This is a genomic window from Vibrio sp. 05-20-BW147, from assembly GCF_013369385.1.
Lineage (GTDB): Bacteria > Pseudomonadota > Gammaproteobacteria > Enterobacterales > Vibrionaceae > Vibrio > Vibrio floridensis.
Genome location: NZ_SZTO01000010.1, coordinates 230,687 through 288,357 on the forward strand (window position 1 = coordinate 230,687; position 57,671 = coordinate 288,357).

A 57,671-nucleotide genomic window follows, 5' to 3' on the forward strand; every position below is an offset into this window, starting at 1 on the left:
CACGCACAAAATCAAAGCCAACCGCATCCAGCGCTACTGATTCTGACGCCACCATGTATTCCGTTTGTCCGTTCTCTTCGCGCTTACCTAAGCAAAGTGGACGAATACCATGTGGGTCGCGAAAGGCAATCATACCGTGACCGATGATCATCGCCGTGACCGCGTAAGCACCACGAATGGTACGATGGACATTGGCGATGGCTCGGAAGACATCATCGGCAGTAACGTTGCCTTTTACTGTATCAATTTCATGAGCAAGAACGTTGAGAAGAACTTCGGAGTCTGAGGTGGTATTTACATGGCGGCGATCTTTTTCGAACAATTTCTGACGAACTTCGTGAGCGTTAGTCAGGTTGCCGTTGTGCGCTAAGCTAATGCCAAATGGCGAGTTAACGTAGAAAGGCTGTGCTTCTGAAGCACTTGAACTACCGGCCGTTGGATAGCGTACATGACCAATGCCGACGTTGCCTTGAAGACGTTGCATGTGTTTTGCTTCAAACACATCTTTGACCAGACCGTTTGCCTTACGCAGACGAAAACGATTGCTTTCTATGGTACAAATACCAGCGGCATCTTGGCCACGATGCTGTAACACTGTTAACGCGTCATAAATTGACTGGTTTACAGGGGTTGTGCCCACGATTCCAACAATACCACACATGTCCTAATCCTCGATTTGCGACAGTAGCTGGCACCGCTAGAGAGTGCCAGACAAAAAACTCGATGTTGCTTGTAAATGCTCGAAGAATGGGGCAATGATTCGACTGAACTCAGGGACCAGTTGCGAACTCTTCCACCACTCCGAACTTGGGAATGCCGTAAAAGCATCCATAAAAAACAGCACCGCAGAGACAATTAGCACCCCACGTAGACCACCAAACACCACACCCAAAATTCGGTCTGTGCCTGAAAGCCCTGTTTTTTGTACTAGTTGAGCAATGACATAATTGACCACTGCACCAACTACCAAGGTCGCGACAAACAATGCCGCGATTGCGGCTCCGTTTCGAAACATGTCGTCTTCGATATTGGTGAAATACACCGCGAGTTTGGTGTAATAGTTACTGGAGATAAAAAAGGCTCCAAACCAAATCACCAATGACAATGCTTCTTTCGCAAAACCGCGAACTAAACTGATCAGAGCTGAAAATCCGATCACACCTAAAATGACAAAATCTAACCAATTCATGTTTTCTTCATCTTAAGTTGGCGCGCATTTTAACAGAAAAAATGCTGACGCAAACGTTTTCTTATGGGTTTAGTGGTTTAAATTTGAGCAATTGACCTTTGGAACCGGTAATTTTTTCCAATTCCACGACTTGTCTTTCAAGTTTACTTTTTGACACATCAGGACCAATTACAACTCGAGTAAAACCATTTTCTTTGATGGTATGCGCTTGATAACCGCGTTTCTGCAAATCCTTCGCCATGTTCTGCGCGTTCTCTTCATTACGCAGTGCCATTAACTGAATGATCCATGCTGAATCTTCGTAGTTATTCTTTTCTGCGACCTCGTTGATTTTGACTTCAACAGATTTCGGTTTTGTTTGGCTTTGTTGCGTTTCACTTGACGTTGACACAGACTGCCCCACCGTCGCGACCACAGGAGAGTCTGGTAGCTTGATGTCGTCTTCTACGGGCTCAAGAATTTCAAAACTCTCCACTTCATTGCTCAATTCCGGTTTGATCGGAATGGTGGCAAACTCTTCTTTATAGTGAAGCTTCTGGCCATCGAGGACATCAGGAAGCACTATCACGCCGATAGCGACCAAGATAATGGTCCCCACCAGACGGCTTTGGAACTTACTTGCCATTTAATTACCTTTGTTTTGTTGCCAATGCTCCAACACTTCACCCACGGTGTGGAAAGAGCCAACCACTAACACTATCTCATCAGATTGTGCTTGTGACAGTGCTTGGTCAAAAGCGTGTGCTGGATCGGTATAACTTTGTGTGCCTTGCGGCAAATATTGAATCAATTCTTCTGCTGTCGCGGCTCTTGGTCCTGTCAGCGAGGCTGGGTACCAATGGCGTGTCACGGGCGCTAAAACTTCTAGCGTCGATTTGATGTCTTTATCCTTCAACATGCCAATCACCGCATGGATGATTTTGCCTTGGTAGCGAGACTGAAGCTGAGTCACTAAATATTCCGCGGAATGAGGATTATGCGCCACATCCAAAAGAATTAACGGCGCTGTCTGCAACACCTGCATTCGACCCGCTAACTTCGCATTTTTTAGTCCGTTGACTATGTTGATATCGCTCAGTTCAAGATCGGAGGCACCTAGCGCCATTAACGCGGTTGCGGCATTTGGCAAAGGCAACCCTGGGAGAGGCAAATCTTCCAATGCGAAAGCACCATGCTGCCAGCGCCAACCTTCGCCCGAAAGCTGATAGTCAAACTGAATACCGACTTGGTAAAGCTCTGCGCCGATATCGTCTGCATGTGCAGCAACGGTTGACGGAGGCGTTGGCTGGCCACAAATAGCTGGCTTACCACTACGATAAATGCCCGCTTTCTCAAAGCCGATAACGTTAATGTCATCTCCGAGCCAATCTACGTGGTCAAGCGCCAAGCTAGTGATCACTGAGACATCGTGATCCACCACGTTGGTGGCGTCCAATCGCCCGCCCAGCCCAACTTCCAAAAGAACCACATCGACCTTTTCCGTTTGGAACAAGCGTAATGCAGCCAGCGTTCCATACTCAAACAAGCTTAGGCTGATATCACCACGTTGTTGCTCAATGAAATCAAACGCTTCACAGTGCTTTTCGTCCGCAAGGTCTTGACCATTAATGCGGACTCGTTCGTTATAACGAATTAAGTGTGGCGAGCTGTAAACGCCAACGGAATATCCAGCATCAAGTAAGATCGCTTCCATTAACGCACAAGTTGAACCCTTGCCGTTCGTGCCAGCAACAGTGATCACAGTAGGTGCAGGTTTGGTGAGGTTTGCTTTGAGAGCAACAGCTTGAACTCGGTCTAGGCCAAGATCAATGGCAGAAGTGTGTATGTTGGCTAAATAATCAAGCCACACCGCCATAGGGGATGTGGCTTGTGGAATAGAGTTTTGTTTCATCTAACGATAACCATCAAAGACTTGGTTGTTTGTTAGAGGCTACTTTACCCTTTTTCGTTCGCTTCTGGTACAGAATATGCCGCTTCATTTGGTGAATCGTTCACAGAAACAACGAGAGGCGACTTGTGATTGGTCAGCTTGGCGATCAAACCACCAACGCGCTGGCGCATTTCACGGCGATCGACGATCATATCGATGGCACCGTGCTCAAGTAGGAACTCGCTGCGCTGGAAGCCTTCAGGCAGATCTTCACGCACGGTTTGCTCGATAACACGACGACCAGCAAAACCGATCAGCGCTTTTGGCTCACCGATATTAATGTCGCCAAGCATCGCTAAACTCGCTGAAACACCACCCATGGTTGGGTCGGTCATCACAGAGATAAACGGCAGACCTTTCGCAGATAGACGCTCTAACGCCGCACTGGTTTTTGCCATTTGCATGAGAGACATCAGAGCCTCTTGCATGCGTGCACCACCACTTGCTGAGAAACATACCAGCGCGCAGTTGTTTTCCATTGCCGCTTCAACCGCACGTACGAAACGCGCACCGACAACAGAGCCCATTGAACCACCCATAAACGAGAATTCAAACGCACAAGCGACAATAGGCATGCCTAGCAATTCACCTTTCATCGCAACAAGGGCGTCTTTCTCACCGCTGCTCTTCTGCGCCGCTGCGATACGCTCTTTATAACGCTTAGAGTCTTTAAACTTCAGTTTATCTTGCGGCTCAAGTTCACCACCTAGCTCCACGCGATTGCCTTCGTCCAAAAACGTTTCTAGACGACGACGCGCTTTCATACGCATGTGGTGATTACACTTAGGACACACCTCAAGGTTACGCTCAAGCTCCGCATGATACAGAACTTGCTCACATGAAGTACATTTCGTCCACACACCCTCAGGGATAGACGCTTTACGTGAGCTTACGATGTTGCTTTTTTCTAAAATCTTTTCAAGCCAACTCATGGAAGACCTTTTCTCTCAACGCTTCCGCTCCATAGCGAAAGACAAAAATTCGAATTTACGCGTGTGGATTAAACCACATATAACGACAACTGTAGATAAAAAACTGGTTGTACCTATTTTTTCAGTCAAAGTCGCACGCTAAGTTACTCATTTTTTTGAATCTGAATCTCTCGATTAGTTCAAATTATCGGGCAAAAACAACGGACCGATCGACTCGCGAGGTAAATCGAACTCTTCAGGGTAGTCCACATCGACGAGATACAAACCTTCGGCTTTGGCCGTCGGGCCGGCGAACTTACGATCTTTCGCTTCGAGCAACCATTTGATCCACTCTGGATCTTGCTCACCACGACCGACCATAATTAAGCTGCCCGTAATGTTGCGCACCATGTGGTGCACAAAGGCATTGGCTTTAATGTCGATCACCACATAGTGTCCGTGACGCGTCACATTCAAATGGATCATATTGCGAAATGGACTGAGCGATTGACATTGCACCGCACGAAACGAGGTGAAGTCATTTTCGCCCAACAAATATTGTCCCGCCTCATGCATTTTCTTCTCATCAAGATCGCCATGATAATGGCTTACCCCTGAGCCTAAAATGCCAGGACGCAATGCATGGTTGAAAATGATGTAGCGGTAGCGGCGAGCAGTTGCTGAGAAACGCGCATGGAACTCATCTGGTACTTCTTTTGCCCAACGTACTGCGATGTCTTTGGGTAAGTTCGCATTGGCCCCCATGGTCCAAGCAACCATTTTGCGCTCAACATTGGTATCGAAGTGAACCACTTGCCCAGTACCGTGAACCCCAGCATCGGTGCGACCTGCACATTGGACTTCTACTGGATGGTTAGCTACTTTCGACAGCGCCTTCTCCAGCTTTTCTTGAACACTGGCGACTTCGCGTTGACGTTGCCAACCGAAATAGTCAGTGCCATTGTATTCGATGCCTAATGCAATTCTCATGATAACCTTCGATTTGAATTTGGGGCGGGAAGTATAAACGGTTGTGGCTTGAATTTCTAATCCTCAAACTTTGAGCGATAAAACAAGGGGCAGCGAAAGCTACCCCTTGTTACTGAAGAACAAAATTAACGGCCGTTAATCATATCAATAAGATTTTTCGCTTCACGGCGAACATCGTCATCACCATAAACAATCGCTTCTTCGAGCAGTTTGGTCGCCCCTTCCGCATCGTTCATTTCGATGTAAATTTTTGCCAGATCCAGTTTACCTGCCGCTTCTGCGTTTTCATCCACATCGACGTTGCTAATGTCCCCAATCACATCAGGAAATTCATCCAGGCCGACATCCAGTTTGAGATCTTCCTCTTCAAACTCCACTTCATCACCATCCACTTGAGCCATGAGCTCGTCAATCGTCATGTATTGGTTTTTCTTCGGATCAAAGTCGTCTTGCTCAGCCCAGTTTTCTTCATCAATGCTTGGCTGTCTTAATGCTTCTTCTGAACTCCAAATTTCACGCTCATCAACAGGGAGTTCAGATGCTACCGTTTCAGACGGCTCTTCTGGAAGTTTAAAGCCAGCCCAGTCATCTCCTCCAAATTCTAGCATCGCTTCTAGATCAAGGCCGGCACTGGCGACAGCATCCCTGTCAGATACATCTGGGAAAAAGTTATTGTCTAACGCATCTTCCGAGAGCAAATTAGCCATAGCAGCTTCATCAAACTCTTGATGAAGAATTTCTTCTTCCGCCGTTTCGAATCCCACCTCTTGGGCAAATACGTCAAACAATGCATCTTGTTCTTCATAGGAAGAAGGATTGATGTGCGGCTTGTTAACGGTATTTAACTCACCACTCTCTTCAATCGATGGTAATTCCAAAGAGTCAAAATGATAATCTTGCTCTTCTGGCTCGGAGGTAATTGGCGCTTCATCGAGCTCCTCTGCCACCGAAACGATGGCATCTTCTTCGCCAAATTCTGGCAGTTCGATATCATCAATTTCAAAATCGTCTGATTCTGCTTCAGGCTCAGCATCAGGTTCGATGTTTGGCTCACTGGCAACCGCTTCTGCCGCCTCATCTTCGCCAAACTCTGGCAATTCGAGTTCGTCAAAGTCGAACGCATCGTCCGTTGTTTCGGCTTTAGCTTGCTCTTCTGCACTTTCTACGTTGTCAGCTGCGACTTCGCTTGGCTCAAGCACTTCATCTGACGCGGACTCGTCACTTGTGATTTCGGATTCGACTGCTGGCTCTTCCGTTGCAAACGCGTCCTCTTCCACAGCTGGGGCATCGTAAGAAGGCTCATCTGCCATTGCGGCCAGTGCTTCGTCTTCACCAAACTCTGGCAATTCGAGTTCGTCAAAGTCGAACGAATCGTCCGTTGTTTCGGCTTGAGCTTGCTCTTCTGCACTTTCTACGTTGTCAGCTGCGACTTCGCTTGGCTCAAGAACGTCATTTAACGCAGATTCTTCGCTTGTCACTTCAGATTTAACGGCTGGCTCTTCAGCCGCAAACGCATCCTCTTCCATAACCGGAGCATCGTAAGAAGGCTCGTCTGCCATCGCAGCCAGTGCTTCGTCTTCACCAAACTCTGGCAGTTCTAGCTCGTCAAAGTCGAATACATCGTCCGTTGTTTCGGCTTGTGCTTGCTCTTCTGCACTTTCTACGTTGTCAGTTACATCTTCACTTGGCTCAAGAACGTCATCTAACGCAGATTCTTCGCTTGTCACTTCAGATTCAACGGCTGGCTCTTCAGCCGCAAACACTTCCTCTTCCACAAGCGGAGCATCGTAAGAAGGCTCGTCTGCCATTGCGGCCAGCGCTTCGTCTTCGCCAAACTCTGGCAGTTCGAGTTCGTCAAACTCAACCTCATCAGCAAGGTCGATTTCACCTTCTTCAACGGGCTCATCTAATTCAAAATCTGCGAGTGAAGGTTCATCTGCCATTGCAGACAGTGCATCTTCCTCACCGAACTCCGGTAGTTCACTCTCATTAAATTCAATGCTGCCGAGATCAGTCACCGCGCTTTCAGCTTGCTCCAGTAGCTCAGTTTCGTCGATTGGTGGCGTCACCAACTCCGACTCAGACAATTCGACCTCAGATAGCATCGGCTCCTCTTCAAGAGATGCTAACGCTTCTTCTTCGCCAAACTCTGGGAAATCCAGTTCGTCAAGATCAATGTCTTCAAGCTCACTCTCAAGCGAAGGTTCTGCAAAACCAGGCTCATCGGCTAGCACAGCCAACTCGTCATCTTCGCCAAACTCGTTAAGCGCTAACTCATCCAAGCCGATAGCATCTTCACCGAGAACCGCATTGGCTTCTTGTGCAGACTCATCAGCTAAGGCTTCCAGTGCATCTTCTTCATCGAATTCCAACAGTTCTAAGTCGTCGAGACTGTCGTCCTGTTCTGCCGTCGATTCAGCCTCTGCTAATACTGCTAGCGATTCTTCTTGTTGTGCTTGTGGCAGTTCACTGTCGGTTACTAGACCATCAAAAAGAGTCTCTGCTTCTGCCCAATCTTCTTCGACGGGAGTACCAAATTCATTTGGCACTGCGTTTGGTGTCGGCGTTTCATGAACAGGCTCTTCTAACGGCATCTCCGTTGCAGGTGCCTCAAGCTCTTGAGCATCCTCAATGTCCTGCGCCAACAACGCTTCTGCGTCAGTCGAAACAGGCTCTGCGATATCGTCGATAAGATCCACAAGCTCATCGTCTTGAGCTTGTGTGTCATCGAGCTCTGAAAGCATGGCGTCATCAGGATGCCCATCTAACGCTTCTTCAGTAACCTCTGTCGCCAAAGAAGTCGATGCAATGCGCTCATCTGAATCGACCTCATGCAGCTCTGAATCAATCTGTGGTGATTCAACTTCATCAATCGCACTTTGTAGCCAGTCTTCTTCCTGTAGCTCTTGTGCTTCCTCAACATCAAGCTCAGGTGCCGTGGTCGCTATCTCATGGTCAGAAAGCAGTTCTTGCTCTGCGGTTTCCGTCTGCGTTGTAGGCTCATACTCATCGATTGACTGACGTGGGCTTTCTACTTCATCAATGGCGGCTTGCAACCAGTCATCATTTTGGTCATCTAGGTCATCTTGAGCATCGATGTCATCGACATCACCAGTTTCTCCCTCTTCCACTGGCAGATCGGCAAGCAGCTCTGTAGGTAAGACAGACTCAGACGGCGCCGCCTCTTCAAGCAGTGATTCTGCTGAATCGTCCAGCGACTCTTGTAGGGTCTGGGGATCGGTATTCAGTTCTGCTTCAGCGGTGCTGACTTCTTCAATATCCTCTGGGAATGCATCTAGCAGTGGATCAAGCGTCGGCGCAACGTTAGCCAAATCTTCAGCAAAATGGCTGCTATTGAATTCTGTTGATTCAAATTCATCGTCAGCCATTGGGCTATCGATGGACTCAACAAGTTCTTCGACCTCTGCCGTCGGTTCATCTTGCTCAGGTGACGCTTCCTCAAGAGGGAGAACGTCATCCAATAGCTCATCAATCGCTGTGTTGTCTACCGAGTCAACTTCCGCACTCACCTCTTCAATCGCAGGTTCAGAAACGGACAGTTCAACAAAATCTTCTGATGAATCTAATGCAGCATCCAGCTCTGCGGCAAAATCGAACGACTCAGCGGCATCGTCCTCTTGAGCTTTGTCGCTCTCATCTAAGCCAATCAGTTCATCAAAGAGATCGCTTTCCTCTGTCGTTGCCAACTCTTCTTCTGGCCACTCAAGCGACTCATCACTCTCTGGTGCACTTTCCAGTAATTCATCGAGCAGATCGGTGCTGTTTTCATCCAGCTCAGGCACAACCTCATCTTGACCAAAGGCCGCGAGTTCCTCTAACTCACTGAGTGGATCAAATTCATCAAGTGATTCTTCTTCGTCCGCTTCGAGTAGCTCATCAAGCAGCTCTGTGTCTGTTGGCGATACCTCAATCTCATCGTCAGTTAGACCCGCCAGAGCTTCGAGCTCATCAAGAGGATCGAGGCTCACTTCATCATCTGAAGCCTGTTCCAACATCTCATCTAACAATGAGGTGGATAAGTCGTCTTGCGTGTCGTCAGCACCAGACTCCAATAGCGACTCTAATTCGTCTAGGCTGCTTTGCGTTTCCAGTTCTGATTCATCGATGACTGGCTCATCAAACTGGGCCAGTAGCTGATCAATATCTTCATCTGATGCCATCGTTCCAGACATTGCATCAGACATCTGTTTGTTTTCAGTTGGTGCAGCCGCGCTATCTTCATCTAAACCTAAATCAAACTCGTCAACTTCATCATCGTCACCCAAGTTGGAGAACAGATCATCAAGCATTGACTGGTCAAGGGCTGAATCACCTAGGTCTTCCGTCGGTTCATCGGACGCCAGCAATTCCGCTAAGTCATCTTCTGACATGCCGACGTTTTCACCAGAAAGATCAAAGTCACTCTCTTCGTCGTCAGTGATTTCTAGCTCTGGGCTAACTTCATCCAGCGCACGCTCCATCTCTTCAAGACCCAGCGCTTTGTCAGAACCTTTAACACTGATGCCGTTGTTTGACGAGTCAAAGTCATCGAAGTCAGTATCCAGATCGCCGTCATCACCGATGCTAGCAAATGGGTCTTCACCATCTTCGCCTTCAAGATTGAAATCGAGATCACTGTCGTCAAGATCACCAAAGACGTCGTTTTCGTCGTCTCCCATAGTGTCATCAAACAGCAACTCGCTATTGTCATCGCTGTCGCTGAAGAGGTCATCATCGAGGGTGAGATCATCGGTCAGATCGTCCAGATCCGAATCTGACATTGGCGGTGGTGTTAATGGCGCTTCAGTTTGTGTTTCACTTGCGCTTGGTTCCGCTTCTTTACGGCGCCCCAGTAGCATCACAATCAAAAGGCCGATCAATGCCCCAGGAATCAGGGCAGCGGCAGCCACCATCCAGCCATTTGATAAGAATTGATCAAACGCCGATGGTTGCATGCGTTGCTGTTCTTCAAGCTTCGCCTTTTCTTCTGCGAGTAACTTCTCGACTTCGGAACGAATACGGTTTTCATCACCCAGCTCGGTTTTCAATCCATCCACTTCGGACTGAACTTCCGCCAACATCAAACGCAAATTGTGGTTCTTTTCTTCCAGTGCGGTTAACTCGCTTTCAGACATCTCGAGCTGTTTCTCAAGTGTTTTTACTTGAGGAACGTCTAGTGTCTTCACTGGTGTAGTGTCGACTGGGGACTCCACCTTCACCGTTTCACTCACTGCTTGGGCTGGTGTCGCTGGCGTCACTTTGACTGGGCGAGTAACTGGCGTTGGCGCAATAGGACGAGGAGTCGCGTTGAGCTTATCCTGATGTGCTTTCATCACCGTGACCGCTTGCTCGGTTGAAGCGCTGCGCACTTGAGCGAGCGACGGCACACGCAAGGTACTACCAGGTACTAAACTGTGAATATTTTGGTTCTCAAACGCCTGCGGGTTTAATCGGTAAATGGCTAAGAGAGTTTGTTGTACCGAGACGTTATTAGCGGGGCGTAATTTGCTGGCGATTGACCACAAGGTTTCGTTTGCACTTGTTGGGCCATAGAAACGAGAGGGTTCATCGGAAACAGGCAGTGGCGAGTTGGCACGCTCAACTTGTTCTGAAAAACTTGGCGATGATTGCACTTCACCAGTAGGACCGACTAATCGAATGCCGTCCGCTTGTGAAACTGATGTCGGTAGCGCAGTCATTAGCAATAAAGGGGCTAACAGGCGCTTAAAAATTTGACGCATAGAAGGCTCAGCTCTGTGCTTAGTTATAATTTAAATCATGATCTGTTAAATATATCGGATAACCACGGCAAAACTATAGGAATTAAGCCAAAAAATGTGGGGCTGACATGATATTCGTACTAATCTCACACAATTGCTCTCTAATCGAACAAAAAAGCCTCGCACATGGCGAGGCTTGAGTATTCTTAAGGCTTGAAGCCGAGTGTTTCGAGATCAGTAGTAGTCGCGAATCAACACTTCTGCGATTTGAACAGCATTGGTTGCAGCACCTTTACGCACGTTATCCGCCACGATCCACAAGTTCACGCCACTGTGATGGCTGATGTCGTTACGGATGCGACCAACCATCACATGGTTTTTACCACCAGCATCGCGAACTTGGGTTGGGAAATCTTCACCATGGAATACTTCAACGCCCTCGGTTTCTTCCAATAGACGAACCACTTCTTCTGCATCAATCGGTGAACCCGTTTCGATATGAACCGCTTCAGCGTGACCATAGAAAACCGGGACGCGCACGCACGTTGGGTTAACGGTAATCGACGCATCATTAAAGATTTTCTGCGTTTCCCACACCATTTTCATCTCTTCTTTGGTGTAGCCGTTATCCATGAATTTGTCGATTTGTGGAATACAGTTAAACGCAATTTGCTGAGCAAACTGTTTGTTTTCCGCCGGAATACCGTTTAAGAGTTTCGCGGTTTGTCCCGCTAGCTCATCAATACCTGCCTTGCCCGCACCAGAAACCGACTGATAAGTACAAACGTTAATGCGCTCAATACCTACTGCATCGTAGATTGGCTTAAGTGCCACCAGCATCTGGATGGTTGAACAGTTAGGATTGGCAATGATATTGCGGTTACGGAATTCAGCAATGGCTTCTGGGTTAACTTCTGGAACCACCAATGGAATATCGTGCTCATAACGGAAATGTGACGTGTTGTCGATCACAACCACACCAGCCTCTGCTGCGATAGGCGCCCATTTCGCAGAAAGGTCGCCGCCAGCAGAGAACAAACCGATGTGTGCTTGCGACCAGTCAAACTCTTCGACATTTTGCACGTAAATTGTTTTACCGTTGAAACGGTAAGTCTTACCTTCACTGCGCTCACTGGCTAGCAAGTACAACTCACCGACAGGAAATTTGCGCTCTTGAAGCACTTCAAGAATGGTTTCACCGACCGCTCCGGTCGCCCCTAGAATGGCAACATTGTATTGTTGGCTCATTGACTTACCTCAACTTGAAAACCTAGTTTTGCTAGTGGTTTTAGACGACATTGCGCGCTTCCCACTAGCGTGACTGCACTGTATTCACGACGATCCCAATACTCTTTGCGCATTAGGTCAAACGCACCTGGCGCACCGATTTCGCGTCGGAATTGTGCGTCATCTCTACGCACATCGTAGACCAATTGCGTCAGGGTATGGAGCGTTGCTTCATCCCACTTGCGATCCAGTACCACTTTTGGCACAGGCGCAGTTGGCAAGAGGTCGCTGGCATGCGCACGAAGTTCATTACCGATGAACTCACAATAACTATTGAAGATCATTGTGGTTCCGCGAGCTTTCCCCTCAAGACCATAACCAGCCACGTGAGGGGTGGCGAATGCTAACAGAGGCAGTAGCTCCATATCAACCTCTGGCTCAAATTCAAACACGTCAAGTGCCGCCGTAAAGCCATCAGCTTGTTGCAGACGACGCTTAAGCGCTTGATTATCGACCACAGGACCACGTGCAGCGTTAATCAAAATTTGATCCGCACGCAATGAGTTTAGAATTTCTTCGTTGATCAGGTGATGTGTCGGATATTTACCGTCGCGTGTGATTGGCGTGTGTAAGGTGATAACATCCGCTTCTTGCAACAAACGATCCAGCGAGGTGAACTCACGTTCGTCCCCTTCTTCTTGCTTAAAAGGGTCATTAATCAGTACTTTAATACCGATGCCTTCCAAACATTGCTGTAAGTAACTGCCAACTTGTCCAGCACCAATTATGCCAACGGTTTGTTCAAAAACCGAAAAACCTTGCTGCTGTGCCAGTACCATCATGACACTAAAGACATACTCGGCGACACCCACTTTGTTGCAGCCTGGAGCCGCGGTAAAGTAAATGCCCTTTTCTTTCAATAGCGCTTGGTCAACGTGATCCATGCCCGCTGTTGCGGTACCGACAAACTTCAGTTTGTTGGCTTTGCTGATCAATGCAGCGTTCACTTTCGTCACTGAGCGAATCATCAGTGCATCAATATCCACCAAGTCGTCAGCCGTCAAACTGCGGCCCGGCTTCAAAATTACTTCACCAAGCTGGCTAAACAGCGTCTCGGCGTAAGGCATGTTTTCATCAACAAGAATTTTCATTGTGGCAAATCCCAGATCCATATTGGAAAGTTGCAGTGATTGTGCCCTTTTTCATAAAAATCTCAACACATTCACCGACAAACAAAAAGAAAAAACCCGGTACAAGACCGGGTAAAATTCCAGAACAAAAGGATCCTGTCCCGCTCTCCATGGGACAGAGTCTGCGTCTGTTCGATCAGTGGTACTGATCAAGCTCTGGAAACTGGTGACCGTGCTGCGATGCAACACGGCTGAGCTTTGCCATTAACCTTGGTATTTCTTAATCACCAAAGTCGCATTGGTACCACCGAAACCAAAGCTGTTCGACATCACTGTATTCAATTCTGCTTCACGCATTTCCGTCACAATATCAAGACCTTCAGCCGCAGCGTCTAGGTTTTCGATATTGATGCTTGGCGCAATAAAGTTGTGGTGTAGCATCAGCGTTGAGTAAATCGCTTCGTGAACACCTGCGGCACCCAATGCGTGACCTGTCATCGCTTTGGTTGCTGAAATAGCAGGGCTGTTACCCGCGAAGACTTCTTGAATCGCACCCAATTCTTTGACATCGCCGACTGGCGTTGAAGTACCATGCGTGTTGATGTAGTCGATTTTCTCTACATCTTGCATCGCCATCTTCATACAACGCACAGCGCCTTCACCGGATGGTGCCACCATGTCGTAGCCATCCGATGTCGCACCATAGCCGACGATCTCACCGTAAATTTTCGCGCCACGCGCTAAGGCGTGCTCAAGCTCTTCGATCACCAGCATGCCGCCGCCGCCAGAGATAACAAAACCATCACGGTCTGCATCGTAAGTACGAGACGCTTTTTCTGGCGTCTCATTGTATTTGGTTGACAGTGCGCCCATCGCATCGAACATCATAGTCAATGTCCAATCGAGCTCTTCACCACCACCTGCAAACACGATATCTTGTTTGCCTAGTTGAATAAGTTCCGCTGCGTGACCAATACAGTGTGCTGAAGTCGCACACGCTGAACTCATGGTGTAGTTCACACCGCGAATCTTAAATGGTGTTGCCAAACACGCAGAAACGGTTGATGACATGGTACGAGGCACCATGTAAGGACCGATACGTTTCACACCTTTTTCACGTAGCGTGTCTACTGCCGCCGCTTGGTTTAGTGATGAAGCACCACCAGAACCCGCAACGATACCTGTACGGTCGTTTGAAACTTGATCTTCTGTCAGGCCCGCATCCGCGATTGCCTGTTCCATCGATAGGTATGCATACGCAGCCGCATCGCCCATAAAGCGCATTTGTTTGCGATCGATATGATCGGCAGGAGTAATTTTCAGATCGCCCCACACCTGAGAACGCAGGCCTTTCTCTTTGAATTGCTCAGACGAAGTGATACCTGATTTACCTGCTTTTAGAGAAGCAAGCACTTCTTCGACGTTGTTACCGATACTTGAAACAATACCCATACCGGTGATTACGACTCGTTTCATGTGACATTCCTATAATTCAAAATCCGCTAGATAATAACTAAGAAGCATAACAAAAGTGGTCAGCTTTCCCAGAAATTCGTACAATCGCCCTATTCTAACCGCGCTACATCACAGATTTACATTCTACTATGACATCCATTACCCATGCAGAACTCGGCTGGAATGAAGTCGGCACACCGGTTTCTGACCAATTTGATGACGTTTACTTCTCCAATGTGAACGGCCTAGAAGAAACGCGCTATGTGTTTCTTAAACAAAATCTTATTCCTGAAAGATGGCAAGAATTTGACCGCCGTCGTTTTGTGATTGGCGAAACGGGTTTTGGCACTGGATTGAATTTCCTCGCGGTTTGGCAGGCGTTCAATGACTTTCGCCGTGCAAACCCTGACGCAACACTCAAAGAGTTACATTTTGTCAGCTTTGAAAAGTTTCCCCTTAGCAAACAAGATTTGATCAAAGCGCATCAAGCTTGGCCTGAGTTGGCGGAACTCGCGGAAAAACTTCATCGTCATTATCCACCTGCTGTTCCAGAATGTCATCGCATTGTGCTGGACAATGGCGCTGTCACGCTTGATCTGTGGCTGGGCGATATTAAAGATTGCCTACCCTCGGTGCCTTACGGTGAAGAAGGCATCATCGATACTTGGTTCCTTGATGGGTTTGCTCCAAGTAAAAATCCCGAGATGTGGAATCAAGATCTTTTCAATGGAATGGCGAAACTGGCGAAGTCTGAGTGTCGCGTGGCGACGTTTACCTCTGCGGGTTTTGTAAGACGAGGCTTGATTGAAGCGGGCTTTGCCATGAAAAAAGTGAAAGGCTTTGGCACCAAGCGAGAAATGATCGCAGGCTGCATGGAAACAAGACAACCACAAAGTCGCCACGCGCCTTACTTCAATCGCACCTCTGCATCTCATCTCGATTCTATTGCCATCATTGGCGGAGGGATTGCCAGCGCAGCCCTCGCAAAAGCCTTGGTTCAACGTGGGCAAAAAGTGACCCTCTATTGCAAACACGCCCAAGCGGCAGAAGGTGCATCGGGTAACCGACAAGGCGCAGTTTACCCTTTACTCAATGGCAATCATGATGGCGTTTCACGCGTATTTGCCCCCGCGTTTTTGTTTGCTCGCCAGTTTGTAGAGCAAGCCGCACAAGCGCTCACCTTCGATCATGACTGGTGTGGCGTGACTCAGTTGATGTGGGATGAAAAATCAACCAACAAGTTGGACAAGATGCTCGCTGGGAACTTTGCACCCGAGTTGATTCAAAAGCTCTCCGTAGAAGAAACCGCAGCAAAAATTGGTTTGCCGATCGACATGGCATCGGTTCATTATCCACTTGGCGGCTGGCTATGCCCGGCAGAGTTAACCCAAGCCCTCTTTGCGCACTTGGACACCCTCGGTAACTTCACGGCCAAATTTGAGCAGAGTGTTGAACAACTCATCTGGGATGAAATGTCACAACAATGGCAAGTTCATGCCCAGGGTCAACACGATGCTCATAGTGCTGTGGTTATTGCCAATGGTCATGAGTACCAAACCTTCAGCCAAACCGCTGACATTCCTTTGGCGAAAGTTAAAGGTCAAGTCAGCCATGCTCCTGCTACTGAGACGCTTTCTAAGCTCAAAAGTGTGCTGTGTTACGACGGCTACATGACTCCCGTCAACCCAAACAATCAGCATCTTTGCATTGGCGCGAGTTACGATCGCCGCCATTTGGATACTGAGTTTGATGCCAATGCGCAACAAGAGAATGCCGAGAAACTGACGCAATGTGTCCCAAACCAAGCGTGGGCAAAAGAAGTGGATACATCTGGCAATTTATCTCGCCAAGGGATCCGCTGTGTGAGCCGAGATCATCTGCCGTTTGTTGGCAATGTCGGCGACTTCTCGGCCATTAAACATCAATACGCCGATTTGCAGCACACTCAAGTAGAAGAGATTGAGGTAATTTCTCAGTTTCCGAACTTATTCTGCCTCCTTGGTCTTGGCTCTCGTGGCTTGAGCTCTGCCCCACTGATGGCTGAGTTGCTCGCCTCGCAAATCTGTAGCGATCCGCTGCCTTTGCCTGTTGACGTGCTTGAGGAGTTACACCCAAGCCGCATGTGGGTAAGAAAACTGCGCCGCGGTAAAACATTCATATAACTTTCAATGTATATCTCTAAAGATAACACTTTTAGTGCCTAGAACTTAGGCCATCATCACCAACGTATCTAACGGGTAGATAGAGATGGCCTTTTGTTATTAACGGCTTGGCTGCACATTTTTATAGCAGCGCCAGTTCAAGAAAACGCCATTTATGTACATATTCTGTCTGCCGATGTACAGTTTTAGTTGTTCTTCATAATGCCGCTCTTGTTTACCTAAACATACTCAAAAAGGATTATTTGTCAGTGAGTGACTCATAAACCCATATCTCCCATCCTTCCCGCTACAACGTCAATATCTAGATATAAAAAATCGATGCAAAAAGTATTTTAGCTTAAATGATTCAAACACGTCTCTCACCCTGCGATTAAATCGGTTTTCTTAGCAAAAAAAATCTAATATATTTGTTTTTTGATAACTCTAATTGAAAGCACTGACGTATATCATGGAGTGATTATGAAACTCAAGAAAACCCTATTTTCTGTTTTACTACTGTCTGCAGCACCTGCTCTTGCAGATATTTCTATCGACATTCCTCGTGGTGTTCAATTACTTACGGTGAATGGTGAAGACGCTGGCTATTCAAGTCTTGGTTTTGATTATCAAGACAACTTGACGCTAAAAGATGGTGTTAACCAGATTGTGTTTAGGCTTGCTAATATTGTTAGAGAATCAGGTGGGCAAAAAACCAAATTCAAATCCGAACCTTTGGTTGCTACATTCGATGCTGAAAACACCAAACTTGTATTAAAAGTCCCAAAGATTGAGACTTTTGATCAAGGCATGAAGTTTAACAATAGTCCAACATTTCAACTAATCGATTCGGAAAATATCGAACCGCCTTCACTTAAAAAAGGCCAAATTTCGATTGGATTTAAGCTAATGCCCGATATGGTCCACGAGGTTGAGAAGTACAACATGAGCAAAGAAATTGCGAGCTTAAAAAACTTTTCATCATCGAAGAATACCACAAGCGGAAGCGAAACCGAATCAAGCTCTAGTTATGAAGTCCTAAGAAATGCTTATGAGAATGCAACTCTAGAGGAAAAGAGAAAGTTCTTAACTTGGGCTATAAGCAACTTAGAATAAAACAACCAGAGACATGAAATCATATTCATGTCTCCATTCAATCAAGAACAACACACCCATATTTAGCACATATGAATCGCTCTCATATCAAATCTCAACGATGAGTTATTATTATCACCTTCCTAACAAGTTCATGCTTTATATTTTTACTCAATTCGCAATTAAGTTAGAAGCCTAGAAAATTTCTAATATAGGCAGCGCCTTCCATTTTATGCGTACTTAATACACTATCTAATAAATAAATTAGTTCAGAATGAACTCAATCTCATAACAACTATCCGATAATCAAAAAATTACTCTATTCGACCCTAAAAATGGTTATTACTTAATGTAACGTTTCATAATATGACTAAACCAAAAAAGATAATGTAGAATTTTCAAACAAATGCAAATCCGCTGTGGCACTTTACGAACGCTTGTGCACTATTCATCCAAATTAGCAGTTAGCTTAACTCAACATAGCTAACTACAAGAAACCATTCTAGATAAATGTGTAGACAATAGTGACTTAAAAAAGGTAACAAAAAAGCCAGCTTTTTGCTGGCTTTTCATTGGTATTAGCAAGAGATTGTATTAGAAGTAGTATTCTAGACCAACACCCCAACCAAACTCTGCATCAGAGTCATCTTTGGAGATCATGTATGGTCGAACATAAGCCAATGCAGAATCATCTAAGAAGTACATTGCTTGTGCAGACACAATGTAGTCGTTTGAACCTTTAACTTCTGTGCTGTCTAGCTCTGCGTCTAGGTTAGCCGCATAGTTCATCTTGAAGTTCCAGTTTTCCACACCTGAGTAGTATACACCCAGAGAGTAGCTGTTTTGAGCGATGTCGACACCAGTCAACTCAGGTCTTGCAACATCGGCTAGCACAACATCTTTGTACTCTGCTGATTCATTTTTAAACGCACCGTTGATGCCAAAGCCATCGAAGTGAAGCTCGAAACCGATGATAGCTGCCGTTGTATCAGATTTTGCAGAACCTTTAAGATTTTGAACACCTTGACCTGGATTTTGAGCCAACCACTGAGCGTATACTGAATCAAAAGTGCCAACGCTACGGTCTTGACCCACTTCGTAGCCAGCGTGAACAGTTAGAACGCCTTTAGTAAAGTGACCACCCAAGCTGTAGAAGTTAGAATCTTTATCAGATTCTGTACCACGACCTGCCGCTACGTTAAATGTGAAACCACCTAGATTTGCAGAATCGTAACGCACCATGTTTGATTGACGGTCGTAGCGAGCACCACCGATGACATCGCCGCCCCAGTCAAAAATTGCACCTGCGCGTTGACCAGAATAAGGCCAGTCAATGATTTCATAAGTCGGAGTTAGTAAACGACCAGCGCGAATCTTACCACCGTTGTCAAACTCAAAACCAACGAAAGTATCACGTACACCTACACCACTGGCTGCACCGGTGTCACCAACGTTACCACCTTCCATTTGCCAAATCAGTTTAGGACCGCGAGCAAGTTCTTTAGAGCCGCGAAGACCAAAACGTGATTCGTTTTCAAAGTTGATCGGTGCATCGCCGCCGCCAAGCTTGTGCTCACCAAACTGCCAAATAGAAAGAGCAACTTGGCCATAAAGGTCAACAGTGTCTGTAGCTGGTTTAGCTTGAACAGCACCAGAAATAGCTGCAGTTGCAACTGCTGCGCCGAGAAGAGTACGTTTAAACATTTTGTCCATGGAAAAAACTCCTAAAAATGGATATAGCTGTATTTTTTCATTCTCACCTTTAGTTGGCCGCCGAAGGGAGAACTCATTTCCTATTAAAAAACCTAATTAGTCCTAATTTTGGTTTTTTTATTTCCTGCATACACCGTGTGTATCCATGGCTCTTAGACTAACTTCGCGGCGTAAAACATCCAACAGGAACTTATTTTTTTTCTAAAAAAATATGAGCAAGACCAAATTTCATCAAACCAATATGATCTAGATCTAACTTTACACCCAAGCCAACCAGATCAGACAATCACTTAAAAAACAAAGCATTAAATAAATTCATTTGAATTGCATCGCAATAATTACGCAATTAGCAAACGTTTAGTCAACACGCGACTTTGCTCACGGTATATTTTTGTTGCGTCACATTCATCGTATTTAAATGATTTATTTCACATAAAAAAATAACCCTCTAAAAGTTAATTTAGAGGGTTTTAGATTGTTTTATTGCACTTTTAAATCACAAAAGGTCCAACAAATCCTCTTCTGTTTTGATCTCAATACCCAACTCTTGAGCTTTGGCCAACTTTGATCCAGCCGCTTCACCCGCAAACAGAATATCTGTCTTTTTCGAAACACTGCCAGTCACTTTTGCACCTAACTTCTCTAGTGCCGCTTTGGCGTCACTACGACTGAGTTTGGTCAAGGTTCCAGTTAACACAACCACTTTACCCGCCAACGGTTGTGGTACATCACTTGCCCGTTCTTCTATCGCAGGCCAAGTAATCCCTTGCTTTAGAAGTTCCAGCAACACCAATTGATTTTTCTCTTCGGCAAAAAATGCTGTGATGTGCCGAGCAACCACGTCACCGATATCAGGGACTTCAATTAACTGCTCATGCGTTGCGGATTTGATGCTATCTAGCGTTTTAAAGTGACGAGCTAAGTTTGCAGCCGTTGCTTCCCCGACTTCTCGAATCCCCAAAGAGTAAAGAAAACGAGCCAATGTCGTTTGCTTCGCGGCATTAAGTGCATTCACGATATTTTGAGCGGACTTAGGGCCCATTCTCTCTAATACAGTGAGCACACCAGCCGATAGTTTGAAAAGATCGGCTGGTGTTTCAACCATTTCTTTATCAACCAACTGTTCGATCACTTTATCACCAAGCCCATCGACATCTAGTGCTTTGCGAGAAACAAAATGCTTGAGAGCTTCTTTACGTTGAGCCTGACATACTAAGCCTCCAGAGCAGCGTGTTACGGCTTCTCCTTCAATGCGTTCCACGTGAGAATGGCAAACGGGACAGGAAAGAGGAAAGACAATCGCTTTCTCATTGCCTGTGCGACGTTCTATTACGACGGAAACAATTTGTGGTATCACATCCCCCGCGCGGCGAATCACGACGGTATCACCAATCATCACACTAAGGCGTTTGATTTCATCGGCATTATGAAGCGTTGCATTACTTACGGTAACGCCACCGACGAAAACAGGTTCCAGCTTCGCAACTGGGGTAATAGCGCCCGTTCTGCCCACTTGAAACTCTACGTCATTCAACATGGTGAGTTCTTCTTGCGCGGGAAACTTGTATGCAACGGCCCAACGCGGTGCGCGAGCAACAAAGCCAAGTTTCTCTTGCACTTCAATATTATCAACTTTGATCACGACGCCATCAATTTCGTATGGCAAGGAGTCACGTCGATTCAAAATGTTCTCATAGAAGGCTTTGACCCCCTCAAGTCCGGAAACTTGCTTTGTTTCTGGACACATCGGCAGCCCCCAAGCCTTTAACTGCAAAAAGCGTTGATAATGACTCGAAGAAAGCGCAGTACCTTCAACAACGCCCACGCTGTAAGCATAAAAGGCGAGTGGTCTCGACGCGGTAATTCTTGAGTCTAACTGCCTTAAACTGCCTGCGGCTGCATTACGTGGGTTAACAAAGACTTTATCACCTTTCTTGCGCGCTATTTCATTGAGTTTTTCAAAGCCTGCTTTCGGCATAAAGACTTCACCACGAACTTCGATGCGTGATGGCCAACCTTCGCCCTGCAATTTCAGTGGCACAGAAGCAATAGTACGCACATTTTCGGTAATGTTTTCCCCCGTTGCACCATCACCTCGCGTTGCCGCCTGAACCAGCACGCCGTTTTCATAGAGTAAGCTCACGGCGAGTCCATCGAGTTTGGGTTCACAACAGAAAACTTCAATCGTATCTAAAGGGGCTCTATCCTTTGCTCTCTTATGAAATGCTTCGAGTTCTTCGTCACTAAATGCATTATCGAGAGAAAGCATGGGAATTTCGTGGACCACTTGAGTAAATCCATCAAGTGGCTGCCCGCCTACTCTCTGACTTGGTGAATCCAACGAGATCCACTCTGGGTGTTCAGCTTCAATGGCCATTAACTCACGCATCATACGGTCATATTCGGCATCCGGAATTTCAGGATTATCTTCAACATAGTAACGAACTGCGTGATAGTGCAGTTGCTGTTTCAATTCTTCTAAATATTTCTGCTTGGATTCAGACATTGTCCAGCCCTTAAATCACGATAAAAAAGGGCTCCTTAGGGAGCCCTGATGGGATAAATGAAGCTTAAGCTTTTGACGCTTTGAACTCAACTATTTGCCTTCTGTAACCCGCCAATCGATCGGGCGTCATAAGATTGCGCTTATCATCAAGCACATTTCCACCGAGATCATCCGCGATTTTCTGCGCGGTTTTAAGCATTAAGTTAAAGTTTTGATCTGCCTCACCATAGCAAGGTAGGGTCATAAAGAATGAGATGCCTTTCGTGGTGAAATCAGCAGGATCATTATGCTTCAGTGTCCCTGGATGCATCATGTTGGCGACACTGAAGAGCACTTTGCCCGTGCCCGACATATCGAGGTGTCTGTGGAAAATATCCATCTCACCATAGACCAGTCCATTTTGTTGTATGCTATCAAACAGTTTCGTGCCCACAAAAGGAGACTCTCCTGCACAATGAACATTCAACACGATCACTTGCAACTCTTCTTCTGTTGTTTCGGTGACGGGTTCTTGCACATCCATGCTCTCTGCCACTTCCGTTGGCATTACGTTATCAGTATCTAGCTCTCTCTGTTGACTGAACGTCGGTGTTTCCAATGGCAAAGCATCTTCAACCTTAGGCTGTACTTTTATAGCATCATCTACGGTGTTTACTTCAGGCTCAAATTTCGGATGAGCAAATTTGTTTTCTTTACTATCCAAAACGGGAAGATCATCAATAAGCGGGTCACTTATCACAGGCTCCGCTGCGAAAGGTCTGTCTTCTTCAAAAGCGGGCTCTTTGCGTTCTTTACGAATAATTTCATAATCGTCCTCAGGCGCAACATAACTTTCTGTAGATTGAGACTCGCTCTCACTTAAATCGAGTTTGCTAAGTGGCTTATCGCCAAACTTTGCTTTTCCTTCTTTTTTGCTTGTCCAAAGTCCATGAAATAGCAGCGCAATGATCGCCAATGCGCCAACAACAATGAGTACGAATCGCAATTCCTGCATTTTTTACTCTCATAATTACAGAGACACACAAAAACCTGTGACTCTCTCAACCGACATAGATTTCGTTACTTTACCAAAGTTATCGAAAGAGTTAGAACAAATTAATGTTAGAAGTTCCACCTTTGGTGTGATTTCTTGCACGCTTTTTTTCTTTTGCTAGTGAGGTACAATGAAGACATCCAATTCTTAACAAGAACAATGAGATGACCACAACGTACAAAAAACGAAGCGGATTTGGCTATTTTTTTTATGGGCTAGAGCTAGCATTATCACCTGGAGTAAAGAGATTTATCATCATGCCGCTCCTTGCCAACATCCTTTTAGTCGGTGGCGCACTCTTCTATCTCTTCTCCAACCTCAGTATTTGGATTGAAGGTTGGATCGGCCAATTGCCCGATTTTCTCTCTTGGCTAAGTTACCTGTTGTGGCCTCTATTGGCGCTGACGCTCATAGCAACCTTTTCTTATTTCTTTAGCACCTTGGCTAATTTCATAGCGGCACCATTTAATGGCCTCCTTGCAGACAAAGTGGAAGAAAAACTTACTGGGCAAAAAAGTAACCACGATGGTTTTTTTGACGTCATTAAAGATGTCCCTCGCGTCTTGGCTCGCGAATGGCGCAAACTGCTTTACGTGCTCCCTAAAGCGATCGGTTTGTTCTTACTGCTACTCATCCCCGCTTTAGGCCAAACCGTCGCGCCCATTCTGTGGTTTGTTTTCACCGCTTGGATACTCGCCATCCAATATTGTGACTATCCATTTGATAATCACAAAGTGCCATTCAATGACATGCGAAATACTTTGAAACAAAACCAATCTAAGGCCTATACATTTGGTGCCATGGTCTCCCTGTGTACTTCTATCCCTATTCTTAATCTGATTATCATGCCCGTCGCGGTATGCGGTGCAACAGCAATGTGGGTACATGAGTTCAAACAGAAATGATTTTGCTAGTGGTCACCCTCACTCGATGTGGTGGCCACACTTTTTCTCCCAGATGCTATCACTCTCATAAGATATAACTATTTAATCCTTTTCCCTTTGAATTATCAGTCATATCCTTCTAACCGTATTCACTAAACGTGTAATGAAGGAACATCACTATGAGCAAAATCTACGAAGACAACTCTCTGACTATTGGCAATACTCCACTGGTTCGTTTGAACAAAGTAAGTAACGGCAAAGTATTGGCTAAAATCGAAGCACGCAACCCTAGCTTCAGTGTTAAGTGCCGTATTGGTGCAAACATGATTTGGGAAGCAGAGAAAGAAGGCAAACTAAAACCAGGAGTTGAATTGGTAGAGCCAACCAGCGGCAATACAGGTGTTGCTCTCGCGTTTGTGGCTGCCGCTCGTGGTTACAAGCTAACGCTAACCATGCCGGAATCAATGAGCTTGGAGCGCCGTAAACTGCTCAAAGCACTAGGTGCAAACTTAGAGCTAACAGAAGCAGCAAAAGGTATGAAGGGTGCCATTGCAAAGGCAGAAGAAATTGTTGCAAGCAATCCTGAAAAATATTTGCTATTGCAGCAGTTTAACAACCCTGCAAACCCACAAATTCACGAAAAGACCACTGGCCCTGAGATCTGGGAAGCGACAGATGGTGCCGTTGACGTGTTGGTAGCTGGCGTTGGTACTGGTGGTACTATTACCGGGACAAGTCGCTACATCAAAGGTGAAAAAGGCAAGCAAATCATCTCTGTCGCTGTTGAGCCAGCAGAGTCTCCAGTGATTACGCAAGCCATCGCAGGTGAAGAGATTAAGCCAGCACCACACAAAATCCAAGGTATCGGCGCAGGTTTCATTCCTGGTAACCTTGATTTGTCACTGATTGACCGTGTTGAGAAAGTGACATCGGAAGAAGCGATTGAAATGGCGCGCCGCCTCATGGAAGAAGAAGGCATTTTGGCGGGAATTTCATCAGGCGCGGCTGTAGTTGCAGCAAACCGCTTGGCAGAACTTCCTGAATTTGAAGGAAAAACCATTGTTACTGTACTTCCAAGCTCTGGTGAACGTTACCTAAGTACCGCACTGTTTGCTGGCATCTTTACTGAGAAAGAGAACCAACAGTAATACGGGTTTAAATCAATTTTTCGTTCAAAAAAGCCCCATACAGGGGCTTTTTTGTTGATCCTTGCCTCACCTTTGGTAATATCAGGGTGTTTTATTTTTAGCTTCAAAATAAAGAAGCGATAAAGAAAGTTTTTTGACATTTGTGCAACAATGCATAAAGCGTATTACATAAACTTTTGACTCGTATCAGCTTCGACACGCTTGCTCCCCCCGAGCTCTGGCGCGGTTCAAGTAAAGCGGTTAAGCTAAAACGAGTCTTGACTAACAAAAATACATTCAATTGGGGTATATCACATGTACGAGAAGAAAGTAGAAATCACAGCAGAAAATGGCCTTCACACTCGCCCAGCTGCTCAATTCGTAAAAGAAGCAAAAGCTTTTGACGCGGATATCACTGTGACTTCTAACGGCAAAAGCGCAAGCGCTAAAAGTCTGTTCAAACTACAAACTTTAGGTCTTGTAAAAGGCACTGTAGTTACAATCTCTGCTGAAGGCCCACAAGCACAGCAAGCAGTTGATCACCTAGTTGCTCTAATGGATCAACTACACTAATCAATGTATTGCTCAAAGCCATTTAGCTCACACTAAATGGCTTTGTTCAAAATACTACCGATTAGTCAGCTACAATTTTTCGTTAGCGATTTAGTCACACATTCCCGTTTACGTTTGACCAACTTAAGGTAAGGCTATGATTTCAGGCATCCTGGCATCTCCTGGTATTGCAATTGGTAAAGCACTACTACTTCAAGAAGATGAAATTGTCCTAAACACTAACACTATCACCGAAGCTCAAGTAGAAGCTGAAGTTCAGCGTTTCTACGATGCGCGCAGCAAATCTTCTGCACAGCTAGAAACAATCAAGCAGAAAGCGCTAGAGACGTTCGGTGAAGAGAAGGAAGCGATCTTCGAAGGTCACATCATGCTTCTTGAAGATGAAGAGCTAGAGGAAGAAATCCTAGCGCTCATCAAAAAAGAGAAGATGAGTGCAGACAATGCGATTTACACCGTTATCGAAGAGCAAGCAACCGCTCTAGAATCTCTTGATGATGAATACCTGAAGGAACGTGCTACTGACATCCGCGATATCGGTTCTCGTTTTGTCAAAAATGCTCTTGGTATCAACATTGTTTCGCTAAGTGATATCAACGAACAAGTTATCTTGGTGGCTTACGACCTCACTCCATCTGAAACAGCACAAATCAACCTAGATTACGTTCTTGGTTTCGCTTGTGACATCGGTGGTCGTACATCACACACTTCAATCATGGCTCGCTCACTTGAGCTTCCTGCGATTGTTGGTACAAACGACATTACAAAGAAAGTTAAGAATGGCGACATGCTGATTCTTGACGCAATGAACAACAAAATTATCGTTAATCCTTCTGAAGCTCAGATTGAAGAAGCGAAAGCTGTAAAAGCCTCGTTCCTAGCTGAAAAAGAAGAGTTAGCAAAACTGAAAGATCTGCATGCAGAAACTCTAGACGGTCACCGTGTAGAAGTATGTGGCAACATCGGTACAGTTAAAGATTGTGACGGCATCATCCGTAACGGTGGTGAAGGTGTTGGTCTCTACCGTACAGAGTTCCTCTTCATGGATCGTGATGCGCTACCAACTGAAGAAGAACAGTACGTAGCCTACAAAGAAGTTGCTGAAGCAATGGAAGGTCAAGCTGTCATTATCCGTACAATGGATATCGGTGGTGATAAAGATCTACCATACATGGATCTTCCAAAAGAGATGAACCCATTCCTAGGCTGGCGTGCAGTTCGCATCAGCTTAGATCGTCGTGAAATTCTTCGTGACCAGCTACGTGGTATCCTACGTGCTTCAGCACACGGTAAACTGCGTATCATGTTCCCAATGATCATCTCTGTTGAAGAAATTCGCGCGCTGAAAGAAGCGATCGAAGAGTACAAAGCAGAACTTCGCGCAGAAGGTCTTGCGTTCGACGAAAATATCGAAATCGGTGTTATGGTTGAAACACCAGCTGCTGCAGCAATCGCTCACCATTTAGCGAAGGAAGTGTCTTTCTTCTCTATTGGTACTAACGACTTAACTCAGTACACACTCGCCGTAGACCGTGGTAACGAGATGATTTCTCACCTTTACAACCCACTGTCACCAGCTGTACTAACGGTTATCAAGCAAGTGATTGATGCTTCTCACGCAGAAGGTAAGTGGACCGGTATGTGTGGTGAACTAGCAGGTGATGAGCGTGCAACCCTACTACTATTGGGTATGGGCCTTGATGAGTTCTCTATGAGCGGCATTTCTATTCCTAAAGTGAAGAAAGTGATCCGCAATGCAAACTTCGCTGCAGTAAAAGCAATGGCTGAAGAAGCTCTGTCATTACCAACCGCAGCAGAAATTGAAGCATGTGTAGAAAAATTCATTGCAGAGCACTCTAAGTAATCTGCTGACCAATTTTCGAGTCTAAATAATATGTTAGGCGGCTAAAAAAAGTCGTCTAACTACTCGGATTGGTATACTATAATTCGACAGAATAAAACTAAACCTTAGGAGCATGACACAATGGGTCTGTTTGACAAACTTAAGAAGCTTGTATCTGATGATAGCGCTAGCGCCGGTGCAATCGAAATTATCGCACCTTTGTCTGGTGAGATCGTAAACATCGAAGATGTGCCAGACGTTGTTTTTGCTGAAAAGATCGTTGGTGATGGTATTGCTATCAAACCAACAGGCAACAAAATGGTAGCTCCTGTAAACGGTACTATCGGTAAGATCTTCGAAACAAACCACGCTTTCTCTATCGAGTCTGACGATGGTGTTGAGCTGTTTGTTCACTTTGGTATCGACACCGTTGAACTAAAAGGCGAAGGCTTCACTCGTATCGCAGAAGAAGGTCAAACTGTTAAAGCTGGTGATACTGTCGTTGAGTTCGATCTCGCTCTTCTGGAAGAGAAAGCAAAATCAACGCTAACTCCAGTTGTTATCTCTAACATGGACGAAATCAAAGAGCTGAACAAGCTTTCTGGTTCTGTTGTTGTTGGTGAAACACCAGTTCTACGTGTAACTAAGTAATTACTACTTAGTTAGCAGAAAAACAGTTAACAAAAAAACGCTGCCATTGGCAGCGTTTTTTATTTTTTGCGAGCAATCTATGATAGCAATCCAATTGCACTGCCTGGGGCTTGCTTAGCTTGAGCCAGCAAGGCAGAGGTAGCCTGTTGCAATACCTGAGACTTCACTAAAGCGGTTGATGCTTTCGCGAAATCGGTATCCCATATTCGCCCTTTTGATTCAGTGACATTGCGATTGATACTTTGCAAATTGTCCATCGTCCCCTCAACCCGATTTTGAAAACTGCCAATTTCACTTCGGTGAGAATCCAGATATTGAATTGCGGTATCAACAACGGCTATCGCCAGTTGAGCATTACCCACGCGACTTACATCGAGTGCTTCAAGTGTCACTTCTCCTTGAGGTTCAAAATCGAGTACGCCATCTAAACTTCCACCGATCTTTAAACCTTCCGGTGCATTGCGATTAGCAACATAAAATTGCAATCGTCTATCCTCTGTCACCGAGGATTCCACAACACTTTGCTGTGCATTGATGTAGGTAGCAACCTCTTCGAGGCTATCTCCAAGTTTGAGCGGGATCTTAATAGATTGCTCATCCCCTTCACCGTCTCGAAAAGTAAAGCTAAGTTGCCTTGATTCCTTGTCAACTTGCCAATCATCGTCCACTGATTCTGATGCTAGGTAATGATACCCGCCCATTTCAGGAATGTGAGTCCGCATGTTTTTGAGTTGCAGAGAAATGGAATTAGCATTTGCTCCAAGATGAAAGCTTTTCGAACCATAACTTCCATCAAATAGATTTTTACCGGCAAATGTCGTTGTCCTGGCTATCCTTTCCATTTCATCTTTCAATCCCCCCACTTCAAGCTGCAAACTTTGCCGATCATCATCAGAGTTCGACCCATTTGCGGCTTGAAGAGAAAGAGAGCGCAATCTCTGCAGTATTTCACTGCCCTCTTCCAACGCCCCTTCCGCTGTTTCTGCTACCGCATAAGCATTGTGGGCGTTGGTTAACGCTATATCCAAACCACGAGATTGCACATGAAGCGTGTTCGCGATTTGCATTCCAGCAGCGTCGTCACTGGCACTGTTAATTCGGAATCCGGAACTTAGATTTTTTTGGGTTTCAGCCACCTGACTTGCCGCTGTGCTCAGATGCCTCTGAGCGACCATCGCAGACACGTTGGTATTGATTGAAACCATTTAATCGATATCCCTCTCCTGTTTCAATACCGTTCATTCGGCAACGACCTGAAAAGCGTCAAACTATGCCGAGAACATCTTGCGTCGAGGATAGTAAACAAAGAGCCAGGTAAGACTACCTGGCTCCTGCTTACCGAAATTAATCGCTGTTGCTCAGAGATTAGCCTAGTAGACTTAGCGCTGAGTTTGGCGCCTGTTTCGCTTGCGCAAGAATGGAACTTGATGCTTGCGATAGAATTTGTGTCTTGGTCAACTGCGTCGTTTCTTTCGCGAAGTCGGTATCTTTGATTCGGCTCTTCGACGCGTTCACGTTCTCGTTGATGTTGTCCAAGTTGCTGATTGCATGGTTGAAACGGTTCTGGAATGCACCCAGCTCTGCACGGTGGCTGTCTACGTATTTCAGTGCCGCATCCACAATCGCTACTGACTCTTGCGCACCTTGTACGGTTGTCACGTCAATCGTGTCTACCGTGACGTTTTTGCCTTCGCCTAGACCAAGTTCACCTGCAAGGCTGCCTGAGAACGAAATTTCACCTTGAACTTTGTTGTTACCAGCAAAGATTTGTAGCTTGCCGCCTTCACCCACTGACGCTTTTACAAGGTCAGTTTGACCGTTGATGTACGTCGCTAGCTCTTCGATGTCATCACCCGCTTTCGCATTGATTTCAATCTCTTGCTCGTTACCAAAGCTGTCTGTCAGTGCAATTGTCAAGTCGTTGTCGCCTGCGGCCACATTCCAGTTCTTGTCTTTGCCTTCTTCAGCTTGGTAGCTCACGCCGCCCATCATCACGTTGTCAGAGCGCATGTCTTTCAGTGACAGCATGACCGCTTCACCGTTATCCGCACCAATTTGCATCGCTTTCGTGCCGTAAGTACCGTTGAGCAGCTTGTTACCACCAAAAGACGTGGTTTCTGCGATACGGTTTAGCTCGTCGTTCAATGCCATCACTTCTTCTTGAATCGCTACGCGCTCTGATTTTGAGTTTGAGCCGTTCGCGGATTGTAGAGATAGGTCACGCATACGTTGTAGGATGTTGGTGGTCTCGTTCATCGCACCTTCTGCGGTTTGGGCGATTGAGATACCGTCGTTGGCGTTACGTACCGCAACGTCTAGACCGCGACTTTGTACGTTCAAGCGGTTAGAGATTTGCAGACCGGCTGCGTCATCTTTTGCACTGTTGATTTTGAAACCTGAAGACAGACGCTCCATCGAAGTTTGTTGTGCGCTGTTTGCGTTATTCAGGTAACGCTGTGCTGTCATTGCTGCTACGTTTGTATTTACATTCACTGCCATGATGAATTCTCCAATTGATTTTCCGATATTACGGTTTCCGACGTCTCGGAAAACCAAGTAGTTCTCTCAAAGTTACTTCTTTTAACGGCTCGGTTTGGAAATCCTTTAGGAAAAAAATGCGATTTTTTTTGAAAAAAGTTTGTTTGAAGGGGTTTTCGTGACTAAAGCGATGAAAGAGAGAAAAAACAAAAAATAACACTAAAGTTTCTCCGCTCTTTGCCATAGCGCAAAAAGGCAGATAACCAACTCATCCAGATCGATGGTAAGAGGCACAGTATTGCCACAAGGTAAGAAGTGGTTGAAGACAAAGCAGTAAAAAGCTAGATAGATTCGTGATAGGACGCGTAGAGGTAAAAACTCGTATGCGCAGAAAAAGAAAAAGCCCCTATTCCTTTGAGAGAACCGGGGCTAGGTTGGTAGCCAGAGCCAATGTGGAGATCAAGAGAAATGAACACATTTCCGGCACCGAGCAACTTTACACAAATAATGTCAGGCAGGTGAGAGATGAGAGAGCCCTTCATTCACGGTAAAGCTGCTTGCCAAGTCATCCTGCGTCTATAAGCTCACGTCTGAACCACAGCAGACACAGGACTCCTATTAGCCCTGCAATAGTGACATTGCAGAGTTTGGCAATTGTTTTGCTTGAGCAAGAATCGAAGTACCTGCCTGTTGCAAAATCTGTGCTTTCGTCATTTGCGTCGTTTCCTTCGCAAAATCGGTATCTTTAATACGGCTATTCGATGCATCAACGTTTTCTTGAACGTTCGCCAAGTTATTAATACTGTGGCTTAGACGGTTCTGTTTTGCACCTAAATCAGCACGTTGTGAATCAACGTATTTCAACGCAGAGTCGATAACACTAATCGCATTTTGTGAACCTTGCACGCTACGCAGATCCAAATCTTGTACTGTTGTTGCAATTGGCTCGTCACTTAAACCCAATTCTGAAGCAAGGCTACCCGAAATCGAGATAGGACCTTTCACGTTTGGTTGAGCAACAAAAATTTGCAGTTTGCCGTCTTCACTAACAGACGCATTAATGTAGTCCGATTGACCATTGATGTACGTCGCCAGTTCTTCAATATCATCACCACTTTTCGCCATGATGTTAATTTCCAAATCGATAACGTTGCCGTCTTCATCTTCACCCATCTCTGGTAATACGATGTTCAGTGCTGCGTTATCTGCGCTCACTTCCCAATCCTTATCCTTGCCGTTCACGGATTGGAAGGTGGTACCACCCATGCGAAAATCATCGGCACGGATGCTGGTTAGGCCCATGATCATTGCTTCACCAGAGTTAGAACCAATCTGGAATGCCGCATCACCAAAGGTGCCATTCAGTAGGCGACGGCCACCAAACGATGTGGTTTCTGCAATACGGTTGATTTCGTCTTGCAGAGCACTCGCTTCTTCGTGGATCGCTTGGCGCTCAGCTGTTGAGTTAGTGCCATTCGCAGATTGAATCGACAAGTCACGCATACGTTGAAGTACTGCCGTTACCTCGTTCATCGCCCCTTCTGCGGTTTGAGCAATAGAGATACCATCGTTGGCATTACGCATTGCCACATCTAAACCACGAGACTGTGCGGTTAAGCGGTTAGAGATTTGCAAACCAGCCGCATCATCTTTGGCGCTGTTAATTTTATGACCAGATGACAAACGTTCCATTGAGGTGTTTAACTCATCTGTCGCTTTGTTTAGATAACGTTGCGCAGTCATCGCGGATACGTTAGTGCTTACTGTTACAGCCATTTTGCTCTCCTTTCGAGTTCGCAAGCTTTTGCGAAGCGGCCAGCTTTACTCTCTTATGGAAAAGCACTGACCGTAATTACTTGCTAAAACCGCCGGTGGCAGTTTATAGAACCGGTAAATCATTTCTGATTTATTAGATTCAATTTGTGTGCCAACTTTTTCAAATAAGATTCTTACCCGTCTTATTTCCAAGAAAACATACACTTACAAAGTAATGTTTTTCTTCAACTTCTTTAACCCCTTCGTTTTTTCTCTCTATCGACTGGCTTTGCCGCTTTGCCGCCTTGCCGCTTTTAGAGACACCTGCCGGGAGGTGGCAAGGTTTTTCGACTTATCCGCACTTAAGGCATGGCTCATAAGGCATCAACGTTGAAAAACCAACGAGAGGTTTCCTAAAGTCTGTTGTTCACACTCACGATACCGTCATCTCATTCAGAGACGGTTCGTTCTTGCTCACTACAAGTAATTAAATAATGTGAGATCTTTCGTTTTACCAAAAGCGAGCTGCGACGCTTGCAACGCGCGCGAGTTCTCATTGAACTCAATAATTGCCTTGGAGTAATCCAAGTCTTCAAAATTACTCTTCGCTTTCGCTAAAGAGAGATTGAAATCTTCATGTTGCTGCTCTTGGATATCCAATGTACTTAGGCGAGCACCAATGTCGGTGCGCGCTTTGTTGAGATGGATAAACGCAGCATGAAACTCTTGTGTTACTTGATGCAACTTCGCCGTGGCATCGGCATCCGACACTGACTCTTCTGAGTATTTCGCGGCATTTTTAAAGCTGTCAAAAATAGAAAATGTTTCTCGTGGCTTTAACTCAATCACATCGCCTTTCTGGATCTGACCTTTAAGTTGAATAGTGAGATCACCATACTTAATGCCCGTAGAGGGATTAAACTCATCGGCGGCAACCACACTGCCATCTTTTTCCAGCTGATAACCCCAGCGGTTATTGCTCATGTCGACCATGGTGACGCGATAGGTTGCTTTATCGAAATAGTCTTCATTCACTGCTTTTTCGAGCAACAACTCGGAGGCATTTTGCAACTGATATTCTGGTTCGTAATCACCAAAGGGATTCGGAATATTCATAAACAGCTTACTGCCAGGATCGTTCATCGCCATTTCTAGATTGGCCGACACCCGCATTTTGCGTTGGTAGTCATCCCCAGCGTAGATTACTGAACCATCATAATCTCTGAAAAATGGCTGAGCTTTGGGCTTTGTTCCGGCAAAGGTATAGTTACCAGATTCATCTTGCGCATTGGCCAAATGAAGGAAATTAGTTGCCAACTCTTCGATTTCTCTACGTTTTGCGCGACGATCTTCCGGTGATAGTGCGCCGTTAATCATTTCCATCACGGTGCGTTTCGCCTCGTCTGCGAACTGCTCCTGGTTAGCCACATTCACTTCATGTTGTTCAAGACGGTTACGCACTAAGATGATCGCGTCGAGATACTGTTTTAACTGCTCAGACTGCTGACCTATATTTTGGATGTAGTGTGTTGCTAATGGGTCATCACTTGGCGACAACAGTTTTTTACCAGACGCAAGCTGCGCTTGGTTATGATGAATTTTGTTTTCCATTCGGCGCAAATCGTTTTGCACCGATTGATAGTTGTGGAAACTGGCGATACGGCTAATCATTTACCTGCTCCCTCTATCTCAATTGCAAAATGGTGTTAAAGGTGTCATTGGCCGCCTGCATAATGCGTGATGAGGCCATATAAGCTTGCTGGAACCGCATCATGTTTGCCGCCTCTTCATCGAGGTTTACCCCAGCGATTGAAGCCATTCGTTCTTGTGCTGCTTGGTTTTCATGCTGCGCAATATTGGCTAACCGTGTTGCAGTAGAGTTGCGCAAACCGACGTTCGTATTGAGATTATGGTAGACATCGATGATAGTCGATTGATTACCATCCATCTTTTTATCCAATTGAATTTGCTGCATTTTACGCAAATTTCCGTTATCACCTTCAGACGGAACTAGGTTGGCGGTAAACTTGTCGTTTGCCCACGCTCCCGCGGTCAGTTCAAAAACAGTCTCTTTACCCTCTTTGTAACTGGGATGCGATGATGACAAGGTCACTGAAACCGGCCCCTTGGGTGGATAAGGCTCCGGGCTTCGTACCACGTTGCCTTTAGTGTCAATCACAGCAAACTGGTCGCCTTGAGGTGACACTATCACTTCAAACTCACGCAAGTCACCCGCCGCTAAGATGTTAAATTGAGCGGTTCCTTGGGCAAAACTGGTTGACGCTTCATAACTTTGTGCGGCAATCATACTCGCATCATTTGTTGCCACTTGCATTTGACCTGCCGAGTTGCGCGTTGGGCGCAATAAGATTTTTTCGCCCGCTTTGGGCTCATTTCTTACTTCAACACGCATGCCATCCATGTAAAACGCAGACTTAGCTGAATCTAAAGAGACGGAGACTGTTTCGCCTGATGGTTTGGTCACTGTATAGTTGCTGCCATCGTAACGAAGCGCATATTCACCACCTTTAAGTGACGCCAAATCGTTAATAAAAACGGCCACTTCGGCTTGCGAATCTGGGGCCGCCACCGCTCTTGATTTGGCGATCACCTCGGCATTTACATCGGTAAAAATCAAACCACCAATATTGCCTCGCAAATCCAACCCTTGTTTTTGCAGTTTGTTCACTTCATCAGAAAATCCGGCTGCCATGCGGCCAAGTTCATCCATCACATGGGGAATTTGGTTGTCACGCATGTCAAGCATTGCGCCAAGTTTGCCATCTAGACCAACGCTTTTAATCGGTTTTAATGACTTTCCTTCGTAGATAGCTAAGCGACGTTGATGAACATCTGGGTAGCCATCAATCATCTTAAGTTGGCTTGCTTCTGTACCTGAGACGAGCGTGTGACCATTGCCGATGTGCACGTTAAAACCTTCTGCGTTTTTTCGCGGAGTCACGGTCACTTTCGTGTATTCAGAAAGCTCTTTAACCAACTTTTCGTGTTGGTCCATCAAGTCATTGTGAGGACCAGGGGTGCGCATCATCAATCGATGGATATCACGAATTTCAACCGCAATCTGGTTGATACGCTCAATACCCATATCGAGTTTTTTGTTAGTGACATCGTATTGCTGGCGAATGGTCTCGTGAAATCCATTGATGGTTTCACTGATGATTCGCGCTTTTTCTAACAGTACTTTTCGCGCACCAATATCGTTCGGGCTATCGGCTAATGTTTTTAGTGCATCGAACCATTCATTAAGATTTTCAGGGATTTTTTTCGACGCCACAGAAGAAAGCATGCTTGAAAGCATTTCTAAGTTCGCTTCGACATCCCCTTTGTTGGCAAAGTTGGTGGTGGAAAGATTAAGCTCATTAACGGCAAATTGGTCCCAAGAGCGGCGAACATTTTCCACATGCACGCCCATGCCGTAGGTAGAACCACCAAATTGACGGGGATCATTGGTCGCTTGAATGACCGACTGACGGCTATAACCTTCTGTATTTACATTAGAAATGTTATGACCGGTAGTATTTAATTGTCTCTGAGCTGTCAGTACGCTCTGAGTACCTACATTCAGAAGATCCGACGCCATAATGCCCCCAAAAACTCAATCAAATCAGTGAAAACTGATCACCTGACGGTAAAAATGCAAAAGATATGCCAACAAAAAGACATAACTGATATAGAAAGGATTTGAGGGTCAAGAAAGGGTGAAAAAACGGCCTACTTTTTAGTAGACCGCTGGGAGATTACATGTTGTCGATACGTTGCTGCACTTTGAGCACTTTGTCGGCGTATTCGGGATCCGTCGCATAACCTGCACGATGAATACCGCGAATAAAGCTTTCAGAATCGCCATTGTGCTGAAGTGCCGTCTGATAACGCGGATTGTTATTTAAAAACGCCACGTAATCATTAAAGCTATCAGCAAACGAATCGTATGAACGAAACGCTGCCGTTTCTTTCACTGGCGTATTATCGTGGAACTCTAAAGTTTGCGTGGTGACTTTGTCACCCGCCCAACTACGATCCGCTTTGATGTTGAAGAGGTTATTGCTGCTGCCGCGAGCATTTTTTACCACTTTCTGCCCCCAGCCGGTTTCCAAGGCCGCTTGTGCGAGCAATAGAGAAGGTTCAACACCTAAGGATTTTGCCGCCCTTTCGGCGTAAGGTTTCATCGAACTGATGAACGACTCTGGTGAATCAAACCTTGCCTTGTCACTGCGAGCGAGCTGGCCAGATTCAATTAGGCGCTGCTCGGTTTCTCGGGCTTTCGAGCGATTGATTGGCATACGTTGTGGCGCTTCTTGTCCCGCTTCACGTATCGCCAACTCATTTTTGTCGATGCCTTTTCCACTGCTTAACTGCGCCACAATCATGTCTGCTAAGCCAAGTGAACCGGAAGAGCTGAGCTCACTGGCCATCTGCTCATCCAACATTTGGCGATAGAACAGCTGGTTTTGGCTGTTCATCAAATCCGATTCAAAACCACTATTGGCTTCGCGCATCGATTTAAACAACATGGAAGTAAAAATCGACTCAAACTGTTTTGCCGCCGCTTCTAGTGCTTTTTGTTCACCGCCATCTTTGTCGTTCACGGCTTGCTGACGTAGCTTATCAAGATTGCTAATGTCGTGAATAAAGCCGATGTCGTTTGGATTGTTAATCATATTGCCTCCAAACCGATCAGATGATGATCAGTTGTCCCTCGATGGCACCCGCTTGTTTAAGCGCTTGTAGAATGGCCATCAAGTCTGACGGTGCAGCACCGACTTGGTTAACCGCGCGAACAAGATCATCCAAGGTTAAGCCCGGCTCAAATTTGAACATTTTGCCTTGTTCTTCGGTCACTGAAATGTCTGAGTTGGGAACAACGACGGTTTCACCACCAGAGAAGCCATTCGGCTGACTCACACTCAAGTTTTCTTTAATCGCAACCGTCATGCCACCATGAGTCACGGCCGCAGGTTTTAATCGAACATGTTTACCCACCACAATGGTGCCCGTACGTGAGTTAACGATGATTTTGGCTGCGCCGTCTGCTGGATCAAACTCGAGGTTTTCAATGGCAGAAAGAAAGGCGACGCGTTGACTGATATCACGGGGCGCTCGCACACGTACCGAAGTCGCATCGACCGCAGAAGCCATTTGAGGACCAAGGAAATTGTTGACGGCATCGGCCATGCGTTGTGCGGTGGTGAAATCAGATTCAAGTAAGTTGAATGTGATGAAGTCACCGCGGCCAAATGGGGTTGGCACTTCACGCTCAACCATGGCACCGCTAGAGATAATACCGACGGTCGGGTTATTGCCGACGATTTTAGAGCCATCCGCCCCTTCTGCACTAAAACCGCTCACCACTAAGTTGCCTTGTGCCACGGCATAAACTTGCCCATCCAAACCTTTCAAGAAGGTTTGCAGCAAGGTACCGCCACGTAAGCTCTTGGCACTACCAATAGAGGAGACCGTCACATCAATCTGTTGACCGGGTTTAGAAAAAGGAGGAAGTTCTGCCGTTACCATTACAGCGGCCACGTTTTTGATTTTTGGCTTGGTTCCCGCAGGCAACTGAATGCCGAAGTTTTGTAGCATTGCGGCAAAACTCTGCTCGGTAAACGGTGTGGATTCACCCGTTCCAGGTAAACCAGAGACAAGGCCGTAACCTACCAATTGGTTGCTTCTTACCCCTGCCACCTGAGCAACATCTTTAATACGCGCCGCATAGGCCGAGGTCATCGGCAATACAAAACATAACAACAGTAGGGTGAACTTTTTCATCTTAACTTACCTTTCTCTAGTGCAGGATCAAGCCGTCAAATTGCCATCGGCTTTGCCGCTTATAGAGAGACATTAAAGAATCGTGCCAAGAATCCAGGCTCTTGCATATCTTGTTGTGTTCCGGTGCCAGAATATTGAATTCTTGCGTTGGAAACGCGATTTGACGCAATAGTATTGTCGAAACTAATGTCATCTGGACGAATTGTGCCACTGAGGCGAATGTATTCATCACCCGTGTTCAGCGTCAGCCACTTCTCACCACGAATCACGAGATTGCCATTGGCCAATACTTCGATCACTTCCACGGTGATGTAACCGCTGATGCTGTTACTCTGTTTTGCCGACGCATCGCCAGTGAAACTGTTGGAGTTACTTAGATTGTAAGAGAAGTTGTACTTATCCCCGATTTTCAACTCTTGTCCACCAACCTCCAGTGGATCCATATTTGAATCGTTGCTTTTCGACAGATCCGCATTGGCACTTTTCGAAGCATTGGTCTTTTCATCCAAAGTGACGGTAATGATGTCGCCGACGCCGCGAGGCTTCGAATCATCATAAAGATTCGACAAATGGTTCACGCTAAATAGAGAGCCCGTTTCGGCGGCATAGTGCTCTGGGGTTTGCTTCGGATGAATCGGAGCCCATGCAGGATCGCCTGCCACAGGGTCACTACGTCCACGTAAGGTATCAACAATGCCTGAACTTTCACTTTTCGATTTGTCGCCTTCTACCGCATCAACAACGGTAGTGGCATTCACCACTTCAGACGTTTCGATCGGCTCAAGCATGGTACAGCCACTCATGATAGTGACTAAAGCAATCAGACTTATGCGTTTCATGGCGATCTTCTCTCCTACTCGTTTAGCTAACTAGTGCTTAAAGCTGCTGGTTAACAAAACTCATCATCTTATCGACCGATGAGATGACTTTTGAATTCATTTCGTAAACACGTTGCGCTTCGATCATGTTGACCAATTCTTCCGTTACGTTCACATTGGATGTTTCTAGCATGGATTGGCGCACTTCACCCAAGCCATCAAGGCCAGGCACCCCTTCTTGTGGGTCACCACTCGCCCCTGTCGGCAAGTAGAGGTTCTGACCAATGGGCTCTAGGCCACCTGGGTTAACAAAGTCGGTAATGGTGATCTGTCCAACCACTTGGTTATTCTGCTGGCCACGAACACGCACAGAGACTTCACCGTCAGTACCGACAGTAATGGAAATGGCGTCTTCAGGGATCACAATTTCAGGTTCTAACGGATAACCCGAACCGGATGTGACCACGACACCTTCACCGTTCAATGTGAACTGCCCATTACGGGTGTAACCAATGTTGCCATCGGGCATGGTGATTTGGAAAAAGCCATCCCCTTCGACCATCAGATCCAACGCATTGGTGGTGGTTTGGGCGTTACCATGTGTATGCACTTTTTGCGTTGCGACTACTTTTGAGCCCGCACCTAACATCAAACCACTGGGCAGTTGAGTATTCTGAGAAGATTGACCACCAGGTTGGTTAATATTTTGGTAAAACAGATCTTCAAATACCGCACGACCCTTTTTAAAACCGATGGTTGAGGCGTTCGCTAGGTTGTTTGAAATTGTCGCGATATTGGTTTGTTGAGCGTCTAAGCCCGTTTTACTTACCCATAGTGCCGGATGCATAATCTGTGACCTCTAATTCTGTTAGCTCATACGAAGCAGAGAATCAGACGACTTGTCCATCTCTTCTGCTGTGCTCATCATTTTTACCTGCATCTCAAACTGACGTTGCAGGTCAATCAGAGCCGTCATTTCACCAACAGCATTCACGTTGCTGCCCTCAATGGCACCTGTCATGATTTGCACCGTTGGATCCGCTTCGTACGGCTGATTGGGTTCCTTGTGGCGGAACAGGCCATTGGTGTCTTTAAACAAGGCACTGTCATTGGTCTTGACCAGCTTAATACGATCGATTTCTTCCATCTCTTCCGCTGGCGCTCCTTGAGGTAAGACCGAGATCGTGCCATCACGGCCGATTTCAATTTTGCTCACAGGAAGAGGAATAGTAATGGGTGCACCACCTTCCCCAAGGACCAAATGTCCACTGGCATTGCTCAGTAGTCCATTTTGATCGACTTTCAGATTACCGTTACGGGTTAACCCTTCTTTGCCTAGTTTATCCATCACCCCAATCCAACCATTTCCCTCAATCGTAATATCGAGGTCACGGCCTGTGGTGATCACACTGCCTTGAGCAAAATTATGTCCAGGACGTTCTGTCATGCTGAAAACTCGAGTAGGTAGCCCGTCACCGTACGCTTGCATTGAACGAGCTTGTGCTAAATCTGCACGAAACCCGGTTGTGCTCACGTTGGCTAGGTTGTTCGCTCGTAGTTGCAGTGCCTGCATATTCTGCTTGGCACCACTCATAGCAAGAAAGAGTGCACGATCCATAATCCGCTCCAAAAATCTTAATCTAAGACCTTAAAAGCAAGCATCATGCCAATTTATTTTATTCAATAAATTCAAATCTATAGAAGAATAACTACGAGAGAGGCAATCAGAGAGAGGCAAACCATCGGTAGAAACGATGCCGATCGGCAATCAAAGAGGCAAAGTATGATAGATGTGAATAATGCTTAGCCTGAGTGAGGTTGTTCAGGCTAAGCACCAGATGAATGTCATGTAAAAACGATTAACGAATCTGCAGGATGTTCTGTTGTAGCTGGTTGTGAACTTCTAGCGCACGAGAGTTTGCTTGGAAGTTACGCTGAGCAGAAATCAGATCCACCAGCTCTTGAGTCATATCGATATTCGACTGCTCAAGCGCACCGCTGGAAACCGTACCAAATGAACCTTTGTTTGATTCACCCCAGATTTTATCGCCTGAGTTATTGGTTGAGTTCCACTGCGTACCACCTTTCTTATCCAAACCTTGCTCATTTGGAACACGTACCAAGGCAACACGACCTAGAGTCACGTTTTCACCGTTAGAGTATGTACCGTAAACACTGCCGTTTTCGTCGATATCAACTTTGGTCAAGAAACCCGTGGTTGCACCATCTTCATCGAACTTTGTCAGTTCAAACGGCGCGGCAAACTGGGTTGATGAGTTTAAATCAAACGCGATGGTTTGCGTTGGATCGCCACCATTCATATCAATCGGCACAGCACCAGCACCAAGCGGATCAGAAATGATCGGTTGACCATTGTTGAGGCTCGCCAATGTACCATCATTATTGAACTTAACGGTGTGACCAATATGACCTGTCGCATTGGTTGCATCACCACCAGCAATATTGAGCGGTTTTTCACCTTGGCTATCGGTTACTGTGTAGTACGTCTGCCAAGTATTGGGTTGAGTCTGATCTTTCAAATAGTAAGTGGTTAATTTGTAAGATTGACCCATTGAGTCATAAATCGTCGAAGAAGTAGAACGGTTATAAGTATCTGGATCTTGGAAATCAAATGCCTGTGGATCTTTTAGCGCACCACTGGCAGGTAGGTTAACACCCACCGTGACATTAGAAGTCTGCTTTGGTTTACCAAATTCCGCTGGAATATTAAGCGGCTGAGGTTCATAAGACGCCACATCACCACTTAATGGATCCACTTGGTAACCCAGTAGGTATTCATCATTCGCCGTCACCATGTAGTTGTCTTTGCTTAAATGAAACGCACCGTTACGAGTTAACTCGTTTTGGTTTGGTACCATACGGTCTTTCGCTACAGCAAAGAAACCTGTACCGCTAATGCGCAAATCCATAGGGTTGTTAGTGTAAATGCTTGAACCTTCGTGGAACTGTTGTGCCACTTGGTTTGCTTGTACACCACCGCCCGGAGTGGTTTTCGCATTGGTGAACAGTGAATTTGAGTAGACATCACCAAACTCCGCACGCGACTCTTTAAAGCCGTAGGTATTGGCGTTGGCAATATTGTTACTCGTGGTGTTCAGATCTAACTGAGCCGCGGATAAACCGCTTAAAGATACATATGACATTCCAAAATCTCCTGAATCTAGCTAGCGTAATTACGCTTTGCCAACTTCTAGTACTTCAGCAAGTCGAACTGGCGATTCAAAGCCAGCCAGATTGAGCAGTACGTTACCATCACCTTTACCTAGCAATACGCTGTTTACGTTGGCGTAAGTGGATACTGGAAAATCAGTAGCCTGACCATCCAACAAACCTGATGCCTTCACTTTGTATTTGCCAGCCGGCAATGGATTACCGTTTTCATCTTTACCGTCCCACTCCACGCGGTTGTCTCCCGCAGGCTTCGCTCCTACCTCAAAAGAACGAATGAGCTGGCCAATCTCATTTTCCACTCGCACAATCACGTTATCCATGGCTTGTGGCAGTTTGACCATTGCAGGCATGCCTGCATTTTCCTGCTTCATCCCAGCCGCTCCGGGAACCAAAACATCACGTCCAACAAGAGATGAAGCTTGTAATGCTTGGTTTGATGTCATCGATGAGTTGAGGCTCTCAAACTGAGAGTTCATCTTGCCGATACCATCAACGGTCGCAAATGACGCCATTTGCGCAATCATCTGGTCGTTACTCACCGGCTTAAAAGGATCCTGTTGAGCAAGTTGCTTGGTCAACAACGATAAAAAGTCTTCTTGTTTAAGCTCTTGTTTACCTGTTGTTTCAGTCGGCTTTTTACTCTCTTGCAAACTTTTAAGCTGGTCGATATAGGACAAGCCGCTTTGACCAACGTTATTAATTCCGGCCATACGCTACCTCCTTATCCTTATTGACCCATCTGCAGCGTACGCAGCAGCATTTGTTTACTAGCATCTGCAACTTGAACGTTTGTTTGGTACGCTCGTGAAGCAGAAATCATGTTGGCCATCTCTTCCATCACATTGACATTAGGCTTGTAGATATAGCCTTCATCGTTTGCGAGTGGGTGCTCTGGGTTGTATTCCGCGCTCAACGGCTTATCGCTTTCCACAATGCCTAGTACTTTCACAGGAACCGTGTCCCCGCGGTTGTACATGGCATTACTTAACTCAGCACCAAACACCGCGTGACGGGCTTTGTATGTGTCTTTAGCAGAGCTGCTGACACTATCCGCGTTGGCTAAGTTGCTCGAAGTGGTATTTAGACGAACAGATTCAGCACTCATTGCAGAACCAGTCACATTGAACACATTAAATAAGCTCATCTAATTAATCCCCTTTGATTGCTTTCGTTAAGTTCTTAAATTTGCTACCTAGAAAATCCAGTGATGCCTGATGACGGATTTGATTTTGCATAAAGAGGTTACGCTCTAAATCTAAATCCACCGTGTTGCCATCGCCGGTATCAGGTTGCGTTGGTAAACGATAAAGCTTCTCACCCATTACCGTTGTAGTGGCAGGAATGTGCCGACCATCCGTGCGGCTAAGACCAATGCTTGCCCCCGAACTTGCCGCCTGCAATTCCTTGGTAAAGTCTAGCCCTCTTGCCTTATAGCCAGGTGTGTTTGCTTGCGCAATGTTAGTAGAGATAACCTCTGCATTGCGTTCACGCACGCCCACCGTGTGTTGGTGGATACCTAGAGCCTTGTCAAAAGAGATAGCCATAACTTGCCTCTACAAAAAGAACTGACCGTTATTGGTTAAACAAAAGCAATTACTGTGCCAAAAGGCAAAAACAATCAAATTTGTTTAAAACCTACACTTCACCTGCAATAACCAAGCCATATCGAGAAGGAAATGTCATAAAGCTTCATCCATATAGCTGGTTTTAAAATTATACACCCAAACAGTCTGAAGACGCCTGTTTCGTGGAAGTGAACCAGAGAGCTCGAAGGAAAATGACAGAAGAGCTAAGAGGCTGAGGGAAACTAGGGACTAGGGACTAGGGACTAGGGACTAGGGACTAGGGACTAGGGACTAGGGACTAGGGACTAGCAAACTAGCAAACTAGCAAACTAGCAAACTAGCAAACTAGCAAACTAGCAAACTAGCAAACTAGCAAACTAGCAAACTAGATATAAAAAAACAGCTCGAGAATGTCGAGCTGTTTGAATTTTGTCTGTTGCTTTGCAAGTTACTTCAACTTGTAGATGATACCTGGATTACAACGAACCATTTCGAATCGGTCTGTCAATCCGGTTAGAGACTCTGATGCCCCTAACAGTAAGTAACCACCAGGGTTCAAACTGTTCGCCATCTGGTTCAGCACTTTTGATTTCATATCTGGTGAAAAGTAAATTAATACGTTTCGGCAGAAAATGATGTCAAACTTACCCAGTAACGCATAGCTATCCATCAAGTTTTGTGGCCTAAAATTCACCAAACGCTTTACGTTGTCTTTGACTTTCATGCGGCCATCACCTGCGTCTTCAAAGAAAGTGCGGCGACGCTCTGGTGACAAGCCTCGGCCTAGAGCAAGATTGTCGTACACTCCAGCACGACACATATCCAACATGCTGGCTGAGATATCCGTCGCGGTAATCGATACGCTGGTTAACATGCCGGGCTTGCGTTGTTGAGTCTCTAGCACCGTCATGGCCATCGAATAAGGCTCTTGACCTGACGAACTTGCTGCTGACCAAATTTTAATAGGTCGACGACTCGCCGCTACCTCAGGCAAAAGCTTTTCTGCCAACACGGTGAAAGGATAGGTATCACGAAACCATAAGGTTTCATTCGTTGTCATTGCATCGACTGCTGCCACTCGAAGTTCGCGATTGCGGCCTGTGACCACATCTCTTAACAAATCAGAGAGTGAAGCGAGTTTGAATTTGGTGACCAATGGGCTGAGACGGCTACGAACCAAATACTGCTTACTGTCACCCAACACGATACCGCACTGGGACTCTAGAAAACGGCTAAAGTCTCGATACTCTTGGTCACTGATTGTAATAGCAGTCATTAACGTCTCTTTATTATTAGTTTGTTAGTGCAGTTTTCACTGCATTACCCAATTCGTCTGGATTAAACTTCGCAATAAACGCATTCGCGCCGACTCGTTCCACCATAGCTTGGTTAAAAACACCACTCAAGGATGAATGCAAGATGACATACAAACCTTTCAGTTCGGCATGGCGACGAATTTCCGCGGTTAAAGTATAACCGTCCATTTCAGGCATTTCGATATCCGAAATCACAAGAGAAATTTGATCTTTAATTGGACCCTCCGCGGCCATTTCAAGCAACTTCTCATAAGCTTCTTTGCCATCTTTTACCGCGACGCATTCAAAACCGATATTGGTAATGGCGCGCTCTACCTGTTTACGAGCCACGGTCGAGTCATCGGCGATTAAGATACGACGTACAATCGCTTTTTCAGTTTCTACTTTGGCAATTTCTTCACCAATCGAAGAATCCATCGTTTCATCCACTGGCGCGATTTCAGCCAAAATTTTCTCAACGTCAAGAATTTCGACCAACTCATTGTCGATATTAGTCACAGCCGTTAAGTAGTTGGCCTTGCCTGCACCCTGTGGTGGTGGAAGAATCGCTTCCCAATGCATGTTGATGATGCGTTCAACAGAAGTCACCAAAAACGCTTGAATAGTGCGGTTGAACTCCGCAATAACGACAAAGCACTTGTCGATATCTTGAGTTGGACGTCCACCAATCGCTAGACTGAGATCAATCACTGAAACTGTATGGCCACGAATATGAGCCACACCTTTAACGAGTCGGTGCAGATTGGGCATTGAAGTAAGCTTTGGGCACTGTAATACTTCTTTTACTTTAAATACGTTAATACCATAACGTTGTCGGCCCATTAAACGAAAGGTTAGCAACTCCAGTCTATTTTGACCAACGAGTTGCGTCCGTTGATTCACGGAATCAAGAATCCCCGTCATAAGCTCATCTCCATCTCAAACTTTTTGATTAAAAGTGATAATCTAATTACAGCTGCATAACACCAGAGAAACAGAATGGCGTATTCTAATACTTATTTATCTTCATTTACCATCTATAAGTGTAGAGCTTTCTATAAAAGTTACGCTAAGTCTATCGGCATTTTGCTAACTTTGTTTAGTTTTTTTGCGCATGGCGCGACAGAAAATCAAATAAAACAGATACAGTTAGCGGCAGAAGAACATCTTTTAGCCAATGTAGACACGCCACTAGGCGGCCACCTTAACGTAACGGCCGCTAATATAGATAGTAGAATAAAAGCGACTGATTGCCCGATTCCTTTGATCACAAGTTCAAATTCAACCAATAGCACGCGCAGTAACATAAACGTGTTAGTAGAGTGCCCTCCTGACGAGTGGCAAATTTATGTACCAGTGAGGCTATCTATTGCCGTCCCTTTAGTGACTGCAACACGCTCCTTAACTCGCGGTGAGATCATTGGATTTTCAGACGTCAGCATTAGCCTGATCGAACTCCAGCGATTTCGCAAAGACGGTTACTCTGAGGCAGAGCAAGTTATTGGCGCAAAAGTAAAACGTATTTTACGCCCCGGAGATGTGGTTGAAAGAGGGGATATCTGCGTTGTCTGTCGCAATGAAAAAGTGGTGATAAAAGCAACAAAGGATGGGATGACTATCACAACTCAAGGGACCTCTCTACAAGATGGTGCCGCTGGAGAGCAAGTGCGGGTGAAAAATGACAAGTCTCAGCGTATAATCGAAGGCATCGTGACTGGCATTGCTGAAGTCACGGTTTCGTTTTAACATAACGTTCATACTTTCACAGAGGATCGTCCTCCGTTTCGGCCCGAATCCTGCTAGAAAGAAATTGGAAATTTTTTCTAAAGTATTGTCCATGATGGTCGATACTGAGTGTACAAATCCCATACTGTGTAGGTAAGGTTTAAATATGGCAAGTATCGACAACATACGCTCAGGCCAAATGATGACGACGAATAGTCGTGGTCCTGCGCGTGCTGACTCAAATTCAGTATCAGATACCCGTGAAGCGAAAAAAAGCAACGTGGGTCAAGATGCCGTCTCTTTGAGTCAACAAAGTCGTGATATTGAACAGCTTCACCAAGAGATGGCAGCAAAACCTGCATTTGATGCAGCAAAAGTTGCCGCTATCAAGGAAGCGATCGCAAACGGTTCTTACCGTGTTGATCCTGAGAAGTTGGCAGATAACATGATGAAATTTGAAAATGAATTGGCTGACCGTGTAAAAGCGTAGAGTCGAGGTAGATAGTCATGGCTGCTTTGGTAGACTTAGTGAATTTTCAATTTGAAAACGCTAAAGCTCTTTCGATTGTGTTGGAAAAGGAAAGCAAAGTGATTGCTAGCCGCATTTCGTCAGATATCGAAAAAATTGCCAAAGAAAAAATGACACTCATTGGTCGTTTACAACAAACTGACCAGCGTATTGCCTCTCACCCGCATGTCAATCAACTTACCGAAGACTCTTATCTCAAAGAGACGGTCGCCAATATTCAGTCGATCATTCTCGACTGTCAACAGATCAACCAAATTAACGGTGAAGCGCTTACTCGCGCTCAATCTAGCTTCAACAAACTCAATAATATGATGCAACACAGCCATGGGAAGATCGGCATGACCTACAATGCTGGTGGTAAAACGCATACCATTTCTACCCTAGGCACTAACATTAAAGCCTAGAGCTGCTTTTTCTTGCCCTTCTTTTTCAACTCATAGACTGACAAATTACTCAGCCTCCAAACTTGCTTTTATCGATAGCTTTCGTTTTGCGTGTCGACTCTACTTAAAAGAAAATCCACTGAAACATCCTATGGAACGCAAAAAGCGGCCAATGGCCGCCTTCTGAGATTATCTGGGATAGCTGGAGCATTAAAAGAGAGTTTGTTGACGTTTCTCTGGAATCTGCTGTACTTCACCATAGTCGCGTAATTTATCCATTTTTCGGATATCCAAACGCAACTCAGTGACATAGCTGTCACCCACTGGGTAACTACGTACCACTTCCGCACCACGAATCACACCATCAACGGCACCTGAGGTATTTTCCACGCCCAAACGCTGATCTTCCAAATGCGCTCTACCACTCACTCGCATACCATACACCTGCTCAGCAAGTTCACGATACGCATCGATTTTAGAGGCTCTCATCGCTCTCACGCGTCTCTCTTCGTCTGTTCGACCAGTTTGCTCACTAATGCTCGCGTAACCAACGGCCACTAACATATCATCTTGACGCATCTGTTGTAGAGGTTGGCATCCAACCATCAATAACATAGTGATGAGTACAATATAGTGCTTCATAACCCCTCCTATGGACGCAATATGACCGTATACGGTTGACGAATAGTTGGATCTGAACGAATAATGACGCCATCTTGAGTTCGAATACTGTTTAATGTGTCCAAGTCGCGACCAATGCGTTCAGCAGGCAAGAAACCTTGAGCAGACGCCACAACCACACGTGTTTGCATCCCCACCACTCGTGCATTCACTAACACACCGCCTTCTTGTCGTAACATAGTGCCCGTTAGAACATATTGAATCTCTTGTTCTTGTGCCAAATCTTTCCAATCTCGGCTCAACGCAAAATCGCCTTGCTGCGTCACTTGAATCGATCCTGTTGTTTTAAAGTCGACGACCTTAAAACCGCGACGTTGAAGCTGATAAATAAAGCCTTCAGACACAGAGTTGCCAAGCCAGTTGGTTGAATCCATATTTTGCAGATCAACAAACGAGGTCACCGCAATTGGCGTTCTTGCTGACACACTGGTATTGGATAGGATCAGATCTTCCGTCAGGCTCTCAACAAAGAAGTCCATCGTATGACGCGGGCTTTCCATTAGCATAAACTGGCTACCCGAGTACGGTTCTTTACCGTTGTATATCGGTGAGTAGGCGCATGAACTCAAAGCCATGACGGACGCTACAACAATCCATTTTTTCATGGGGTTAATCTCCAGATAATCTTAGATGTCCATTAAGACTGTTTTTGTTTTCCGACTGGTTTACAATCTTGGAACAGTCTTTGCTTTTGTATCTCTGCAACAAGTTAAAAGCGACATCTCTAATACAGCTAATAAATGCAAAGCAATATTTATACCCACTTGGGAAACCAACGATGAAAAAATTTACTTTTGGCTTTATTTCAACCACTTGGATGATACTAGCCTCAATCAATGCTCAAGCCGCTTGGTACGAAGCAACCGGAGTTGCCACCATTGTGTCGTCAGAAGAGGTGGCAAGAGTACACGCATTGGAAGACGCTCTGTATAAAGCAGTAAACTTCTCTGGCGCAGACATCGGTAGCTTAAGTAATCTTCGCCCTTACTTGGAAGAAAGCCGCACGGAGTATCAATTTACTAACCATGAAGTGCGCTATATTTTGGTCGAGTCTCTACGTTCACGTGGCAACAAGGTCGAAGTGCGCGCCAGAATTGACATTTATCCATCGGCAACTGGTTGCCACGTTAGTCAATACAAGAAGACTATTTTGGTTGGCAACATTGATATCGCATCACCTCAACAAGCGGTGATGGGCCAGATATATAAAGTTGGCGATGATTTTAGCCACGTCATCAACCGCCAGTTTGATCAAGAATCCAGAAGTTTTGTTTCCCTCGGTACTACCGATTACGAAATCGATAAACGCAGACCAGAGCGTATCAAGATGATTGCACAAGATACTGGTGCACAGTACATCATCGGCGGTGTCATTACGGATCTCACCGCAACAATCGAGTCAAAATTGCTTTCCGATGACGTTATCAACCGACAATTTGCTTTAGAAATGCAGGTCTACGATGGCAAAACGGGTAATGAAGTTTATGCCCGAAGTTATCGTGAGGTGGCAAAATGGCCATTTGCAAAAACCAGCCAAATTGATACGCGCAGCGCGCGTTTTTGGGCGTCAACATATGGTGAAATGATGCTACGCGTTAGCCGCAACATTATGTTGGATATGGAATCAGAAGTTTCTTGTAAGATTACACTGCCTGAAGTTGTCGCGGTATTTGGTGATACCATTACGATGGATCTCGGTCGTGTTCATGGGGTAAAAGAAGGCGATCAATTACAGCTTTGGCACACCGCATCATTTATTGATCAACATGGTTTGCCTCGTAATAAAGTGTCTCGAAGTGAAATCACGCTTACCGTGTCACGTGTCTACGAAAACGAAGCGGAACTCACCGTGAACCAAAACAACTTGGCGTCCAGCATTCAAATTGGCGACGTCATGCAAAAGCTGTAAAAAACTTATCAAACAGCAATACAAAAAAGCCGCTAAACTAAGCGGCTTTTCGTTTGATCAGTTATGCATTCCACTCAAAAACCAAGGCGTATTTTGGTTTTTCCTGTTCAATCCCTGCGGGGGCAATCTCCGTTTGCTCGTTGACAGAAGGCATGACCGGCTCAATCACATTGTCATCGACATTTTGATCTGATGTGACATTAACTGGCGTTGTTTGAACACTCGGTTCGTTTCCATCAAGTGCTTTTGACTCTGGTAACAACAGCGGATCATCAAACTTCGTCACTTTGGCATGTTTTACTACCTCTTGTTCAAACGCTTCTTTGGATGCGAGTAGATGAACACGAAGCAGCAACTCACTGCCTTTTATCTCTAACACATCAATGTTTGCCACCGAGTTTAATGACGTCATTGTTGCTTCCAATGTAAAAAAGTCTATTGCATTGTTCACATTCAGAAATTTGACAACGACCGATTCAGAAGACTCTCCTAACACCAAAACAGCACTTCGTTTGGCATAAAAATCCGCCACTGTATTAATGAGCTGCTCTGCAGCGTCAGCACCATTTTGCGTCCCACCGAGAGGTGCTACATTTGATTTCACCATGTTCGCTGGCGTTTGATCATATAAGTTCCAACGTAAAGTATTACCTTGAGCGCGGATGACAAGCACACCATCAACCGGGTAACGGCCACTCGCCAAGCTAATCGGCGCAACAAAACCACCCCATAAGTCAGACACTTCAATACCAGTAATATCATCAAAATCACCCACTGGAAAAGTCAGCGGTAAACCCCTATCCCGAGCGATAGCGCGTAGCTCATCAACGAGTTCAGTGCTGGAATGCTCCCAGGCAATTTTGCGGTCGTAGTTTTGTTCTTCGACGAGCCAAACTAACAAGTTGCTACGTTCTGCTGGCCAAAATGGCAGTTGCGCTTGAGTTAGCAACGAGCGAATTTGCGCGTCGTTGAACAGGAGTTTCAGAGACATGACGTCATTTTGCTTGCCGTAGCTCAACTGTGAAATATATCGTGAACTCGCCTGAAGCGCTTTGGTGACAACAGGGTTGCTTATCGCATCTTGGTATCCCGAAGCGCGGACTATCACCTGTTGCATCGCCTGCTGGCGGGCTAACTCTTCACCTTTCTCTTTGCTGCTGTCAATCGCCACTTCTGTCCGGTATATATCAACCTGAGTTAATGCATATGCGGGAAGCGATAAACACCCGACCATCAATAAAGCTAAATAGCGCATACATATCCTAACTTACTTATTTCGAAAGCCGATGATAAGCAACTCTCCCATCATGAGCAAGAAAACAGCATGTTTTTACGTGACTTCTAACATAACGGCATAGAAAGCGCTTATTTCGTTCAGCTCATCAATGAACTGACGCAATCCAGCAAAAATTTGATCAAAAATACTTAGCAAACGTTTGCAAGGTGATAGAATCCTGCAAATTTATTCGCATGATTATTAATAGGGAATCTTTTATGAAAAATGCTTTACAGGGCGCGCAGATGTTGTTTGTCGCATTCGGTGCATTGGTACTTGTACCCCTGCTTACCGGATTAGACCCTAACGTTGCTTTATTTGGCGCAGGTGTCGGCACCTTACTGTTTCAGGTGATCACAAAACGAAGCGTTCCTATTTTTCTTGCCTCCTCTTTCGCTTTTATCGCTCCAATCATGTTTGGCATTCAAACTTGGGGGATTGGCGCGACCATGGGCGGTTTAATGGCGGCGGGTTTCGTCTACATTGCCTTAGGTGCACTGATTAAAGTTCGCGGTGTTGAGTTCATCCACAAATTATTGCCACCTGTTGTAGTAGGCCCAGTGATCATTGTTATCGGTTTGGGTCTGGCTCCTGTTGCAGTCAACATGGCTCTAGGTAAAACCGGTGATGGTGCCGTCCAATTGATTGAAGGCAATGCCGCCTTGTGGATCTCCTCGGTTTCGCTCTTGGTCACCATTGCGATTAGTGTATTTGCTAAAGGTTTCCTAAAGTTACTGCCCATTTGCGGTGGTATTTTCGCTGGTTACGCGATGAGTTTAGCATTTGGTGTGGTCGACTTTACTCCCGTTGCGCAAGCGGCTTGGCTTGCATTACCAAATTTCACCGCACCTGAATTTAATATCAATGCCATTTTGTTTATGATCCCTGTGGCAATTGCCCCTGCGGTTGAGCACGTAGGTGATATGTTGGCGATCTCAAACGTAACAGGCAAAAAATACCTGAAGAAACCAGGGCTTCACCGTACGATCACAGGAGATGGGGTCGCAACGATTGCCGCTTCTATGGTCGGCGCGCCACCAAACACGACCTACAGCGAAGTGACTGGCGCGGTGATGCTTACCAAAGCTTATAACCCTGTCATCATGACTTGGGCTGCGGTGACGGCCATCGTATTGGCTTTGGTTGGAAAACTGGGCGCATTATTACAAACGGTACCAGTACCGGTTATGGGCGGAATCATGATTTTGCTGTTTGGCTCTATCGCTACCGTTGGTCTAAACACTCTGATCAAAAATCACGTTGATCTGCATAAATCTCGTAATCTTGTCATCGTAGCGGTCACACTGGTATTTGGTATTGGTGGAATGGCCTTTGGTATTGGTGAGTTCAGCCTACAAGGCGTCAGTCTATGCGGTATCGTCGCGATCGTTTTAAACCTTATCCTTCCACATGAGATGGGCGAAAACCACGTAGTGGATAATGCTCAAATGGAAGAAGAAGTACAAAACTAGATTAGCAGAACGTGTAAACGCTCTTCGCTACATCACAAATTCGTTCGTTCCAAAACAAAAAATCCCAAACTATGTTTGGGATTTTTTATTGTTGGCTCTAATCGTGGTTATAGGCCGGCTTCGGCAAAGACTTGATTGACAATCTCTTGCGCTTCCAACTCAATTTGTTTGAGGTGCTCTGCGCCTTTGAAGCTCTCACAATAGATCTTATAGATATCTTCAGTACCCGATGGACGCGCAGCAAACCAACCATTTGCCGTTGTCACTTTTAGACCACCAATCGCCGCACCATTACCAGGCGCATGGGTCAGTCTCGCGGTAATCTCATCACCTGCCAAGGTTTCCGCCTTCACCATTTCAGCAGAAAGCTTCTTCAGCACCTCTTTTTGAGGACCATTGGCAACGGCTTGGATTCGGCTGTACTGAGACTCACCGTGTTTAGCCGCCAGCTCATCGTAATATTGCTGCGGGTTTTTACCGGTCACTGCGGTGATTTCCGCAGCCAGTAAACAGAGAATGATGCCATCTTTGTCTGTCGACCATGGTGTGCCATCTTGGCGCAAGAATGAGGCTCCCGCACTCTCTTCACCACCAAAGCCAAACTTACCGTTGTACAACCCATCCACAAACCATTTGAAGCCAACCGGTACTTCACATAGCTCACGACCAAGGTCGGCCACCACGCGGTCAATCATAGCGCTGGAAACTAGGGTCTTACCCACTGCCACATCCGCAGCCCAACCTTGACGATGACGGTATAGATAATCAATACAAACGGCTAAGAAGTGGTTCGGATTCATCAAGCCTTTTGTTGGCGTGACAATACCATGGCGATCGTAATCTGGGTCATTACCAAACGCGAGATCATACTGATCTTTTAGCGCCAGCAATCCAGCCATTGCGTAGGGAGAAGAGCAGTCCATACGCACCACACCATCTTTATCCAATGACATAAACTGGAAAGAAGGGTCAATGGCTTCACTCACTAAAGTAAGATCTAAATTGTATGCTTTACCAATCTGACGCCAATAATCAATGCCACTGCCGCCAAGAGGATCGACACCCAATTTCAGGCCTGCTTTTTGGATGGCAGCCATATCGATCACATTCACCAAGTCATCGACATAAGGTTTGACCAGGTCTTGCTCGACAAATAGCGATGACGCTTTTGCTTGCGCCAAAGGCATACGCTTAACACCTTGCAAACCCTCTGCGATGAGTACGTTTGCACGATTCTCAATTCGCTGTGTGAGCTCGCCTTCAGCGGGGCCACCATGAGTCGGATTGTATTTGATACCGCCATCTTGTGGTGGGTTATGAGACGGAGTGATCACAATACCGTCTGCTTTTTCTTTGTGTTGTAAGTTGTATGTCAGGATCGCATGGGAAATACCCGGAGTTGGGGTATAGCCATTTTGTTCTTGTACAATCACAGTCACGCCATTGGCAATCAGCACTTCAACAACGGTAGAAAACGCTGGCTCAGACAACGCATGCGTATCTTTACCCACAAAAAGAGGACCCGTTGTCCCTTGCTCTGCACGTACTTCAGCCACCGCTTGAGCAATCGCTAAAATATGATGTTCGTTAAAAGTGGATTTATCCGCACAACCACGATGCCCTGACGTACCAAACTCGACTTTGTGTGCTGGGTTTGTTGGATCGGGTTGAAGGAGGAAATAATTAGCAACGAGTGCTGGGATATTGTGAAGATCTTCTTGCAGAGCTTTCTGCCCTGCACGAGGGTGCATAGCCATTAATGACATCCTTTCTTAAAATATACTCAAACAAAAAAGCCTCATAATATCGGCATAATCTTGCGCATTATGAGGCTTCTATCAGGTTTCTTAAATTGAACCTGTTACTTTTTCAATTAAATCAGGCTGGAATTCCATATGTACCATCACTTGCTCAACCATTTGCCTCTTACGGCTGGTGTTGTTATTGGTGATGACCCAAAAACCCGTGCCTGGAATGGATTTGGGTTTCGTCGTATTGCCATTTTCTAGCAATGTCGCCTCATTGTCGGCGAAGTAAACACGCTTACGACCTTTCACTTTTGTCGCTTGAGCAAACGACTCAGGGTTGATTCGATGTAGCGTGCTCAGCACAAGCATAAATCGATCGATCGCTTTCTTTAGAGACGCAAACTCATCAGAAATCAGTAGTGAGCGCATTTCTTTGACAGCATCAAACTGAGTTTCTTTGCCTGCATCTCTACTGACAACAATCCCTTTGGGTTCCACCGCAGCTGGAACTGAAGCCTGACAACCATCGGCCTTTAATAAGCGACGCAGAATATCTGACGCACTTTCGCCAATATGTTGGGTTTGACTAGCAATGTAACGGTATAGATCCTCATCAACCTCAATTGTTTTCATTCGCTTTTCACAATCTCAATGTTTAAACTCTGGGGGATTATAACGAGATCCTCACGGATACTCCACGTTAAACCCATCACGAACAAGATAAAATGTCAGCATTGCTCAATTACAAACTCGAAGGTGACGGTCAAGCCATTGTTTTGCTACACGGCTTGTTCGGCAGTTTAAGTAACTTAGGTCTACTCGCGCGAGATCTCTCACAAGATCATCATGTCATCAGCTTAGACCTCCGTAACCATGGCTTGTCTTTTAAGTCTCAACAACACGATTACACGCTCATGGCTCAAGATGTTATCGACACGCTAAGCACATTAGGTATCGATAAAGCGATTATCATCGGTCATTCAATGGGTGGAAAAGTGGCGATGAAAATGGCCAATCTCGCGCCTAATCTCGTCACTCAGTTGATCGTGTTAGACATGGCCCCCGTCGCGTACCAACAAAGGCGTCATGATAATGTTTTTAACGGACTGCACGCGGTCATGGAACAGAAGCCAACATCACGCCTTGAGGCATTACAATTACTCGAGCACCACATTGAACTCGATGGCGTTCGACAGTTTCTTGCCAAGTCATTGTACAAAGAAGGCAATCATTTGGCATGGCGATTTAATGTCGACGCCCTGATCACTAACTACGATGCAATATTAGGTTGGACACCGATCGAGCAGACCAACATTCCCACCTTGTTTGTTAAAGGAGGCGATTCTGACTATTTGACGACAGAGCATCAAAGCTTGGTTCAGCAGCAGTTTGGTCGAGCAAAAGCGCACGTTATCGCTGGTACTGGGCATTGGCTGCACGCAGAAAAACCAGCAGAAGTCCTTCGTGCGATCAGAAAATTTATTACCAGTTAACAAATCAGAAAAAACGCTGAGTTTTATTGGGATATCCCCACTTTGTGTGCATTAACTTTATCGTTCAAGAGTGGTATAGTGCGCGCAAGCTAAATTGGCATTAAAGGAACGCTATGCTTTACGACTATATGAACATACTGGAATCAATAGGACTTGATCTTTTATTTGCCTCGATCTTTTTTTTGATTGGCATGGCAATAAAGGACGTTTTGAACCAAGGTAATGTTCCCGTTTTTGGTCGTCGTATTGTGTGGCTGGTACTTTTCCTTGGCTGTGCCGGTTTTATCGCAAAAGGTATTATTCAGCTTAGCTGGGAAGGCACTGGTTTAGGGTGATCCCAAAACGTCAGTGCCAACAACAGACAATATTAAAGGTATAAACTCTATGGCAAGTGTAGGTATCTTCTTCGGCAGCGACACAGGCAACACCGAAGCCGTTGCTAAGATGATTCAAAAGCAACTAGGTAAAAAACTCGTTCACGTACAAGACATCGCAAAAAGTAGTAAAGAAGATATCGACAACTTCGACCTGCTGCTTTTAGGCATCCCAACTTGGTACTACGGTGAAGCTCAGTGTGATTGGGATGACTTTTTCCCAGAGTTAGAGAAAATCGACTTCTCGACGAAACTAGTGGCCATTTTTGGTTGTGGCGACCAAGAGGACTACGCAGAATATTTCTGTGACGCAATGGGCACTGTTCGCGATATCGTAGAAGCAAAAGGCGGCACCATCCTAGGTCACACTTCAACTGAGAGCTACGAGTTCGAAGCGTCAAAAGCCTTAGTTGCTGGTGATGACAGCCTATTCGTCGGTTTATGCATTGATGAAGATCGCCAACCAGAACTGACTGAAGAGCGTGTTAAAAACTGGGTAGAGCAAATCTACGAAGAAATGTGCTTAGCAGAGTTAGATGATTGATAGAAAAACCTCCCACGGGAGGTTTTTTTTCAACATGACGTTGATGCTTCTTCACGATACTGAGGTTTCTTCCTTACATAAAGTTTGCGCTGAACTTCTGAGACAACATTGCCTTGTTCATCTTTCACATGAGTCACAAACTCAGGAAAACACTTTTCCCCCATCCTAGTCACAGTATATATCTCATCCAATACCGCTTGGGTTACCTCAAATCTGGCATAGAGATCCGTTTTCCCCGGTTGAATAAAATTGATACTCGCTTCCTTGTCCCAGACATAGTATTCCTCTCCCAAAATCCCCATCAACATTAATGAGTAAACAGGATCCGTTAAAGAGAAAATGCTACCGCCATACTGGGTACGATTGGCGTTTTTGTTCCACCAGCGCAACTTTAATCGCATTTCCACGGTTCTAAAATCATCACTAATGCTCGAAATTCGTATTCCTGCCCCCCAAAAAGGCGGCCAAATGTTTAAAGCAAATTTTACGATTCCTGGTCTATAGATCCTTGCGAGTTGCTTGTTCATGCGTCCCT

General features: G+C 45.7%; 50 protein-coding genes (1 of these 50 cut by a window edge). 15 read left to right on the forward strand and 35 right to left on the reverse strand.

Annotation, left to right across the window (positions count from 1 at the left end; genetic code table 11):
- The 10 genes from purF to fabB all read right to left on the reverse strand — a co-directional run.
- Positions 1-661: the start of an amidophosphoribosyltransferase gene (gene purF / locus FC652_RS11285; RefSeq protein ID WP_176298632.1), read on the reverse strand. It extends 854 nt beyond the left edge of the window; the window shows 661 of its 1,515 coding nt (coding positions 1-661); its start codon is at positions 659-661; its stop codon lies off the left edge, out of view.
- A 36-nt stretch (positions 662-697) separates the two neighbouring features.
- Positions 698-1,189 (reverse strand): CvpA family protein, encoded by a 492-nt coding sequence (locus tag FC652_RS11290; RefSeq protein ID WP_011079893.1) that lies wholly within the window; start codon positions 1,187-1,189, stop codon positions 698-700.
- Between the two features lie 61 nt (positions 1,190-1,250).
- A complete protein-coding gene (locus FC652_RS11295; RefSeq protein WP_013571323.1) occupies positions 1,251-1,814 on the reverse strand; it encodes an SPOR domain-containing protein in 564 nt (187 codons plus the stop codon).
- Positions 1,815-3,080 (reverse strand): bifunctional tetrahydrofolate synthase/dihydrofolate synthase, encoded by a 1,266-nt coding sequence (gene folC, locus FC652_RS11300; RefSeq protein WP_176298633.1) that lies wholly within the window; start codon positions 3,078-3,080, stop codon positions 1,815-1,817. It abuts the gene before it with no gap.
- 44 nt (positions 3,081-3,124) lie between these two features.
- Entirely contained in the window at positions 3,125-4,051 is a 927-nt protein-coding gene (gene accD, locus FC652_RS11305) for an acetyl-CoA carboxylase, carboxyltransferase subunit beta (RefSeq protein WP_011079890.1), read from the reverse strand.
- 174 nt (positions 4,052-4,225) lie between these two features.
- On the reverse strand, positions 4,226-5,020 hold the full coding sequence (gene truA, locus FC652_RS11310; protein WP_176298634.1) for a tRNA pseudouridine(38-40) synthase TruA: 795 nt from the start codon (positions 5,018-5,020) through the stop codon (positions 4,226-4,228).
- Between the two features lie 125 nt (positions 5,021-5,145).
- Positions 5,146-10,761: a FimV/HubP family polar landmark protein gene (locus FC652_RS11315; protein ID WP_176298635.1), complete on the reverse strand. Its 5,616-nt coding sequence runs from the start codon at positions 10,759-10,761 to the stop codon at positions 5,146-5,148.
- Between the two features lie 213 nt (positions 10,762-10,974).
- Positions 10,975-11,988, reverse strand: coding sequence for an aspartate-semialdehyde dehydrogenase (locus FC652_RS11320; protein ID WP_176298636.1), 1,014 nt, complete (start codon positions 11,986-11,988; stop codon positions 10,975-10,977).
- Positions 11,985-13,118, reverse strand: coding sequence for a 4-phosphoerythronate dehydrogenase (locus FC652_RS11325; protein WP_176298637.1), 1,134 nt, complete (start codon positions 13,116-13,118; stop codon positions 11,985-11,987). The genes FC652_RS11320 and FC652_RS11325 overlap by 4 nt, the downstream gene beginning before the upstream one ends.
- Before the next feature lie 243 nt (positions 13,119-13,361).
- A complete protein-coding gene (fabB, locus tag FC652_RS11330) occupies positions 13,362-14,573 on the reverse strand; it encodes a beta-ketoacyl-ACP synthase I (RefSeq protein ID WP_011079885.1) in 1,212 nt (403 codons plus the stop codon).
- A gap of 128 nt (positions 14,574-14,701) precedes the next feature.
- Between fabB and mnmC the strand changes: the two genes are divergently transcribed.
- A complete protein-coding gene (gene mnmC / locus FC652_RS11335; protein WP_176298638.1) occupies positions 14,702-16,714 on the forward strand; it encodes a bifunctional tRNA (5-methylaminomethyl-2-thiouridine)(34)-methyltransferase MnmD/FAD-dependent 5-carboxymethylaminomethyl-2-thiouridine(34) oxidoreductase MnmC in 2,013 nt (670 codons plus the stop codon).
- Between the two features lie 459 nt (positions 16,715-17,173).
- Positions 17,174-17,806 (forward strand): DUF2057 family protein, encoded by a 633-nt coding sequence (locus FC652_RS11340; RefSeq protein WP_176298639.1) that lies wholly within the window; start codon positions 17,174-17,176, stop codon positions 17,804-17,806.
- A gap of 573 nt (positions 17,807-18,379) precedes the next feature.
- Here the strand turns inward: FC652_RS11340 and FC652_RS11345 are convergent.
- The 3 genes from FC652_RS11345 to zipA form a co-directional block, all read right to left on the reverse strand.
- Positions 18,380-19,498: a porin gene (locus tag FC652_RS11345; RefSeq protein ID WP_176298640.1), complete on the reverse strand. Its 1,119-nt coding sequence runs from the start codon at positions 19,496-19,498 to the stop codon at positions 18,380-18,382.
- Positions 19,499-19,994: 496 nt separating this feature from the next.
- On the reverse strand, positions 19,995-22,004 hold the full coding sequence (gene ligA / locus FC652_RS11350) for an NAD-dependent DNA ligase LigA (RefSeq protein WP_176298641.1): 2,010 nt from the start codon (positions 22,002-22,004) through the stop codon (positions 19,995-19,997).
- Positions 22,005-22,068: 64 nt separating this feature from the next.
- On the reverse strand, positions 22,069-22,998 hold the full coding sequence (zipA, locus tag FC652_RS11355; RefSeq protein ID WP_176298642.1) for a cell division protein ZipA: 930 nt from the start codon (positions 22,996-22,998) through the stop codon (positions 22,069-22,071).
- 203 nt (positions 22,999-23,201) lie between these two features.
- On the opposite strand from zipA, the gene cysZ reads away from it, so the two are divergent.
- From cysZ to crr, 5 genes are all read left to right on the forward strand, one after another.
- Positions 23,202-23,942 carry a sulfate transporter CysZ gene (gene cysZ / locus FC652_RS11360; RefSeq protein WP_176298643.1) on the forward strand — a complete coding sequence of 247 codons (741 nt, stop codon included), beginning with the start codon at positions 23,202-23,204 and terminating at the stop codon, positions 23,940-23,942.
- 158 nt (positions 23,943-24,100) lie between these two features.
- Entirely contained in the window at positions 24,101-25,069 is a 969-nt protein-coding gene (gene cysK / locus FC652_RS11365; RefSeq protein WP_176298644.1) for a cysteine synthase A, read from the forward strand.
- 294 nt (positions 25,070-25,363) lie between these two features.
- Complete coding sequence (locus FC652_RS11370; RefSeq protein ID WP_102940220.1) at positions 25,364-25,621, forward strand: HPr family phosphocarrier protein; 258 nt, start codon at positions 25,364-25,366, stop codon at positions 25,619-25,621.
- Between the two features lie 136 nt (positions 25,622-25,757).
- Positions 25,758-27,482 (forward strand): phosphoenolpyruvate-protein phosphotransferase PtsI, encoded by a 1,725-nt coding sequence (gene ptsI / locus FC652_RS11375; RefSeq protein ID WP_176298645.1) that lies wholly within the window; start codon positions 25,758-25,760, stop codon positions 27,480-27,482.
- Between the two features lie 120 nt (positions 27,483-27,602).
- On the forward strand, positions 27,603-28,112 hold the full coding sequence (gene crr / locus FC652_RS11380) for a PTS glucose transporter subunit IIA (RefSeq protein ID WP_176298646.1): 510 nt from the start codon (positions 27,603-27,605) through the stop codon (positions 28,110-28,112).
- Between the two features lie 77 nt (positions 28,113-28,189).
- On the opposite strand, the gene FC652_RS11385 is transcribed toward crr, so the two are convergent.
- The 16 genes from FC652_RS11385 to FC652_RS11460 all read right to left on the reverse strand — a co-directional run bounded on the left by FC652_RS11385 (position 28,190) and on the right by FC652_RS11460 (position 45,926).
- Positions 28,190-29,317, reverse strand: a complete 1,128-nt coding sequence (locus tag FC652_RS11385; RefSeq protein WP_176298647.1) for a flagellin — start codon at positions 29,315-29,317, stop codon at positions 28,190-28,192.
- Positions 29,318-29,477: 160 nt separating this feature from the next.
- On the reverse strand, positions 29,478-30,611 hold the full coding sequence (locus tag FC652_RS11390) for a flagellin (RefSeq protein ID WP_176298648.1): 1,134 nt from the start codon (positions 30,609-30,611) through the stop codon (positions 29,478-29,480).
- Positions 30,612-31,208: 597 nt separating this feature from the next.
- Positions 31,209-32,366 (reverse strand): flagellin, encoded by a 1,158-nt coding sequence (locus FC652_RS11395; RefSeq protein ID WP_080608705.1) that lies wholly within the window; start codon positions 32,364-32,366, stop codon positions 31,209-31,211.
- Between the two features lie 456 nt (positions 32,367-32,822).
- The gene (gene flgL / locus FC652_RS11400) at positions 32,823-34,016 is read right to left on the reverse strand and encodes a flagellar hook-associated protein FlgL (protein WP_176298649.1); all 1,194 of its coding nucleotides are present in this window, start codon (positions 34,014-34,016) and stop codon (positions 32,823-32,825) included.
- Positions 34,017-34,029: 13 nt separating this feature from the next.
- A complete protein-coding gene (flgK, locus tag FC652_RS11405; RefSeq protein ID WP_176298650.1) occupies positions 34,030-35,946 on the reverse strand; it encodes a flagellar hook-associated protein FlgK in 1,917 nt (638 codons plus the stop codon).
- A gap of 157 nt (positions 35,947-36,103) precedes the next feature.
- Entirely contained in the window at positions 36,104-37,024 is a 921-nt protein-coding gene (flgJ, locus tag FC652_RS11410) for a flagellar assembly peptidoglycan hydrolase FlgJ (protein WP_176298651.1), read from the reverse strand.
- Between the two features lie 16 nt (positions 37,025-37,040).
- Positions 37,041-38,132, reverse strand: coding sequence for a flagellar basal body P-ring protein FlgI (locus FC652_RS11415; protein WP_011078334.1), 1,092 nt, complete (start codon positions 38,130-38,132; stop codon positions 37,041-37,043).
- Positions 38,133-38,191: 59 nt separating this feature from the next.
- The gene (gene flgH / locus FC652_RS11420) at positions 38,192-38,971 is read right to left on the reverse strand and encodes a flagellar basal body L-ring protein FlgH (RefSeq protein WP_176298652.1); all 780 of its coding nucleotides are present in this window, start codon (positions 38,969-38,971) and stop codon (positions 38,192-38,194) included.
- 37 nt (positions 38,972-39,008) lie between these two features.
- Complete coding sequence (gene flgG, locus FC652_RS11425) at positions 39,009-39,797, reverse strand: flagellar basal-body rod protein FlgG (RefSeq protein ID WP_176298653.1); 789 nt, start codon at positions 39,795-39,797, stop codon at positions 39,009-39,011.
- Positions 39,798-39,818: 21 nt separating this feature from the next.
- Positions 39,819-40,568 carry a flagellar basal-body rod protein FlgF gene (gene flgF / locus FC652_RS11430; RefSeq protein ID WP_011078337.1) on the reverse strand — a complete coding sequence of 250 codons (750 nt, stop codon included), beginning with the start codon at positions 40,566-40,568 and terminating at the stop codon, positions 39,819-39,821.
- A gap of 241 nt (positions 40,569-40,809) precedes the next feature.
- Positions 40,810-42,114, reverse strand: a complete 1,305-nt coding sequence (gene flgE / locus FC652_RS11435; RefSeq protein ID WP_176298654.1) for a flagellar hook protein FlgE — start codon at positions 42,112-42,114, stop codon at positions 40,810-40,812.
- Between the two features lie 30 nt (positions 42,115-42,144).
- Positions 42,145-42,852, reverse strand: a complete 708-nt coding sequence (flgD, locus tag FC652_RS11440; protein WP_176298655.1) for a flagellar hook assembly protein FlgD — start codon at positions 42,850-42,852, stop codon at positions 42,145-42,147.
- 17 nt (positions 42,853-42,869) lie between these two features.
- Positions 42,870-43,286, reverse strand: a complete 417-nt coding sequence (gene flgC, locus FC652_RS11445; protein WP_011078340.1) for a flagellar basal body rod protein FlgC — start codon at positions 43,284-43,286, stop codon at positions 42,870-42,872.
- A gap of 4 nt (positions 43,287-43,290) precedes the next feature.
- Positions 43,291-43,686, reverse strand: coding sequence for a flagellar basal body rod protein FlgB (gene flgB / locus FC652_RS11450; RefSeq protein ID WP_176298656.1), 396 nt, complete (start codon positions 43,684-43,686; stop codon positions 43,291-43,293).
- 469 nt (positions 43,687-44,155) lie between these two features.
- Positions 44,156-44,983, reverse strand: a complete 828-nt coding sequence (locus tag FC652_RS11455) for a protein-glutamate O-methyltransferase (RefSeq protein ID WP_011078342.1) — start codon at positions 44,981-44,983, stop codon at positions 44,156-44,158.
- 16 nt (positions 44,984-44,999) lie between these two features.
- Positions 45,000-45,926: a chemotaxis protein gene (locus FC652_RS11460; protein ID WP_176298657.1), complete on the reverse strand. Its 927-nt coding sequence runs from the start codon at positions 45,924-45,926 to the stop codon at positions 45,000-45,002.
- 75 nt (positions 45,927-46,001) lie between these two features.
- Between FC652_RS11460 and flgA the strand changes: the two genes are divergently transcribed.
- From flgA to FC652_RS11475, 3 genes are all read left to right on the forward strand, one after another.
- The gene (gene flgA / locus FC652_RS11465; protein ID WP_176298658.1) at positions 46,002-46,748 is read left to right on the forward strand and encodes a flagellar basal body P-ring formation chaperone FlgA; all 747 of its coding nucleotides are present in this window, start codon (positions 46,002-46,004) and stop codon (positions 46,746-46,748) included.
- A 145-nt stretch (positions 46,749-46,893) separates the two neighbouring features.
- Entirely contained in the window at positions 46,894-47,217 is a 324-nt protein-coding gene (flgM, locus tag FC652_RS11470; protein ID WP_176298659.1) for a flagellar biosynthesis anti-sigma factor FlgM, read from the forward strand.
- Positions 47,218-47,234: 17 nt separating this feature from the next.
- Positions 47,235-47,660 carry a flagella synthesis protein FlgN gene (locus tag FC652_RS11475; protein ID WP_176298660.1) on the forward strand — a complete coding sequence of 142 codons (426 nt, stop codon included), beginning with the start codon at positions 47,235-47,237 and terminating at the stop codon, positions 47,658-47,660.
- 189 nt (positions 47,661-47,849) lie between these two features.
- Here FC652_RS11475 and flgP read toward each other — a convergent pair whose 3' ends face one another.
- Both flgP and FC652_RS11485 read right to left on the reverse strand, forming a co-directional pair.
- Positions 47,850-48,281 (reverse strand): flagellar assembly lipoprotein FlgP, encoded by a 432-nt coding sequence (gene flgP / locus FC652_RS11480; protein WP_176298661.1) that lies wholly within the window; start codon positions 48,279-48,281, stop codon positions 47,850-47,852.
- An 8-nt stretch (positions 48,282-48,289) separates the two neighbouring features.
- Positions 48,290-48,925 (reverse strand): FlgO family outer membrane protein, encoded by a 636-nt coding sequence (locus FC652_RS11485; RefSeq protein ID WP_011078348.1) that lies wholly within the window; start codon positions 48,923-48,925, stop codon positions 48,290-48,292.
- A gap of 173 nt (positions 48,926-49,098) precedes the next feature.
- On the opposite strand from FC652_RS11485, the gene FC652_RS11490 reads away from it, so the two are divergent.
- Positions 49,099-50,229 (forward strand): flagellar assembly protein FlgT, encoded by a 1,131-nt coding sequence (locus FC652_RS11490; RefSeq protein WP_176298662.1) that lies wholly within the window; start codon positions 49,099-49,101, stop codon positions 50,227-50,229.
- 61 nt (positions 50,230-50,290) lie between these two features.
- Here FC652_RS11490 and FC652_RS11495 read toward each other — a convergent pair whose 3' ends face one another.
- Positions 50,291-51,484, reverse strand: coding sequence for a DUF2066 domain-containing protein (locus tag FC652_RS11495; protein ID WP_176298663.1), 1,194 nt, complete (start codon positions 51,482-51,484; stop codon positions 50,291-50,293).
- Positions 51,485-51,723: 239 nt separating this feature from the next.
- Between FC652_RS11495 and FC652_RS11500 the strand changes: the two genes are divergently transcribed.
- Entirely contained in the window at positions 51,724-52,977 is a 1,254-nt protein-coding gene (locus FC652_RS11500) for a uracil-xanthine permease family protein (RefSeq protein WP_176298664.1), read from the forward strand.
- 107 nt (positions 52,978-53,084) lie between these two features.
- On the opposite strand, the gene pgm is transcribed toward FC652_RS11500, so the two are convergent.
- Together pgm and seqA are read right to left on the reverse strand one after the other, a co-directional pair.
- On the reverse strand, positions 53,085-54,734 hold the full coding sequence (gene pgm, locus FC652_RS11505; protein ID WP_176298665.1) for a phosphoglucomutase (alpha-D-glucose-1,6-bisphosphate-dependent): 1,650 nt from the start codon (positions 54,732-54,734) through the stop codon (positions 53,085-53,087).
- Between the two features lie 90 nt (positions 54,735-54,824).
- A complete protein-coding gene (gene seqA / locus FC652_RS11510) occupies positions 54,825-55,358 on the reverse strand; it encodes a replication initiation negative regulator SeqA (protein WP_176298666.1) in 534 nt (177 codons plus the stop codon).
- A 92-nt stretch (positions 55,359-55,450) separates the two neighbouring features.
- On the opposite strand from seqA, the gene FC652_RS11515 reads away from it, so the two are divergent.
- The 3 genes from FC652_RS11515 to fldA all read left to right on the forward strand — a co-directional run bounded on the left by FC652_RS11515 (position 55,451) and on the right by fldA (position 57,136).
- Entirely contained in the window at positions 55,451-56,218 is a 768-nt protein-coding gene (locus tag FC652_RS11515; RefSeq protein ID WP_176298667.1) for an alpha/beta fold hydrolase, read from the forward strand.
- Between the two features lie 113 nt (positions 56,219-56,331).
- The gene (locus FC652_RS11520) at positions 56,332-56,553 is read left to right on the forward strand and encodes a DUF2788 domain-containing protein (protein WP_176298668.1); all 222 of its coding nucleotides are present in this window, start codon (positions 56,332-56,334) and stop codon (positions 56,551-56,553) included.
- 49 nt (positions 56,554-56,602) lie between these two features.
- Positions 56,603-57,136, forward strand: a complete 534-nt coding sequence (gene fldA / locus FC652_RS11525) for a flavodoxin FldA (protein ID WP_176298669.1) — start codon at positions 56,603-56,605, stop codon at positions 57,134-57,136.
- A 29-nt stretch (positions 57,137-57,165) separates the two neighbouring features.
- Here fldA and FC652_RS11530 read toward each other — a convergent pair whose 3' ends face one another.
- Entirely contained in the window at positions 57,166-57,663 is a 498-nt protein-coding gene (locus FC652_RS11530) for a DUF4442 domain-containing protein (protein WP_176298670.1), read from the reverse strand.
- Positions 57,664-57,671: the final 8 nt, after the last annotated feature.

Coding starts and splice junctions, on each gene's coding strand:
- FC652_RS11290 (WP_011079893.1), bottom strand. CDS start 1,189: ATGAATTGGTTAGATTTTGTCATTTTAGGTGTGATCGGATTTTCAGCT.
- FC652_RS11295 (WP_013571323.1), bottom strand. CDS start 1,814: ATGGCAAGTAAGTTCCAAAGCCGTCTGGTGGGGACCATTATCTTGGTC.
- folC (WP_176298633.1), bottom strand. CDS start 3,080: ATGAAACAAAACTCTATTCCACAAGCCACATCCCCTATGGCGGTGTGG.
- accD (WP_011079890.1), bottom strand. CDS start 4,051: ATGAGTTGGCTTGAAAAGATTTTAGAAAAAAGCAACATCGTAAGCTCA.
- truA (WP_176298634.1), bottom strand. CDS start 5,020: ATGAGAATTGCATTAGGCATCGAATACAATGGCACTGACTATTTCGGT.
- FC652_RS11315 (WP_176298635.1), bottom strand. CDS start 10,761: ATGCGTCAAATTTTTAAGCGCCTGTTAGCCCCTTTATTGCTAATGACT.
- FC652_RS11320 (WP_176298636.1), bottom strand. CDS start 11,988: ATGAGCCAACAATACAATGTTGCCATTCTAGGGGCGACCGGAGCGGTC.
- FC652_RS11325 (WP_176298637.1), bottom strand. CDS start 13,118: ATGAAAATTCTTGTTGATGAAAACATGCCTTACGCCGAGACGCTGTTT.
- fabB (WP_011079885.1), bottom strand. CDS start 14,573: ATGAAACGAGTCGTAATCACCGGTATGGGTATTGTTTCAAGTATCGGT.
- mnmC (WP_176298638.1), top strand. CDS start 14,702: ATGACATCCATTACCCATGCAGAACTCGGCTGGAATGAAGTCGGCACA.
- FC652_RS11340 (WP_176298639.1), top strand. CDS start 17,174: ATGAAACTCAAGAAAACCCTATTTTCTGTTTTACTACTGTCTGCAGCA.
- FC652_RS11345 (WP_176298640.1), bottom strand. CDS start 19,498: ATGGACAAAATGTTTAAACGTACTCTTCTCGGCGCAGCAGTTGCAACT.
- ligA (WP_176298641.1), bottom strand. CDS start 22,004: ATGTCTGAATCCAAGCAGAAATATTTAGAAGAATTGAAACAGCAACTG.
- zipA (WP_176298642.1), bottom strand. CDS start 22,998: ATGCAGGAATTGCGATTCGTACTCATTGTTGTTGGCGCATTGGCGATC.
- cysZ (WP_176298643.1), top strand. CDS start 23,202: ATGACCACAACGTACAAAAAACGAAGCGGATTTGGCTATTTTTTTTAT.
- cysK (WP_176298644.1), top strand. CDS start 24,101: ATGAGCAAAATCTACGAAGACAACTCTCTGACTATTGGCAATACTCCA.
- FC652_RS11370 (WP_102940220.1), top strand. CDS start 25,364: ATGTACGAGAAGAAAGTAGAAATCACAGCAGAAAATGGCCTTCACACT.
- ptsI (WP_176298645.1), top strand. CDS start 25,758: ATGATTTCAGGCATCCTGGCATCTCCTGGTATTGCAATTGGTAAAGCA.
- crr (WP_176298646.1), top strand. CDS start 27,603: ATGGGTCTGTTTGACAAACTTAAGAAGCTTGTATCTGATGATAGCGCT.
- FC652_RS11385 (WP_176298647.1), bottom strand. CDS start 29,317: ATGGTTTCAATCAATACCAACGTGTCTGCGATGGTCGCTCAGAGGCAT.
- FC652_RS11390 (WP_176298648.1), bottom strand. CDS start 30,611: ATGGCAGTGAATGTAAATACAAACGTAGCAGCAATGACAGCACAGCGT.
- FC652_RS11395 (WP_080608705.1), bottom strand. CDS start 32,366: ATGGCTGTAACAGTAAGCACTAACGTATCCGCGATGACTGCGCAACGT.
- flgL (WP_176298649.1), bottom strand. CDS start 34,016: ATGATTAGCCGTATCGCCAGTTTCCACAACTATCAATCGGTGCAAAAC.
- flgK (WP_176298650.1), bottom strand. CDS start 35,946: ATGGCGTCGGATCTTCTGAATGTAGGTACTCAGAGCGTACTGACAGCT.
- flgJ (WP_176298651.1), bottom strand. CDS start 37,024: ATGATTAACAATCCAAACGACATCGGCTTTATTCACGACATTAGCAAT.
- FC652_RS11415 (WP_011078334.1), bottom strand. CDS start 38,132: ATGAAAAAGTTCACCCTACTGTTGTTATGTTTTGTATTGCCGATGACC.
- flgH (WP_176298652.1), bottom strand. CDS start 38,971: ATGAAACGCATAAGTCTGATTGCTTTAGTCACTATCATGAGTGGCTGT.
- flgG (WP_176298653.1), bottom strand. CDS start 39,797: ATGCATCCGGCACTATGGGTAAGTAAAACGGGCTTAGACGCTCAACAA.
- flgF (WP_011078337.1), bottom strand. CDS start 40,568: ATGGATCGTGCACTCTTTCTTGCTATGAGTGGTGCCAAGCAGAATATG.
- flgE (WP_176298654.1), bottom strand. CDS start 42,114: ATGTCATATGTATCTTTAAGCGGTTTATCCGCGGCTCAGTTAGATCTG.
- flgD (WP_176298655.1), bottom strand. CDS start 42,852: ATGGCCGGAATTAATAACGTTGGTCAAAGCGGCTTGTCCTATATCGAC.
- flgC (WP_011078340.1), bottom strand. CDS start 43,286: ATGAGCTTATTTAATGTGTTCAATGTGACTGGTTCTGCAATGAGTGCT.
- flgB (WP_176298656.1), bottom strand. CDS start 43,686: ATGGCTATCTCTTTTGACAAGGCTCTAGGTATCCACCAACACACGGTG.
- FC652_RS11455 (WP_011078342.1), bottom strand. CDS start 44,983: ATGACTGCTATTACAATCAGTGACCAAGAGTATCGAGACTTTAGCCGT.
- FC652_RS11460 (WP_176298657.1), bottom strand. CDS start 45,926: ATGACGGGGATTCTTGATTCCGTGAATCAACGGACGCAACTCGTTGGT.
- flgA (WP_176298658.1), top strand. CDS start 46,002: ATGGCGTATTCTAATACTTATTTATCTTCATTTACCATCTATAAGTGT.
- flgM (WP_176298659.1), top strand. CDS start 46,894: ATGGCAAGTATCGACAACATACGCTCAGGCCAAATGATGACGACGAAT.
- FC652_RS11475 (WP_176298660.1), top strand. CDS start 47,235: ATGGCTGCTTTGGTAGACTTAGTGAATTTTCAATTTGAAAACGCTAAA.
- flgP (WP_176298661.1), bottom strand. CDS start 48,281: ATGAAGCACTATATTGTACTCATCACTATGTTATTGATGGTTGGATGC.
- FC652_RS11485 (WP_011078348.1), bottom strand. CDS start 48,925: ATGAAAAAATGGATTGTTGTAGCGTCCGTCATGGCTTTGAGTTCATGC.
- FC652_RS11490 (WP_176298662.1), top strand. CDS start 49,099: ATGAAAAAATTTACTTTTGGCTTTATTTCAACCACTTGGATGATACTA.
- FC652_RS11495 (WP_176298663.1), bottom strand. CDS start 51,484: ATGCGCTATTTAGCTTTATTGATGGTCGGGTGTTTATCGCTTCCCGCA.
- FC652_RS11500 (WP_176298664.1), top strand. CDS start 51,724: ATGAAAAATGCTTTACAGGGCGCGCAGATGTTGTTTGTCGCATTCGGT.
- pgm (WP_176298665.1), bottom strand. CDS start 54,734: ATGGCTATGCACCCTCGTGCAGGGCAGAAAGCTCTGCAAGAAGATCTT.
- seqA (WP_176298666.1), bottom strand. CDS start 55,358: ATGAAAACAATTGAGGTTGATGAGGATCTATACCGTTACATTGCTAGT.
- FC652_RS11515 (WP_176298667.1), top strand. CDS start 55,451: ATGTCAGCATTGCTCAATTACAAACTCGAAGGTGACGGTCAAGCCATT.
- FC652_RS11520 (WP_176298668.1), top strand. CDS start 56,332: ATGCTTTACGACTATATGAACATACTGGAATCAATAGGACTTGATCTT.
- fldA (WP_176298669.1), top strand. CDS start 56,603: ATGGCAAGTGTAGGTATCTTCTTCGGCAGCGACACAGGCAACACCGAA.
- FC652_RS11530 (WP_176298670.1), bottom strand. CDS start 57,663: ATGAACAAGCAACTCGCAAGGATCTATAGACCAGGAATCGTAAAATTT.